Genomic DNA, 54,507 nt, shown 5'->3' with positions numbered 1-54,507 from the left:
TCTCCGTGGACGCGGACGGCAACAAGGCCTACCGGCTCGCGCTGCAGACCCGTGAGCAGCACATCCGCCGCGAGAAGGCCACCAGCAACATCTGTACCGCCCAGGTGCTCCTCGCCGTGATGGCGGGGATGTACGCCGTGTACCACGGCCCGGATGGGCTCAGGGGGATCGCGCAGCGCACCCACCGGTACGCCGCGATCCTCGCCGAGGGGCTGCGGGCCGGTGGCGTCGAGGTCGTCCACGGGGCGTACTTCGACACGCTGACCGCACGGGTGCCGGGCAAGGCCGCCGACGTCGTGGCCGCCGCGCGTGAGGGCGGGGTCAACCTCCACCTCGTCGACGCCGACCACCTCTCCATCGCGTGTGACGAGACCACCACCCGTACCCAACTGACCGCAGTCTGGGCCGCCTTCGGCGTCGAGGCCGACGTCGAGGCGCTCGATGCGGCGACCGACGACACCCTGCCGGCCGCCCTGCTGCGCACGGACGACTACCTCACCCACCCCGTCTTCCACCAGCACCGTTCCGAGACTGCGATGCTGCGCTACCTGCGCAAGCTCGCCGACCGCGACTACGCGCTGGACCGCGGCATGATCCCGCTCGGCTCCTGCACCATGAAGCTGAACGCGACCACCGAGATGGAGCCGGTCACCTGGCCGGAGTTCGGGCAGATCCACCCCTTCGCGCCGGTCGAGCAGGCCGCCGGGTACCTCACGCTCATCCATGAGCTGGAGGAGCGCCTCGCCGAGGTCACCGGGTACGACGCGGTCTCCATCCAGCCCAACGCCGGTTCGCAGGGCGAGCTCGCGGGTCTGCTCGCCGTGCGCGCGTACCACCGCGCCAACGGTGACGACCAGCGCACCATCTGCCTCATCCCGTCCTCCGCACACGGCACCAACGCCGCCAGCGCCGTGATGGCGGGCATGAAGGTCGTCGTGGTGAAGACCGCCGACGACGGCGAGGTGGACATCGAGGACCTGCGCGCCAAGATCGATCAGTACCGCGACCAGCTCTCGGTCCTGATGATCACCTACCCGTCCACGCACGGCGTTTTCGAGGAGCATGTCGCCGACATCTGCGCGCAGGTGCACGAGGCCGGCGGCCAGGTGTACGTCGACGGCGCCAACCTCAACGCGCTGGTGGGCCTCGCCAAGCCGGGCAAGTTCGGCGGCGACGTCTCGCACCTCAATCTGCACAAGACCTTCTGCATCCCGCACGGCGGCGGCGGCCCCGGCGTCGGTCCGGTGGGCGTACGGGCGCACCTCGCCCCGTACCTCCCGAACCACCCCCTCCAGCCCACCGCGGGACCCGAGACGGGCGTCGGACCGATCTCGGCCGCCCCGTGGGGCTCGGCGGGCATCCTGCCGATCTCCTGGGCGTACGTACGGCTCATGGGCGGCGAGGGCCTCAAGCGGGCGACGCAGGTCGCCGTGCTCGCGGCCAACTACATCGCCAAGCGCCTGGAGCCGCACTACCCGGTGCTCTACACCGGCCCGGCCGGTCTGGTCGCGCACGAGTGCATCGTGGACCTGCGGCCGCTGTCGAAGGCGACCGGCGTCAGCGTCGACGACATCGCCAAGCGCCTGATCGACTACGGCTTCCACGCGCCGACGATGTCCTTCCCGGTGGCCGGCACGCTGATGATCGAGCCCACCGAGAGCGAGGACCTGACCGAGATCGACCGCTTCTGCGACACGATGATCGCGATCCGCGGGGAGATCGAGAAGGTCGCTTCGGGCGAGTGGCCCGCGGAGGACAACCCGCTGCGCAACGCCCCGCACACCGCAGCGGCCCTGGGCGGGGAGTGGGAGCACCCGTACAGCCGCGAGGACGCGGTCTTCCCGGCCGGAGTGAGCGCCTCGGACAAGTACTGGCCGCCGGTGCGCCGGATCGACGGTGCGTTCGGCGACCGTAACCTCGTCTGCTCCTGCCCGCCGCTGGACGAGTACGACAACTGACGGGCGCGGCGGCGCTCATGCGTCGGGGCCGGTGCGGAGATCAGTCTCCGGGCCGGCCCCCTTGTCGTACGGACGGCGCTAGGCGGCCGTCATCACCTGCCCGCTCGCCCGCGGCCGGTGCGGCGCGATGATCTGGCCGTCCGGCAGCAGTTCACCGGTGTCCTCGAAGAGCAGTACGCCGTTGCACAGCAGGCTCCAGCCCTGCTCCGGGTGGTGCGCCGTGAGACGGGCGGCTTCCCGGTCGGCTGAGTCGGATGTCGGGCAGGCTGGCTGGTGCTGGCACATGGGTGGGTTCTCTCGCTGCGTTGTAGTGACTGTGACTGTCCTGCGGCTCGATGAGGTGTTCATGGCCGCCCCCCGTATCTGTCGGTCCGATCCCAGTGTTGCCCTACGGGCGTCAATCCGCAGGGATTTCGCGGCAGCTCTTCTTACTGGTTAATGACGTATCACTCGGGCGGACGGTTCAGCTCAACTCCACTGTCCTTTCGGGTGGTTCGGGGTGGCCGGTATGGGCTAGTCCGGATGGGGCAGGAGTGCGCCCCGCGACCGGGTGGTCACGGGGCGCGAAGGGCGGCGTGAGCTGGGCTCGAGCAGCGCGTTTCGGGGCTCGAACGGGGGCGGACGGTCAGGCTGGGGAGCCGAGCAGTGGAGCCGGTGTGAGGCGCAGGGTCATCACCGGCAGCAGATCGGCGACGCGGTGCGCCCGGTGTGCCGCTATGCCGGGAGGCGCGGGGCGCAGCGGCACCAGGACGTCCGTCGGAAGGGGGGTGCCGGTCGAGGCGTCGGCGTCCGTGTCGCCGTGCAGCCAGAGAGTGAGCATGTAGAGCTCGGGGATGGAGAGCAGCCGTGGCTGGAAGTGAGTCTTCATCGACTCGGCCTGGCGCAGCGCCCGTTCGGTGGAGCTCAGGTAGGGCCCTTCGAAGAAGTGGGAGAAGGTCCAGCCGTCAGGGGTCAGCATCGTCTCCGCCGCTGCCACGGCTCGTTCGCCGCTGCGGATCAGGAAACGCCAGCCCGCGAGGCGGGTGTAGGGGGCACTGTCGCTCGGCACGATCTGATCCAGTACATGGACGGGCAGCGGCAATTCGGGGCTCAGAGGTCCCTGGACGGACCTGAGGGCGGGTGTGCGGGCCTCGCGGACGGCTGTCGGGGAACCGAGTGCCGCGAGGACGCTGCGCAGGGCAGGCGCGGGAGCCGGGGGGACAAGCAGCGGCATGATGGGTCGCCTCTCACTTCGGAGACACGTTGGTGCAAGGGTTGGTGCAAGGGGCAAGGGCAGGTGCGGACGGCGCTGTCAGCGTGCGGGGCCAGAGGGGCCGGAAAGGCCACCGGGCGCCAACTCTCTGCCTCGTTCACGGAGTTTATACGAAACGTGTTCTCGCAGTGTTTCTGCTAGCGCTCGTGCGTATTTCCGGTAAGGCGGTATCAGGTCTTTCTGTTGCGGTTTTTCTGCCGATTTTTCGTGAGTGCAGGTCCGCAGCCTGGGATTCTATCGGCCGAGCGGTAGGCCGAAACCAGTCGGTGTTTTTCACCAGGCATCAGGCGGTGGTAACTGCGTATGCATCATGCCGAAGGAATGTGCCGCTCGATCACTCGGTACACACTACCGGCTGCGGACCGTTCGCGGGACGTTAGGGATCAGTCAGTCTGGGCATTATCGTCCGTGACGCGAGCGGCTGATGCTCCGTGGTGCCCACTCGAGGAGGGACGCTTCGATGGGGGAGAAGGTCGTGGCAGGCGGGATCGACCTGTCCGATCGGCAAAGGTACCGGCGAAAGTTGCAGCAGTGCCTCGCGGGACTCGGGAGGCTGCTGGCGGAGAAGAGATTCGACCGGCCCAGGAATCTCATGGGCCTCGAGATCGAGCTGAATCTCGCGGGTGCCGACGGGCTGCCACGGATGATGAATGCGGAAGTTCTCGAGCGCATCGCGAGCCGTGATTTCCAGACCGAGCTCGGAATGTTCAACCTGGAAGTAAATATCGTTCCGCACCGGTTGAGCGGGAGGGTTCTGGACCAGCTTGCCGAGGAGTTGCGTACCGGGCTCGGATATGCGCACCGGAAAGCGGCCGAGGTCGGCTCGGGGATCGTGATGATCGGAATTCTGCCGACACTCGCCCAGCATGACCTGGTCTCCGCGAACCTCTCCGACGTCGACAGATACATGCTGCTCAACGACCAGATCGTCGCGGCGCGCGGCGAGGACTTCATGCTCGACATCGAGGGCGTGGAGCGGCTGACCTGTACCTCGGCGTCGATAGCTCCCGAGGCCGCCTGCACCTCGGTGCAACTGCACCTCCAGGTGACGCCCGCGCGCTTCGCCGATGTGTGGAACGCCGCGCAGGCGGTGGCCGCCGTGCAGGTCGCCGTGGGCGCCAACTCGCCCTTCCTGTTCGGCAGGGAGCTGTGGCGCGAGTCGCGGCCGCCGCTGTTCCAGCAGGCCACCGACACCAGACCGCCCGAGCTCCAGGCCCAGGGAGTCAGGCCGCGTACCTGGTTCGGCGAGCGGTGGGTGAACTCGGCGTACGACCTCTTCGAGGAGAATCTGCGGTACTTCCCCGCCCTGCTGCCGATCTGCGACGACGAGGACCCGCTGCGGGTGCTCGACGACGGTGGCGTCCCGCGGCTGCAGGAACTCGTCCTGCACAACGGCACGGTCTACCGCTGGAACCGCCCGGTGTACGGAGTCGTCGACGGCGTGCCCCACCTGCGGGTGGAGAACCGCGTACTGCCCGCCGGGCCCACCGTCACCGACGTGATCGCCAACACCGCGTTCTACTACGGACTGGTGCGCGCGCTCGCGGAAGAGGCCAGGCCGGTATGGAGCAGGCTGCCCTTCGCCGCCGCTGCAGACAACTTCGACACCGCATGCCGCCACGGCATCGACACTGAGCTCCAGTGGCCGCGCCCCGGCCGGGCCGGAGGAATCACACGTGTGCCGGCCGTCAAACTCGTACGCGACGAACTGCTGCCGCTGGCCGCGGCGGGACTCGACGCGTGGAACGTCGAGCCCGCCGACCGGGACTTCTATCTCGGCGTGATCGAGGAGCGGTGCAAGCGGCGGGTGAACGGGGCGTCGTGGCAGGCCGACACGTACCATCGCGCGCTGGAGGCCGGTCTCGAACGGGACGCAGCCCTCGCCGCCACCACCCGCCGCTACTGCGAGCTGATGCACCAGGGCGAGCCGGTGCACTCCTGGCCGGTCGGCTTCCCCGGCGCGCACTCCTGAACGGGCCTTCACTGGGCGGCCTTCACTGAGCGGCGGTCCGGCCCGCCTGGCCGACCGCCATGATCGCCTTGAGGATCACGGCCTGGATCTCGGCAGGGTCGCTGACCTGGTAGCCCGCGCCGCCCGTCGCCTTGGCGATCTGGTCGACCTCCTGAAGGTCGGCGTCCGGCCCGACCGCGATGGCGATCAGCGGCACCGGGCGCTCAGGGTCGGCGAGCTCCTTCAGTTCGGAGATCAGCGAGCTGCGGGAGATGCTGAACCGGTCCTGGTTGGCGCCGTCGGTGAGGATGACCAGGGCGTTGAACTTGCCTTTCACATAGGTGGCCTGGGCCTCCTTGTAGGCCGCGAGTGTCGTGTCGTACAGACCGGTCGCGCCGTCCGGCACGGGTGCGAGCGCCTCGAAGGCCTTGGCGAGCCGCGCCCGCTGGGTGCCCTCGCCCTTGGCGGGAGCGCCGAGCCGAGCCGTCGCCACCAGCTTTCGGTAGTCCCGCGGGCCGTCGAGCCCGGTCGCGAACTCCCACAGCCCGATCTCGTCCTCGGGCGTGAACTGGTCGAGCGCCTGGAGGAGGGAGGCTTTGGTGACATCGAGCCGGCTCTGCGAGCCACGGCCCGGCACCGGCGACTGCATGGATCCCGAGACATCGACGACCGTGCTCAGCCGGGCGCTCTGCACGGTGATGGTCCACATGCCCAGCGTCTCCTGGAGGGCGTCCGACGACAGCGGGTCGGCCGTGACCTTGGACTTGGAGGCGTCGTACGGCTGCGGATCGTCGCCGCCCGCGGTGCGTACGAGGCTCTCGCCGACCGCCGTGTCGTCGGGCGGGCGGAAGCCGTGCGCCGTCAGCGTCCGCCGGGACTCCTGCTCGCCGAGCAGCGCCATGAAGCGGATGGCGGCCCGGGCCTCGTCGGTGCTCAGCTCGCCCTCGTCGACCAGGTGGTACGGAAAGTCCAGCCGGGGCGCGCCGTCCGTGGGATAGAAGAGCTCGAGGCCGTCTGCGCCGCCATGGGCCGAGTTGTACGCGAAGGAGGCCTGCTCGGAGAGGAACACGGCGTGATTGCGGCGGGAGTCGGCCCCTGTGCCGGAGTCCGGCGCCAGGGTGCGCAGGACCTGAGCGTCCGCCCCGGAGACCCGCTGAGACAGCAGTTTGGCGATGGCCGCGACCTTGGTGTCGGCATCCGGGCCCTCCTTCGCCACGGACCGGGAGACGCTGGTGAGCGCGAGCAGCCCGGTGGCGCTGCGGGCGGGGTCGGTGGCGCCGAGGCGCACCTTGTCCGTCGTGGTGGTGACCGCCGCCAACTGCGCCCAGGTGTATGTCCTCCTGGGCCACCCCAGCGTGGCGCCCGCCGATTGGATCGTGGCCAGGGCGACCGGTGAGACCGCGACATTGCCCGCGGGCGTCAGTGGCACGCCGTCCCCGAGCGCCTTGGCGCGCTTGGACCAGACGCCGGAGTCGGGCAGCCACACTTCGTAGTCGGGCGTGGCGCTGCCGGCGGCGAGTGCCTGCGCGACCTCGTAGTTCTCGCGGGCGGCGACGCGTACGTCCATGCACTGGCCGTCCGAGGTGATCTTCTCCGCGCGGGCGCGGTCGGCGACCTCGCGCACGGCCGGGGCGATGTCGGGGGAGGCGACGATGTCCAGGCGTATGGCGGAGTCCTCGCACGACTCCGCGAAGGACAGCAGGCCGCTCTGCGCCGCGATCCCGGTCCCCGCCACCACCGCGAGGACAAGCATCGTGGCGACGGCGATCGTGCGACGGCGCCCCCGCGGACGGGACCTGCCTCCGTCCGTCGCCTCCTCGTCGGGCAAGCTGTGACGTCCCATGCGGTGGTGCCCCTCCTTGAACGATGAGCAAGGAAAAGGGGACCGCGTCATCGCGATGACGCTCGTCCCCCGGCCTGTCGCGCGCGATCTTCGTACCTGTATTCGAGACCCTAGCGGGACGAGGATGGGGACGAGGCGGGATTACTCAACTGGAGGCAGGTGTGCAGGCGGAGGCGGGACGCGTGGCTGATTCTCTTCCTCAAGAGGGCATGTCGCGAAGGATCTTGCGATCCGAGACACTGCTCGTACTCGCGGTCTCGCTGGGTGCGAGCGGAGTATCGGCGCTGATCAGCTTTGTCGGATCGCTGACAAAGCCGGGTGGCCTCAAAGAGCAGGCGGCGACGCTGAACGCGTCGTACGCCCCTGGGCGGCCGTGGCTCGATCTCGCCTGGCAGCTCTTCGATATCGCGACGGGCCTGGTGCCTGTCCTGCTCGTCGCGCATCTGCTGATGCGGGAGGGCGTAGGGCTGCGGTCGATCGGTTTCGACCGGAGCAGACCATGGGCGGACCTCGGGCGCGGCGTGCTCGTCGCGGCGGGCATCGGCGGTGCCGGGCTCGCGTTCTATCTGGTGGCGCGGGCCTCCGGGTTCAACCTCACCGTGGTGCCCGAAGCGCTGCCCGAGGTGTGGTGGAAATTCCCCGTGCTGATCCTTTCGGCGATCCAGAACTCCGTACTGGAGGAAGTGATCGTCGTCGGGTATCTGCTGCGCAGACTGGGGCAGTTGGGCTGGACGCCGATGGCGGCGCTGGTGGCGAGCTCGGTGCTGCGCGGTTCGTACCACCTCTACCAGGGCATCGGCGGCTTCGTCGGCAACATGGTGATGGGCGCGGTCTTCGTGCTGCTCTACCGGCGGTGGGGGCGGGTCGGGCCGCTGGTGGCCGCGCACGCGCTGCTCGACATCACGGCCTTCGTCGGGTACGCGCTGCTGGCCGGGAAGGTGGGATGGCTGCCCACGCCGTGACCGGGGTGGAGCGAAGGGGCGTACGGCAGCCGCCGTACGCCCCTTGGCATGTGCGGTAGGCCGGTCGGCGCGGTCAGCTGCTCGGCGTGGTCAGCAGCTCGCCGTCGATGACCGTGACGGCGTGGCCGGTGAGCAGGGTGCGCTCGCCGCGCAGCGAGGTGCGGACCAGGCCGGAGCGGGCGGAGGCCTGCAGGCCGGTCAGTTCCGTACGGCCGAGACGGGCGGACCAGAACGGCGCGAGCGCCGTGTGCGCGCTGCCGGTCACCGGGTCCTCGTCGATGCCGACCCGGGGGAAGAAGCCGCGCGAGACGAAGTCGTAGGAGCCGGCCGGGTCTTCGGCGGCGGCGGTGGCGATGATGCCGCGTTCCGAGTGGGCCGTCAGGGCACGGCAGTCCGGGGTCAGTGTCCGTACGGCCTGTTCGTCGGCCAGCTCGACGACCAGATCGCCGATGTGCGGGCCCGTGTCGTGCGCCGAGATGACCTTGGCGCCGAGCGCCTCGGCGACGCCGTCCGGGATCTCGACGGGGGTGAGCGGGGACGTTGGGAAGTCGAGGGTGATCGTGCCGTCCTCGTGGGCGGTGGCGGAGAGGATGCCGCAGCGTGCGGCGAAGCGCACCGTGCCGCTCGCGGTGCCGGTGGTGTGCAGCACATGGGCGGTGGCCAGCGTGGCATGCCCGCACATGTCGACCTCGGTGGCCGGGGTGAACCAGCGCAGTGCCCAGTCGGCCTCGCCGCCGGCGGGCAGGGGGTGGGTGAAGGCGGTCTCCGAGAGGTTCACCTCGGTCGCCACCTGCTGGAGCCAGGAGTCGTCGGGGAACCGGTCGGAGTCCAGGAGCAGGACTCCGGCTGGGTTGCCGGTGAAGGGGCGGTCGGTGAAGGCGTCGACGATTCGAATCCGCATGAGCTGACCGTAGGGGCGGCGCAAAGCCGCAGGCCAAGGCCAATTCGGGGTTGCTGGACCGATTGGGCGTTGCCAGCCGACACATTCCGATATATCGTTGACGCATCGCGACAGATCAACGATGGAAGGAGCGTAGCGATGCGTTCACATGGACAAGGACACGAACACGGTCAGGGTCATGGGCACTGCGGGCCCGGCCATCAGGGTCGGGGCGACTTCGAGGGACGCCGTGGGGCGTTCGGTCCGTTCGGGCCGCCGTTCGGCGGGCCCTTCGGTGGCGGACGCGGTCGTGGCGGCGGTCGGGGAAGGGCGCGGCGCGGTGATGTGCGCGCCTCGATCCTGGCGCTGTTGAAGGACCGGCCGATGCACGGTTACGAGATGATCCAGGAGATCGGCGAGCGCAGCGGTGGGGCCTGGCGGCCCAGCCCGGGCTCGGTCTACCCGACGCTCCAGCTGCTCGAGGACGAAGGTCTCATCACCAATGAGAGCGAGGGCGGCAAGAAGCTGTTCACGCTCACCGAATCGGGGCGCGCCGAGGCCGAATCGGGGCCGGAGGCTCCATGGGAAGAGGCCGGGCGCGGAGTCGACTGGGAGACGGTCAACGAGATCCGGCAGGCCGGGTTCGGCCTGATGGAGGCGTTCGGCCAGGTCTGGAAGACCGGCAGCAACGAGCAGCGGCAGAAAGCCGTCGCCGTGATCAACGAAGCCCGTAAGAAGCTCTATCTGATCCTCGCCGACGAGCACTGAGCCGGTGTGAGGAGGGCCCCGCGCAACAGTGCGGGGCCCTTTCGCGTGCGCCGGGTGTCAGGCTGCGGGTGTCAGGCTGGGGTGTCAGGCGACGAGGCCACCCAGCTTGCGCAGTGACTCGTTGAGCGCGGCCGTCGCCGAGTCCTTGAGCTTTCCGGCCATCAGCGACACGGCGGCGCCGGTGAACTCCCCGTCGATGCGCACCTTCGTGCCGTCCCCGTCCGGAGTGAGGGTGTAGCGGTTGCCCACGCTGACGCCCATCGGGCCCTTGCCCTTGACGCCCAGCACCCGGCCCGCGTCGAACTCCTCCACGGTCCAGGCCACTTCGGCCGGGAAGCCCATGAGCTTCATGTTCTCCTCGTAGGTGGCTCCCAGCTCCAGCGTCCCGGGGGCGCCGTTGGGGAAGCTGGTGTGGGTGGCGTTCCACTGGCCGTAGCTGGTGAAGTCCGTCAGCTGGGCCCAGACCTTCTCGGCCGGCGCCTCGATACGGGCCTCGGCACTGACTTCAGCCATACGACCACCCCTCCATGTCGGGTTTCGGTGTCGCGGAACGTAGCCGTACCGACGTGAACATTCAATACTGATGAACAGTCAGATCTACCGTATGGCAAGGCGGCGCGCGCCCCTCGGGGAGAACTGTCGTGATCTCATCCGTAAGGAGGAGAAAACGCTCGTGCGTGCCCAACCTCCGTGGGATGCGCAAATGGGCCCCGACGGCGACGCCCGGGCCACCGGAAGCTGATGAGGTAGGAGATGTGCAAAGCCCTGTCCCTCGGGTGCCTCAGCAGCCCGCCGCCACCCGTACGGAGATCGATGCCAGGCTCACCGTGGAGCTGGCCTCGGTGGTCGCGGGTGCGCGCAGGAGGGCGCTGCGCGACGGCGACCGGCAGATCGACACGGCCCATCTGCTGCACTCCCTGATCGAGTCGGACCCCGAGGTCCGTGCCGCTCTCGGCGCCGGACCGCAGGTCGCGCGGGTGCTCGGGTATCTCGTGCAGCGCAGCATCGGATACGGGCTGCGCTGGCAGGGCTCGGTGGAGGACTCGGGCACTGTTCCCGTCGTACGCGAGACGGACGCGGAGATGTCGGGATGGTCGCCTTCGGCGGCCGCCGCGATGGAGGGCGCGCTGGAGCGGGCGCACGTGCGAGGCGATGAGCGGGCCGGGGGCACCGACCTGCTCGCCTGCCTCGCCGCGGACCCGGAGTGCCGGGCCGTGGAGGTGCTGGAGCGGGCCGGGGTGGACATGGAGCTGCTGGGCGGGCGGCTGGCGGCCGAATAGTGTCCGAATGACCCATGGACGGCCCGGACGTCTCGACATGTGTCACGGGGATGACGGTCCTGACTCGCGCTGACATGATGTGCCGATGCGCGCGTCTCAGGGAAGGAGCGCCGGCCTGGGACTAGCCCTGGGCTCGGCGTTCGCATTCGGTGGATCAGGTGTCGCGGCCAAGCCGCTGATCGAAGCGGGTCTCGACCCGCTGCATGTGGTGTGGCTACGAGTGGCCGGCTCCGCCCTCATCATGCTGCCGGTGGCCTGGCGCCACCGTGACCTGGTGCTGCGCAAGCCCGCACTGCTCGTCGGCTTCGGGCTGCTCGCCGTCGCGGGCGTACAGGCCTGCTACTTCGCGGCGATCTCCCGGATCCCGGTCGGCGTCGCGCTGCTCATCGAATACCTCGCCCCCGCGCTGGTTCTCGGCTGGGTCCGCTTCGTGCAGCGCCGGCCCGTCACCCGGGCCGCGGCGGTCGGCGTGGTCCTCGCGGTCGCCGGACTCGCGTGCGTCGTCGAGGTGTGGGCGGGGGTCGGCTTCGATGCGATCGGGCTGCTCCTCGCGCTGGCCGCGGCGTGCTGCCAGGTCGGCTACTTCGTCCTGTCCGACCAGGGCGGCGACGGGGACGACGCGGCGGATCCGCTGGGCGTGATCGCGTACGGACTGCTTATCGGCGCGGCGGTGCTGACGCTGGTGGCGCGGCCGTGGGGGATGGACTTCTCGCTGCTCGGCGGTAGCGCGGACATGGGTGGTACACAGGTGCCGGCGGCGCTGCTACTGGGCTGGATCGTGCTGATCGCCACGGTGCTGGCGTATGTCACCGGGGTCATCTCGGTGCGCAAGCTCTCGCCGCAGGTGGCGGGTGTGGTGGCGTGCCTGGAGGCGGTCATCGCGACGGTGCTGGCCTGGGTACTGCTGCGGGAGCATCTGTCGGCTCCGCAGATCTTCGGCGGAGTGGTGGTGCTGGTGGGGGCGTTCATCGCGCAGTCACAGGCGCCGAAGGCGGCGTCGGGGCCGGTGGCCGGGGGTGTGCCCGCACAGAGCGGCGCTGCCGTCGCTGCCGAGGGTGAGTTGTCGGCGCCGCACGTCGCACCGTAGGGTGCCGATCATGCATTTGACCGTACTTCCGCCGCCTGCCACCTAGCGCGGGCGGCCGCTTTTCTGACGAAGACCGGGCTCGGGGTGTCCCCGAGCGGTTCGTCGCTGCCCGCGTGACGCAGTCGAGCGACCACCCATCCCGTTCTTCACACGGAGAAGTCACGTGTCGAATGTTTCCTACGCTCCTGCTGTCGGCGTGTCCGTCGGGCGGAGCCTCCTCTATCTGATCTTTGCCGGAGTCGCATGGGGGACCGCGGGCGCGGCTGCCTCGCTGGTCTTCCGGGTGAGCGATCTCGGTCCTCTCGCGCTGTCGTTCTGGCGCTGCGTGGGTGGTCTGGTGCTGCTGCTGGGCGCGCTTGCGCTGCGGGCGCGGCGCACTGCTGTGGCTGGGGGCGGTGCCGCGGGGCCCGCCGAGCCGCGACGGCGTCGGCTGCTGCGCATTCTCGGTACGGGAATCGGGCTCACCCTCTTCCAGAGCGCCTACTTCGCGGCCGTCCAGACGACGGGTCTCGCGGTGGGCACGGTCGTCACGCTGGGCGCGGGGCCTGTCCTCATCGCCGTGGGCGCGCGGTTGACGATGGGGGAGCGGCTCGGGCGGGGCGGCCTGGTCGCCGTCACCGGGGCGCTTGCCGGCCTGTTCGTCCTGGTCCTTGGCGGCGAGGGCGGGACGGTACGGCCTGCGGGGGTCGCGCTCGCGCTGCTCTCGGCGGCCGGGTACGCGGCGATCACGCTGCTGACGCGGTGGCTGGGGCGTGACGGGGGCGGCGGTGACTCGCTGGCCACGACGGCGTGGGCGTTCGCGATCGGCGCGGTGGGGCTGCTGCCGATGGCGCTGGGCGAAGGGCTGCTGCCGCACACCGCGGAACTGGGGCGGGTGGTGTGGCTGTTGACGTACGTCGCGGCGGTGCCGACGGCGCTTGCGTACGCGCTCTACTTCGCGGGGGCGGCGGTGGTGCGGGCCGCGACGGTCTCGGTGATCATGCTGCTGGAGCCGGTGAGCGCGGCGGTGATCGCGGTGACGGCGCTGGATGAGCGGCTCACGGCGGCGACGGTGGTGGGGACGGCGCTGCTGCTGGCGGCGGTGGCGGGGCTGGCGGTGGCGGAGACGCGGGTGGGGAGGGGTAGGGACTCCGCCCCGGACCCCCGCTCCTCAATCGCCGGAGGGGCTCAAAGTGAGCCCGTCCGCGCCAGATAGCTCGGTACCCCGATCGAGTCGTCCAGATCCGCCGCCGGGATCGGTGTGCCCTGCTGGGTGGTCAGCGGGACCACTCCCGTCCAGTACGGGAGTTCCGCGTCCTCCGGGTCGTCGTTCGGGCCGCCCGTGCGGAGCTTGGCAGAGACCTCCGTCAAGGTCAGGCGCAGGACCGCCGTAGCCGCCAGTTCCTTCGGGTTCGCCGGGCGGGAGTCGAGTGAGCGGCCCGGGACGACATTGTCGACCAGGGCGTCGAGGGCCGTGCGCTTTTCCGTCGGGTCCGTGACCTGGTGGGCAGTGCCGTGGACCACGACCGAGCGGTAGTTGATCGAGTGGTGGAACGCCGAGCGGGCAAGGACCAGGCCGTCGACGTGGGTGACCGTCAGGCACACGTCGAGGCCGGGGTCCGACTCGCCCGCCATGCGCAAGGGGCGCGAGCCCGTCGAGCCGTGGATGTACAGGTGATCGTCGACGCGGGCGAACAGCGTCGGCAGGACGACCGGCGCGCCGTCGCGTACGAAGCCGAGATGGCAGACGTATGCCTCGTCGAGTATGGAGTGGACCAGCTCTCGGTCGTACGCGGCGCGGTCCCGGGAGCGGGTGGGGACGGTGCGTTCGGTCGGCTCGTAAGCGTCCGGCATTGCGAACTCCATTGCACTAGTGCATAATCTCGTTTGTGCTAGGAGAGTATCGGATTGTCGGACGCCGCGCATCGGAGATTGCCGCCAGCGTCGAGCGTGCGGTGGGTGCAGGAGACCTGGAACCGGGTCAACTGCTGCCGCCCATGCGGGAGCTGGCGATCGAGCTGGGCGTCAACCCGAACACCATCGCGTCCGCGTACCGGACCCTGCGCGACCGCGGAGTCATCGAGACCGCCGGGCGCAAGGGCAGTCGGGTGCGCCCGCGGCCGGCCAGTACGGCCCGCGGGTCGATCCGGGTCGACGCGCCCCCCGGCGTACGGGACCTGGGCGACGGGAACCCGGACCCCGCGCTGCTGCCGCCGCTGGGCGAGGCGCTCGCCGCCGCGGCCCGGCGCAACGCGGAGGAGCCGGGTCTGTACGGACAGGCTCCCGTCGACGTGGAGTTCGCACGGTTCGCCCGCGCCGCGATGGACGCCGACGGCGTGCCCGACGGGCCGGTCGCCGTCACCTCCGGATCGCTGGACGCGATCGAGCGCATGCTCGCCGCGCACCTCAAGCCGGGTGACACGGTCGCCGTCGAGGACCCCGGCTGGGGCAGCCTGCTTGACCTGGTGCCGGCGCTGGGACTGAAGCCCGTGCCCGTGGCGCTCGACGACGACGGGCCGCTGGCTGGCGAGGTGGAGAAGGCGCTCGCCGGCGGGGCGCGCGCACTCATCGTCACCGACCGGGCGCAGAACCCCACCGGCGCCGCGGTGAGCCAGGCACGCGCGCGTGAACTGCGGGCCGTGCTCGCCAGGTTCCCTCAGACCCTGCTCATCGAGGACGACCACGGACACGCCATCGTCGATCTGCCGCTGCACCCGCTCGCCGGGGTCACGGACAGCTGGGCGCTCGTACGCTCCACCGCCAAGGCGTACGGCCCCGATCTGCGCGTCGCCGTACTGACCGGCGACGCCGTCACCGTTGACCGCGTCATGGGACGGCAGCGGCTCGGGCCCGGCTGGGTCAGCAGACTGCTGCAGAGCGCGGTCGTCCAGCTGTGGACCTCGGGCGCGGTGGACCCGCTCGTCGTCGCGCACGCGTACGGGGAACGGCGCGACGCGCTCCTGCGGGCGCTGGCGGAGCGTGGCATCGAGGCTCATGGGCGTAGCGGGATGAACATCTGGGTGCCCGTTTCCGACGAGACCGGGGCCGTGGCGCGGCTGCTGCACGCCGGCTGGGCGGTCGCGCCGGGGGCTCGTTTCCGGATCTCCGCGCCACCCGGCGTGCGGCTCACTGTCTCGGGCCTCGCGATGGACGACATCGAGCCGGTCGCAGACGCGGTCGCGGCTGCTGCCGGGCCTGCGCCCGCGCGCAGCTACGGCTGAGCCGCGGCCCCCGCCTCGGCCTTGGCCGCGTCCCCTGCCCCTGCCGCGGCGCGAGACTGTGGCTGAGCCGAGGTGCCGGTGGCAGCGGCCGGTGCCTTCGGCCGGCTCTGGGTCAGTGCCGCGCCCGCCAGGACGATCAGCGCGCCCACCGGAGTGTTCCAGCCCAGCTGCTCGTCAAGCACCGCGACGCCCGCGGCCGTCGCGATGACCGGGATGAAGTACGTGACCATCTGCGCCGTCGTCGGTCCGACCTCGGCGACCAGACCGTACTGGAGGAGCAGGGCGAAGCCCGTCCCCAAGGCACCGAGCGCGACCACCGCGAGCAGCGGTACCAGCGGGAAGGACGTCGGCAGCGTCGTGAACAGCGGTGTGATCACGGCGAGTTGGACCGTCGCGAGCAGAAGTTGCGCGCCGGTCAGCGAGAGATTGGAGTGGCTGCTGCCGGCCAGTGTGCGGCGTACGTAGATCCAGCCGATCGGATAGCTCAGTGAGGCGAGCAGCGCCATCGCCGTGCCGCCGAAGTCGAGCCCGGAGAATCCCTGCCACGCGCCGAGCACGGTCAGCACGCCCAGGAAGCCGATGCCGAGCCCGGCGACCCTGCGCCGGGTCGGCCGGTCCTCGGAGAGTGCGACCAGCGACAGGACCATGCCCCACAGCGGCGAGGTGGCGTTGCAGATCCCGGCGAGCGTCGACGGGATCGTCAGCTCGGAGTAGGCGAAGAGCGAGAACGGCAGCGCGTTCAGCACAAACGCGGCGACGGTGAGGTGCATCCAGGTGCGGATCCCGCGCGGCAGCCGCTCCCGCCGCAACACCATCGCGACGGCCAGTACCGCCGTACCGAAGAACAGTCTGCCGAAGGTGACTTGAAAGGGTGCGTACCCGCCGGTGCCGACCTTGATGAGGAGGAAGCTGAAGCCCCACACCGTGGAGAGCACCGCGAAGCGGATGCGCCAGTCGAGGCCGCGGCGGCGTACGGAGCCGGCGGGTGCGGGGGTGGGGGCCGATGAGGTCCGGGAGGGGACGGCGCTGCTCATGCCGTCCACCTTGGCCGCTCCGATCTCGTAGGACAAGCGAGAATTATTTGCCGCGTTCGCTTAGCATTGCTTACATGTTGAATCTGGAGCGCCTGCGGACCCTGGACGCGCTGGCCCGCCACGGCTCGGTGAGCGGAGCGGCCGACGGGCTGCATGTGACGACCTCGGCCGTCTCCCAGCAGATGGCGAAGCTGGAGCGGGAGGTGGGCCAGCAGCTGCTGGCCAAGAACGGGCGCGGCGTGCGCCTCACCGACGCCGGTCAGCTGCTCGCGGACCACGCCGCGCGCATCCTGTCCCAGGTCGAGCTCGCGCAGGCCGATATCGAGGCGCAGCGCGGGCAGGTGGTGGGCGAGGTCAGGATCGGCGCGTTCCCGACAGCCGCCCGCGGGCTCTTCCCCTCGACCCTGACGTCGCTGCGCACGAGCCACCCCGAACTGCGAGTGCGCTCACGTGAGTTGGAGCCCGAGCAGGGCATCAGGGAGGTGGTGAGGGGCGACCTCGATCTCGCGGTCGTGCTCGACTGGAGCAACAAGCGGCTACCCGTGCCGGGCGGGCTCGCGCAGGTCCATCTGCTCGACGACGTCCCGGATGTCGCCATGCACGCGGACCATCCGCTGGCCGACCGGGCAGAGGTGGATCTCGAGGAGTTCGCCGAGGACGACTGGGTGTCCTGGCCGGAAGGCGAATTCTGTTACGAGTGGCTGATGTTCACACTGCGCTCGAAGGGCTTCGAGCCGCGGATCGCGCACATGGCGGAGGAGCACCATACGCAGCTGGCGCTGATCGAGGCGGGGCTGGGGGTGTGCGTCACGCCCAGGCTGGGGCGCGGCTGGGTGCCTGATGGGGTGCGGCTTGTGCCCGTACGGCAGCGAATGCGCCGGCACATCTATGCGGTGTGGCGGACGGATGCGGACCGCCGCCCGTCGATCAGGGCGGCGGTCGGGGCCTTGCGCGAGGCCGCGGGCGCGGTAGAGCGGTCAGAGGCCTGACAGCTTCCTGAAGTCCCAGGACGCGATCGAGTCGGGGGTCAGCCGCAGCCACGCATGCCTGCCGTCGTGCGGCATCTCGTCCATCCCGAAGTTCTTCCGCGCGAACAGCCTCTCCGGCACGTCCAGTTCGGGGCACGGCTCGCCGGTGCGCGGGGCCTCGCCCACGAAGACCGCCGTGCCGGACAGCTCCACGCCGCGCAGCTCCCCGTACTCCTCGCCGTCGTCGACCACGACCGCGAGCCGCGGATCGTGCCGCAGCTGTGCCCAGCGGCGGCTGCGCGTAATGGAGTACAGCCACAGTGAGGTCCCGTCCCAGGCGAACCACAGGGCGCTGACATGCGGGCGGCCGTCGGCGGACACGGTGGCCACCCGGCAGGTGCGCTGCTCGGCCAGGAACTCGTCCAGTTCGCCGGACGTCATCATGATGCGACGGCCCCGGCGCTGTGTGACGGCCATGGGCGGCCCCCTCCTCGTAGCTGACTGTGTGTCAGAAATCATGGAGGCTCTTCCTTCGTCGCGCAATGGCGGTTACTGTCGCGCGCCCGGTCCGAAGCATCGGTCCGAAGCATCGGTCCGAAGCATCGGTCCGAAGCATCGATCCGAAGAGTCGATCCGATGGAGTCGAAGAGGGGGAGTCGTGCCGTCCTTCGAACAGCTCGCGGAACAGCTCGACCCGGTCACCACGGCGCTGCTCACCGTCGAGTGCCAGCAAGGTGTGGTCGGCGAGGACAGCGCCCTGCCAGAACTCGCCGCGCAGGCACGGTCGTCCGGCGCGCTGCTCAGGATCGCCCGGCTGGTCGCGGGCGCTCACGAAGCCGGCGTACAGGTCCTGCACGCGGTGGCCGAGCGGCGTCCCGACGGGCGCGGCGCCAACCACAACGCGCGGCTGTTCCGGGCGGCCGCCCGGCTCCCCGTGCAGCAGCACTCCGGCACGACGGCCGTTCGTGTCGCGCCGCCGATAGAGGTCGCGGACGGAGATCTCGTCGTACGGCGGCTGCACGGCCTGTCGCCCATCGCCGGCACCGACGTCGACGCGCTGCTGCGCAACCTCGGCTGCCGGACGCTCGTCGTCACCGGCGTCTCGGCGAACGTCGCCATCCCCAACGCCGTCTTCGACGCGGTCAACCTCGGCTACACGGCGGTGGTTCCCAAGGACGCCATCGCGGGGGTGCCCGCCGACTACACCCCCGCGATGATCCGCAACACGCTCGCTCTGGTCGCCACGATCACCACGACCGACGATGTGCTCTCCTGCTGGAAGCGGCCGCGCCGCGCTAGGCGAGCTTGATCGAGTCTCCGTCCACGGTGATGGAGGCGGGCGGCAGCGGCGAGGTGGCGGGCCCCTTCTTGACGCTGCCGTCCGTGGCGCTGAACTCGCTGTTGTGACACGGGCAGTTGATGATGCCGGCGGCGACGTCCTTCACCGCGCAGCCCTGGTGGGTGCACTTCGACGAGAACGCCTTGAATTCCCCGGGCTTCGGCTGCGTGACCACCACGTCACCGATGACCTTGCCGCCGCCCTCGGGGATGTCGGCGGTCTTGGCGAGCACTTTGCCCCCGTCGCCCGCTCCGCCTGCCGGTGTGTCGGCCACCTTCTGCCCGCCGTCGTCCGAGCCGCCGCACGCGGTCAGCGCGACGGTGAGGCCAGCCCCGCCCACCGCGGCGACGACGGTACGGCGAGTCACGGTCCGCGACGGCACCTGCGATCCGGTCATGCTGGCTCCCTCTCCACGGTCGGCCTTCCATCGGCCGGTTCTTGATGTTGTACGCGCAGGCGGGCCGGGATGTTCACATCCTCACGATTTCAAGGATTTCTTCAGGAAGCCGATCTCGTACTGTGGGGCAATGCTCTCCGAAGTCACAGCGACCCGCTACGTCACGCCCTTGCGTGAAGGCGGGTCCCTCCCGGGCATCGTCGAGGCCGACGATCTCGGTACGTACGTCATGAAGTTCACCGGCGCGGGGCAGGGCCGCAAGACCCTGGTCGCCGAGGTCATCTGCGGGCAGCTCGGGCGGCGGCTCGGCCTGCGTGTGCCGGAGCTGGTCAGCATCCAGCTCGACCCGGTGATCGGTCTCGGCGAGCCCGACCAGGAGGTGCAGGAGCTGCTGAAGGCGAGCGGCGGGCTGAACCTCGGGATGGACTTCCTGCCCGGTTCGCTCGGCTTCGACCCGCTCGCCTACGAGGTGGACGCGGCCGAGGCCGGCCGGGTCGTCTGGTTCGATGCGCTGATCAACAACGTCGACCGCTCCTGGCGCAACCCCAACATGCTGGTGTGGCACGGCGACCTGTGGCTGATCGACCACGGCGCGACCATGATCTGGCATCACAACTGGCCGGGCGCCGCCGCCTCCGCCGCCAAGCCGTACGACGCCTCCGACCATGCCCTCGCCCCCTTCAAGCCGGACATCGAGGCGGCCGCCGCCGAGCTCGCGCCGCTGGTCACCGAGGAACTGCTTACCGAGGTGGCCGCCGACGTCCCCGACGAGTGGCTGGTCGACGAGCCGGGCTTCGAGACCACCGACGCGCTGCGGCGGGCTTATGTCCAAGCGCTGCTGCCGCGCGCGGCGACGATCCACACCCGCGTCACCCTGGGCGAGCCGACCAAGCACCGGCCGTCGCAGGCCCCCGGCTGGCTGGCGGGGAAGGGCGGCGCGAAGTGAGCGGGCGCGATGTCTTCGAGTACGCGCTGCTGCGCGTGGTGCCGCGGGTCGAGCGCGGCGAGTGCTTCAACGCCGGTGTGGTGGTCTACTGCCGAGCCAAGTCCTTCGTCGCCGCCCGTACGCATCTGGACGAGGTGAAACTCGGAGCGCTGGACCCGGGCGCCGATGTGACGGGTGTACGCGCCGCGCTGCACGCCGTCGAGGGCGTCTGCCGCGGCGGCGAGGACGCGGGCCAGGCGGCACGCGACGACCCGGGCCGCCGCTTCCGATGGCTGGTCGCGCCGCGCTCGACCGTCGTACAACCTGGCCCGGTGCACACCGGGCTGACCGCCGATCCGGAGGCAGAGGTGGAGCGGCTGCTGACGCTGCTGGTCCGCTAGGCACCCCCTCAGTGACCCGGGGCACGCTGTGGGCCGTTGACACCGGGTGCCAGGGCTTCTAGCGTCTCGTCTGCTGAAGGTACTAAGCGGTCGCTCATCCGGGGGACGTGGGACGTTACCGGGTGAGCCGCATCCAAGGGCGAGGAGAACCAGCATGTCCACCACCGAGCAGCGTGTCGCGGTCGTGACCGGGGCGGCGCGGGGCATTGGCGCCGCCACCGCGGTACGGCTGGCGGCCGAGGGCCGCGCCGTAGCCGTACTCGACCTCGATGAGGCGGCCTGCAAGGACACCGTCGAGAAGATCACCGCGGCCGGCGGCAAGGCCCTCGCCGTCGGCTGCGACGTGTCCGACAGCGCCCAGGTGGAGGCAGCCGTCGCGCGCGTCGCCGCCGAACTCGGCGCGCCGACCATTCTCGTCAACAACGCGGGCGTGCTCCGCGACAACCTGCTGTTCAAGATGACCGAGTCCGACTGGGACACCGTGGTGAACGTGCACCTCAAGGGCGCGTTCCTGATGGCCAAGGCCTGCCAGAAGCACATGGTGGACGCCGGATTCGGACGTGTCGTCTCGCTCTCCTCCAGCTCCGCGCTGGGCAACCGTGGCCAGGCCAACTACTCCGCCGTCAAGGCCGGTCTTCAGGGCTTCACCAAGACCCTCGCCAAGGAGCTCGGCAAGTTCGGCATCACGGCCAACGCCGTCGCCCCCGGTTTCATCGTCACCGAGATGACCGCCCAGACGGCCGCCCGCGTCGGCATGGGCTTCGAGGAGTTCCAGGCCGCTGCCGCCACCCAGATCCCGGTCGCGCGCGTCGGGTACCCCGAGGACATCGCCAACGCCATCGCCTTCTTCACGGGCGACGAGGCCGGCTTCGTCTCCGGCCAGGTCATGTACGTGGCCGGCGGACCTCTCAACTGAATCGGGAGACGACGGACATGACCGCAGAGGTACAGGACAGCGGAAAGGTCGCGCTGATCACGGGCGCGAGCCGCGGCATCGGCTACGGCATCGCCGAGGCGCTTGTCGCCCGCGGCGACCGGGTGTGCATCACCGGCCGTGGTGAGGAAGCGCTCAAGGAGGCCGTGGAGAAGCTCGGCGCCGACCGGGCGGTCGGCATTGCGGGCAAGGCCCACGACGAGGCCCACCAGGCGGCAGCTGTGGAGCGCGCCATGGAGGCGTTCGGCCGCGTCGACTTCCTGATCAACAACGCCGGCACGAACCCGGTCTACTCTCCGATGGCCGAGCTCGACCTGAATGTGGCGCGCAAGGTGTACGAGACCAACGTGATCTCGGCGCTCGGTTTCGCCCAGCAGACCTGGAAGGCCTGGCAGAAGGAGAACGGCGGAGCGATCGTGAACATCGCCTCCGTCGCCGGTCTCGCCCCGTCGCCCTTCATCGGCGCGTACGGTATGAGCAAGGCGGCCATGGTCAATCTGACCCTGCAGCTGGCGCACGAGTTCGCGCCGGGCGTCCGGGTCAACGCGATCGCCCCCGCGGTGATCAAGACGAAGTTCGCCGAAGCGTTGTACGAAGGCAGGGAGGCCGAAGCGGCCGCGGCCTACCCGCTGGCACGGCTCGGAGTTCCGGAGGACATCGGGGGCGCAGCAGCGTTCCTCACGTCCGACCAGTCGGACTGGATCACCGGTCAGACGCTGGTGGTGGACGGCGGTATCTTCCTCAATGCCGGAGTTCACTGAGTAGCCTGAACCGTTTTGTTACTGAATGTGCTAAGTGCCCTGCCGGGCCAAAAGGTTGACCCGGCAGGGCGCTGCGGTATGGTCGGCCGACCCATGGCTGAACGAGGAGCGTGCACGTGTTCTACCGGACCTGTCTGCAGGCCGCTGCAGCCCTAGCGTCCATATCTCTGCTGGCCGGATGCAGCCTGTTCTCGAATGAGGACGCCGAGCGTGAGCAGAAGATTTCGGTCGGTACGACGAGTCAGCCCAGTACCCTCGACCCGGCCGCCGCATGGGACGGTTCATGGGAGCTGTACCGGAACGTCTTCCAGTCGCTGCTGAGCTTCCCCACTGGGAGCACCGTGCCGCAGCCCGACGCGGCCAAGAGCTGCGGGTTCGTGGACGCCAACAGCAAAATCTTCCAGTGCGAGCTGCGTGAGGGGCTGCAGTTCTCCAACGGCGACAAGCTCGACGCCGCGGCCGTCAAGCACTCCATCGACCGGGTCCGGAAGATCAATGTGCAGGGTGGCCCGAACGGTCTGCTCGGCTCCCTCGACAAGATCGAGACGGTCGGCGACCGCATCGTGAAGTTCAGTCTCAAGACGCCGGACGCCACGTTCCCGTTCATCCTCGGCACACCCGCGATGGCCATGGTTCCGCCCAACGAGTACCCCGCGGACAAGCTCCGCGAGGACGGCAAGCTGACCGGCTCGGGGCCGTACGCCCTGGATGCGTTCAAGAAGGGCGACCGGGCCGAGCTGACCAAGAACTCCAAGTACCAGGGGAACGCGGAGGTCAAGAACGACGGCGTCACCATCCGTTACTTCAGTGACTCGGATGTGATGCTGGGGGCGCTCAAGAAGAAGGAGATCGACGTCGTCGACCGCGTGCTGACCGCACCGGCCGTCGTTGAGCTGCAGCAGCGGAAGCCGGAGAACGCTCACCTCCAGCTGGTGGAGACCTTCGGTGCGGAAATCCGCTACCTCGTCTTCAACCCCAAAGACCCCATGGCGGGCAAGCTCGCCGTAAGGCGTGCGATCGCCCAGATCGTCGACCGCGGTGCCCTGGTCTCCGAAGTTTACAAGAGCACGGCGGAGCCGCTGTACTCGATGATCCCCAAGGGCATCTTCGGGCACACCACTGAGTTCTTCGACCGCTACGGTGAGCCGGATGTCGACAAGGCGAGGAAGATCCTCCAGGAGGCGGACATCACCCGGCCGGTGCCGCTGACGTTCTGGCACACCACCGACCGCTACGGCTCCGCAACCGCGCGGGAGTTCGCCGAGCTCAAGCGGCAGCTTGACGCCACGGGACTCTTCAAGATCACGATTCACGGCAAGCCGTGGGCGGAATTCCAGCAGGGCTACCGGCAGGGCGACTACCCCGTATTCGGCCGCGGCTGGTTTCCCGACTTCCCGGACCCGGACAACTTCATCGCGCCGTTCGTCGGCTCGAACAACGTGCTCAACACTCCGTACGAGAACAGCGAGATCACCGAACAGCTGCTGCCCGCGTCCCGGCGTGAGAGCGACCGCGCCGCGGTCGGCACGCAGTTCGAGCGGGCGCAGGAGATCTTCGTCGACGACGTGCGTCTGCTGCCTCTGTGGCAGGGGAAGTTGTTCATTGCCACCAGCGAGGAGGTCGGTGGCTGCGAGCGCGCCTCGGACCCGAATTCGATCATGCAACTGTGGGAGCTGTACCGGAAGGCCAGCTGGTAGCCGCGATTGTCAGTGGCCGCAGGTAGGTTCTGTGGTCCAACTGATCGCATACCGGAGGTTGTTGACGTGACCGACACCGACATGCTGCCCGAGTCCTGGCGCGACGTCCTCGGCGAAGAGCTCCACAAGCCCTACTTCAAGGAACTCACCGAATTCGTCGAGGAGGAGCGGGCGCGTGGGCCGGTCTACCCGCCGCGCGAAGAGGTCTTCGCCGCGCTCGACGCCACCCCGTACGACCGCGTCAAGGTCTTGATCCTCGGCCAGGACCCGTACCACGGAGAGGGGCAGGGGCACGGCCTCTGCTTCTCCGTGCGGCCCGGCGTCAAGACCCCGCCCTCCCTGCGGAACATCTACAAGGAGATGGAGGCGGAGCTCGGTCACCCCGTCCCGGACAACGGCTATCTGATGCCGTGGGCCGAGCAGGGCGTGCTGCTGCTCAACGCCGTGCTAACGGTGCGGGCCGGCGAGGCCAACTCCCACAAGGGCAAGGGGTGGGAGAAGGTGACGGACGCGGTGATCCGCGCCGTGGCCTCGCGGCCCGACCCCGCGGTGTTCGTCCTGTGGGGCAATTACGCGCAGAAGAAGCTGCCCTTGATCGACGAGACGCGTCATGCGGTGGTCAAGGGCGCGCATCCCTCGCCGCTCTCGGCCAAGAGGTTCTTCGGCTCCCATCCGTTCACACAGATCAACGAAGCGGTGGCGGCACAGGGGCACGAGCCCATCGACTGGCGGATTCCGAACCTCGGCTGAGCACCGCGGCCGAGCGTTCGCGCACCCGGCTGACAGGCTCGGGCCCGCGCCCGAGCCTGTGCGGCATTGTCCTTGGCGGCGACTAGCGTCGTGATCCGTGGATGGTCGCAATTCGCCGCACGGACGTGGGAGGCCGCAGTGATGGAGCAGCAGGAGGCGTCGGAGGACGCCGTCATGACCCGCATCGGGCAAGCGATCATGTTGCTGCACGGCGGTGACCGCGAGGAGGCGCGCAATCGCTTCGGCGCGCTCTGGTCGGAGATCGGCGAGGCCGGTGATCCGCTCCACCGCTGCACTCTTGCGCACTACATGGCCGACGCCCAGGACGACGCAGGCGACGAGCTCGCCTGGGATCTGCGGGCGCTGGCGGCGGCGGAAGGGCTGAGTGAAGAGCGGCTGGCCCGGCACGAGGCGACGCTCGCCGTGCGGGCCTTCTACCCCTCGCTCCATCTCAACCTCGCCGCCGACTATGTGAAGCTCGAGCGCCCCGAGCCCGCGCGCGTCCACCTCGACCGGGCGCGCGCGGCGACGGACGCCCTGGCGGACGACGGATACGGAAACGGCGTCCGGGCCGCGATCGACCGGCTGGAGCGCCGGCTGAGCGGCGAGTGAGGCTGGACCGGCGAGCGAGGCTCAACTCGGGTAGGCCTCCTGGCAGATCCGGGACTCGGGGCTGCCCGGCCGCCAGCGGCCATAGCTCTCGCCCAGGGCGCAGACGTCCGGCCCGACGGCCGGCAACGGCCGCAGGGACGGCAGGGTAGGCGGCTCGGCGGTCCGGGGCTTGGGTGGCGGGGACTTTGGCCGCTCGTTCGGCACGTGGCGGGCGGCGGGAGGCGGCAGCGACGGGGGAGCGGCGGTTTCGGCCAAGGGTGAAGTCAGGGGCGGGGGTGCCAGGACTTCGCGAGCCGGTCTCTGCACGATCTGCGGCTCCACAGCCTGTGCCGGGCGGCCGCTGTGGGACGGGGGTGGGGGCACGGGCTGCGGCTGCACGGCCACACAGCCGGACACGGCCCAGACGGCCACCCCTGCCAGGACCTTCGCGGTGGTTTTTGGTCGATGCACCCGCGCAACTCTGCTGTGCGCGGGGCCCGTTCACAGTCGTACGGGCACACAATGGCCCGCACGGGTGACGCCGGTCAGCCTCCGTCAACCCCCGGTCAGTCGCCCGTCGCGCCGTCTATCCGCTCACGGATCAGATCCGCGTGGCCGTTGTGGCGCGCGTACTCCTCGATCATGTGCGTCGTGATCCACCGCAGGTTGTAGCTCTCCCCGGTGCGGCGGGACTTCGCCTTGCCCACGTCGTCGAGCCCATGGGCGGCGGCCAGCTCCCGCGCCCGTGCGATCTCGGCCTGCCAGGTGGCATACGCCTCGGCATAGGTGTCCTGCTCGGTGAAGTGGAAGTCGCCGTCATGGTCGCCTTCGCTGAAATAGAGCGGATCGAGGCCCTCCCCGGCGAGTACGTTGCGGAACCACGCCCGCTCGACCTCCGCCATGTGCCGTACGAGTCCGAGCAGCGAGAGCTCGGAGGGCGGCGCGGACAGCTCCCTCAGCTGGCTGTCGTCCAGGCCCGCACACTTCATTTCCAGCGTCTCACGGTGGTATTCCAGCCAGCCGTCGAGCATCTCGCGCTCGCCCGCGGTGGTGGAGGGTTCGGTCCGTTCAGGTGTCGTCATGGCGATCATCCTGAGGCACGCGCCCTCCGTGCCGCCAGGGCTTATTCGCCGATCATTCCGCGCAGCAGCTCGGCGAATCCGGTGCGCAGCTGGGCGACGTCGGGGACGGCGGAGTGGTACGACCCCACCGCGCAGGAGAACATCAGCCCCTCGCACCAGGCCACCAACGACAGGGCGTGGCGCTCTGGTTCGGGCGAACCTGCCGCCGCCATGAGGGCGATGAGCGGGGCGCGGAACTGGCTGCCCGTCGCGTCGTAGAACTCCCGCAGCTCGGGCCTTCGCGTCGCCTCCAGCGCCAGTTCGTAGCGGGAGACGAGCAGTTCGCGGTGGCGGGTCAGATAGCGGTGCAGGGCCGGCGCGAGCGCGTCGACAAGGCCCTTGGTGCCCCCCTCGGGCACGGGCATCTCGTCGGGGGTCAGGACAGCTGTCTCGCGCTCCGCCAGCCGCCGTACGGCCGCCTCCAGCAGCGCCTGCCGGGTGCGCGCGTAATTGGACGTCGAGCCCTGGGGAAGTCCCGCCGTCTCGTCCACGGCGCGGTGGGTGAGCCCGCGCATCCCGCGTTCGGCGAGCAGTCTCAGCGCGGCGTCGGCGATCAGTTCGGCACGGGCAGTGCTCGTGGTGGTGCGTGCGGCCATGCGAACAACCTACCGTCGGAACTACAGCTGTAGTACGGTGAGCGTCACTACAGGTGTAGTGAGTGCGCCGACGAACCGGCACCAAGGAACCGAACGAGGAGGAGTCATGCCCAGGCCCCGAGCCGTCGTCATCGGCAGCGGAATCGGCGGACTGACCGCCGCCGTGGCCCTGCACCGGAGCGGCTGGCAGGTCACCGTCCTGGAGCGCGCCGAATCCCTGGAGCCGGTCGGTGCCGGGATCGCCCTCGCCCCCAACGCCCAGCGCGCACTCGACGTCATCGGCCTGGGCGACGACATCCGAGAGCTGGCCGCCTGGCAGGGCGACGGCGGCATGCGCAATCCCGGCGGCCGCTGGCTCTCCCGTACGAACAGCGCCGCCGCGGCCGAACGATTCGGCGGACCCCTCGTGCTGGTCCACCGCGCCATCCTGATCGACCGCATCGCGTCCCGGCTGCCCGTCGGCGCAGTGCGTACCGGCAGCCCAGCGCAGCTCGCCGACCCCGGTGTCACGGGCGGCCGCCCGGCCCGCGTGACCACCCCCGACGGGGAGATCGAGGCCGACCTCGTCATCGGTGCGGACGGCATCAACTCGGGTGTGCGCCGCACCCTCTTCCCGGACCACCCCGGCCCCGCCTACTCCGGATTCACTACCTGGCGCGTCGTCGTCCCCGCGCCCGACCGTCCCTTCGAGCCGCACGAGACCTGGGGCCCCGGCACGCTGTGGGGCACCCAGCCGCTCAAGGACGGCCGGATCTACGCGTACGCAGCCGCCGTCGCCCCGGCTGGAGCCCGCGCCGGCGACGACGAGAAGGCCGAACTGCTGCGCCGCTTCGGCGGCTGGCACGATCCCATCCCCGGGATCATCGCCGCCGCCGAACCCGGACAGGTGCTGCGCAACGACGTCCACCACCTCATCGACCCGCTGCCGTCCTTCCACCGCGGCCGGACGGTGCTCATCGGTGACGCCGCCCACGCCATGGCGCCCACCCTCGGCCAGGGTGGCAACCAGGCCATCGAGGACGGCATTGTGCTCGCCCACCATGCGGCCCCCGGCGGCGACCTGGGCGCGGGCCTCGCCGCGTACACCGCGCAGCGCCTGCCGCGCACCATGGGCATCGTCCGCAAGGCCGCGAAAATCGCCCGGCTGATGTCCCTGACCAGCACTCCGGCCGTCGTGGTGCGCGACACCCTGATCTCCGCCGTCTCCAGGCTCGGACCCGGCCTCGTTCTGCGGACCTTCGACGGCATCGCCGACTGGCGGCCGCCGCAGCGCACGTATGCTGCCGGAGCACAGGACATACGCGACGTACACGACGGACAACCGGCACAGCGCCAAGGGAGGCCCCTGTGAAGGTCGGCTGCATCGGGCTCGGCGACATCGCGCAGAAGGCCTATCTGCCCGTGCTCACCACCCTGCCCGGGGTCGAACTGCATCTGCAGACCCGCACCCCCGCCACCCTGGCGCGAATCGCCGAGACCCATCACATCCCCGCAGAACGACGCCACACCGGCCTCGACTCACTGCTCGCCCAGGACCTGGACGCCGCCTTTGTGCACGCCCCGACGTCCGTGCACGCCGAGATCGTCACCCGGCTGCTCGAAGCGGGTGTCGCGACGTACGTCGACAAGCCGCTCGCGTACGAACTGGCCGACTCGGAGCGGCTGGTGAGCCTCGCCGAGGAGCGCGGCACCAGCCTCGCCGTCGGCTTCAACCGCCGCCTCGCGCCCGGCTACGCCCAGTGCATCGAGCACCCGCGCGAGCTGATCCTGATGCAGAAGAACCGCGTGGGCCTCGCCGAGGACCCGCGCACCCTCGTCCTCGACGACTTCATCCACGTCGTCGACACCCTGCGCTTCCTCGTTCCTGGACCGGTCCACCACACCGACGTACGGGCCCGGATCGTCGACGGCCTGATGCACCATGTCGTGCTGCAGCTGTCCGGCGACGGCTTCACCGCGATCGGCACGATGAACCGGATGAGCGGCTCCACCGAGGAGATCCTCGAAGTGTCGGGCCAGGACACCAAGCGCGAGGTCCGCAATCTCGCGGAGATCGTGGACCACAAGGGACAGCCGAGCCTGCGGCGGCGCGGCGACTGGGTGCCCGTCGCCCGCCAGCGCGGCATCGAGCAGTCGGTGCTGACCTTCCTCGACGCCGTACGCGCCGGAAAGTTCCTCAGCGCGCAGGACGCCCTGCGGACTCATGAGTTGTGTGAACGGGTGGTGCGGCTAGCCCTGGAGCAGGCCGCCTGAGGGACCGGGCACCCTCGGTCGCGCAGAGCGCGGCGAGGACGGCGAGCGCGCCGTAGACCGGCCAGTCGCCGAACCTGACGTACGGGGTCGTGCCGCGGGCGAGTGGGATGTCGTAGACCGCCGCGGTGCTGCTGTCCGTGCCCAGCAGGCCGCCGACCCGATCGCCGTCCGGTCCGTACACCGCGCTGACGCCGGTGAGCGTGGCATGCACCATCGGCCGCCCGCTCTCGGCCGCCCGCAGCGCCGCCAGCGAGGCGTGCTGTTCCGGCGCCCAGCTCCCCTGGAACGACGAGGTCGCCGACTGGGCGATCAGCAGCTGTGCACCGTCCCGGGTAAGCCGCCGGCTCATGTCGGGGAACGCCGACTCGAAGCAGACCAGCGGGCCCAGCCGCAGGCCGCCGTCGCCGGGCAGCACCATCACCACCGGGCGGCTGCCGCGCAGCCGGTCCTCGCCCGCGGCCTTGCCCACCGAGGTCGCCCAGCCGAGCACCGCGCGGGCCGGGACGTACTCGCCGAAGGGGACCAGCCGCATCTTGTCGTAGCGGTCCCCGGTCGGGCCCTGCGGGCCCACCAGGACCGAGCTCTTGAAGATCCCGGCCGGGCCCGTGCCGCCCGCGCGCCGGGCGTCCACATTGACGAGCACCTCGGCCCCGACCGCGCGAGAGAGCACCGCGATACGAGCGGCCAGATCGGGGCGCTCGCGCAGATCCGCGCCGACACTGCTCTCGCCCCAGACCACCAGATCGAGGTCCTGCCCGGCCAGTTCGCGGGTCAGCTCCTCGCTGCGGGCGAAGCGGCGCTCGACGCTCTCGATGCCGTTGACGACTCCCGGCTGGACGACCGCAATTCGCGCCCGCCCCGACTGCACCGGCTGCGGAACCCACATCCAGACCGCTGTGGTGGTGAGCGCACATATGAGGCCGCCGCCCACCGCGGCCGTACGGGCGTGCGGCACCGCTATCAGCACGGTGATCGCCGTGTTGACGGCCAGCACCAGCAGACTCACCAGCCACACACCACCCACCGAGGCGAGCCGCAGGGCGGGCGAGACCTCCCACTGGCTCGCCCCGAGCAGACCCCAAGGTCCGCCGAGGCCCTCCCAGGACCGGGCCAGTTCGATCATCAGCCAGCCGGAAGGGACGACGGCGAGCGCCGCGGCCGCACGCGCCGGCGACGGGGTCCCGCCGAGGAGCGACCACACGAGCCACCCCCAGGGCCCCCACATCAGCCCGAGGATCGCGGCAACCACGACGATGAAGACATGCAGGCTCGGTATCAGCCAGTGGTGCACGGCGATCACGAAGCCGATGCCGCCCAGCCAGCCCTCGACCGCCGCCCGGCGGCCCGTCGGCGCGGACCGCACAAGCAGCATCCACGGCACCAGCGCGGCATACGCGAACCACCACAGCGACGGCTCGGGAAAAGCGAGCGCGGGCAGCGCACCGGCAGCCACCGCGGCCGCGCCGCGCCACCGCGGGGACGACAGCGCCCGCCGCGCGAGCGGCTCCCTCTCGCGCCGCTCCCCACGCTCGTGCTGCTCGTGCCCCTCCAGCCCCTCCCGCCGCTTCGGCCGGCCGACCGGAATCCGCATGCCGCGCCTCCTCGTGCTGCCTCGAAGGGCCCGCGAGCACTGTTCCCCTCCAGTGTGCGCGAGCGGGACCTGCACCGACAGGGCACCCTGGCCGTCAGCCGCCGTCCGGCGCCCCCGCGCCTCGCCGCCACTTCTCGTGGATCACCACGGTCCGCAGCCGCCAGCCCGCGTCCGTACGCAGCAGACTGAACGCGTACCGGCCGCCGGAGAAGAAGTCGTCCCCCGACTCGAGACGCATCGGGTTCACATAGTCGGCCTGCACCTCCGCACGGTCGCCCGGATAGCCGCCCAGGTCCTGAATGTGCAGCCGCCGGTTGACGATGAGGTGCTGTCGTACCGGAAAGAGCCGCAGCGTCTGAGCCAGCCAGTCGGCGACTTCGTCGGCCGGACCCTCGATCCCGCCCGAGCTGCGGTAGTCGGCGCGCCCCTCCCGCGCGAACAGCGCCCGGTAGGCGCTCCAGTCGGCATCGTCCACGGCCACCGCGTAACTGGTGACCAATTCGTCGATGGACAGCCGGTCCATCACGGTCGCGAGATCTACGCGCTGCGTCATCGGGTCAGTTTCGGGCAGTGAGCGCCCGACGCCAAGGGCTGTGCACGCCAGTCACCCGCTCTTCACCCGCTCTTGGTCAGCAAACGGTCGATCTCCGTCAGTTCGGCGTCACAGAACCCGGGCGCGTCGAGCGCCCCCAGGTTCTGTTCCAGCTGACGGACGCTGCTCGCGCCGACGAGTACGGAGGTGACGCGGCTGTCCCGCAGCAGCCACGCAAGCGCCATCTGGGCGAGCGTCTGGCCGCGCTCCCGGGCCAGCGCGTCCAGGGTCCGCAGGAGTTCTTGCCGCTCGTCGGTCAGGACGTCGCGCGTCAGATAGCGTCCGGCCGCCATCCGCGAGTCCGCAGGGATCCCCGTGAGGTAGCGGTCCGTCAACTGCCCCTGCGCGAGCGGCGAGAAGGCGACGAAACCCGCTCCCGCGGCCTCGGAGGCAGCCAGCAGTCCGTCCTCGATCCCGCGATCGAGCAGTGAGTACGGATGCTGATTGACCAGCAGGGGAGTGCCGAGCTCCGTCAGGATCGCGGCGGCCTGCCCGGTCCGGGCCGGGCTGTAGTTCGAGAGACCGGCGTACAGCGCCTTTCCCTGGCGTACGGCGGTCTCGAGCGCGCCCATCGTCTCTTCGAGCGGAGTGTCCGGGTCCGGCCGGTGCGAGTAGAAGACATCGACGTACTCCACGCCGAGCCGGCGCAGCGACTGGTCGAGGCTGGCCAGCAGATGCTTGCGCGACCCCCACTCGCCGTACGGACCCGGCCACATCTCATTGCCAGCCTTCGAGGCGATGAACAGCTCGTCACGGTACGGGCGGAAGTCGGCCCGGAAGTGAACGCCGAAGTTCGCCTCGGCCGAGCCGAAGGGCGTGCCGTAGTTGTTCGCCAGGTCGAAGTGCGTCACACCGAGGTCGAACGCCCGGCGCAGCACGGCCCGTTGGGTCTCCAGGGGACTGGTGTCGCCGAAGTTGTGCCACAGCCCCAGGGAGATCTCCGGCAGCCGGACCCCGCTGTCACCGCAGCGGCGGTACCGCATGCCGGCGTACCGGCCCTCGTCGGCGACGTACGTCATCCGCCCAGCTCTCCTCCGCCGTGGACGGGCCCGCCGGAGTGCGGACCCGCTGACCTTGCGTGTCACCCGCCATACTGCCCCCATGCGCATCGACTACGACCCCGCCCAGTGCGACCGCGACACCTTCTACCGGCTGCTGACCGCCACCGTCGTCCCGAGGCCCATCGCCTGGGTCTCCACCACATCGGCCGACGGCACCGACAATCTCGCCCCGCACTCCTTCTTCACGGTCTCGTGCGTGTCGCCGCCGGTCGTGCAGTTCACCTCCGTCGGCCGAAAGGACTCGCTGCGCAACATCGAGGACACCGGCGCCTTCGTGGTCAACTTTGCGCCGGAGCCGCTGTTCGAGCAGATCAACGCGACCGCCACCGATTTCCCGCGCGGCATCAGCGAGTTCGACGCGGTCGGCGTGGAGCGCGAGGCGAGCCTGCGCGTGAAGCCGCCTCGCGTCGCGGCATCGCCGGTGGCCCTGGAGTGCGAACTGCACAGCACCGTACGGCTGGGCGACTCGACCGTCGTCTTCGGCCGGGTGGTGCATGCGGCGATCAGTCCGGAGGTCATGGCGGACGGACACCCCGAGGTGACGAAGCTGGCTCCGCTGACCCGGCTGGGCAAGGACGAATGGGGCACGCTCGGCGACGTACGCGAGATTTCCCGTGTTCCGTACGCGCAGTGGCAGGGCGGCGGCGCGCCCCGCTGACCGCTACTTCTTGACGGCCCGCAGGACCACGAACTTCGGGTCGGAGGCCACGACTTCGCAGTTGCCGAAGAGGCGGCGCAGCTTCACGTGATACCCGAGGTGCCGGTTGCCGATCACCCACAGTTCGCCTCCGGACCGCAGCGCGCGGCGCGCCCCGCCGAACATCCGGCGGGCTGTCGCTTCCGTCGTCGCCTGGTGCGAGTGGAACGGCGGATTGTTCAGAACCAGGTCGACCGAGTCGGCCGGCACCGCGGACAGTCCGTCGCCCACCAGGAATTCGGCCTTCGCGTCCGAGCCGACGTTGTCGCGGTACGTGGCCTCGGCCGATGCCACCGCGGAGAACGACTCGTCGATGAACGTCACCGAGGCCTCCGGATTGGCCAGCGCGGCCGCCGTGCCGATCACGCCGTTGCCGCAGCCCAGATCCACGACCCGCTCCCCGCCGCGGCGCTTCGGCAGATTGCGCAGGAAGAACCTGGTGCCGATGTCGAGCCGCTCGGCGCAGAAGATGCCCGCGTGATTGGTCACGGTCCGGCCGGCGAGCGCCCCTGCATCGGCGGGCAGCGTGTACCGCAGCGGCCAGGGCCCGGCGGTGCGGGCCAGCCCCGGGTCGGGCGTACAGAAGATCAGCCGCGCCTTCTTCACTGCCAGCGAGGTCCTGGTCGGACCGATGATCCGCTCGAACAGCTTCAGCGTGGAGGTGTGGATCTCGGTGACCATGCCGGTGCCGACGACGACGGTGTCCGCGTGCACGGCGGGCGCGAGACGGTGAAGCTGGTCCTCCAGCAGCGCGAGGCTCTTGGGCACCCGCACCAGCAGTACGTCAACGTGCTCCGGCGGGATGTCCCTGACCGACAGCAGCCTCACGGCGTCCGCGTCGATGCCATTGCGTGCCAGATTCGCGCGGGTCGCCTGCTGGCCGAGGAAGGAGTCGGTGATCTGTACGGGGCTGTGCTCGGCGAGCGAGGTGGCAAGGGCGCCCCACCGGTCGCCGACGACGACCACGGTGCCGGAGAGATTCGCGGGTCCGGTGTCCTCGATCCCCTTGAGCGGCTCGTCCCCCTTGAGCTGCCTGAGGAGGTACTCATCGGCGGCGTCCCAGGCGCGGAGCGGGTCGCGGGGGTCCTCGGGGAAGCGGGCGAGGTCGAACCCGCCCCATGACGTCGTCAAACGGTTCATCGTGCACTCAGGCTAGCCGAGCGCTCCGCCACGTCCGACGGTCAGGCTGGGCGGTCGGGCGGGCCAGTCCAGCCGGGGGTACGGCGGGCCGGTCAGCCCGCGGGCGGGAAGGGGCAGGTCCGGCAGGGGGCTGTCAGCCCGCGCTCACGCTGCGCGCTCGACGGCCTCGAGCGTCGCCGCGGCCCACTCCAACACGAGCGCCTCGTACTCCGGCCGCCGGTCGTCGGGCAGCTCGCCGTCCGCCCACAGCTCACGGATCCGGAGATTCAGCTCGGCGGCGGACAGTGCAGTTTCTGACTCGCGGGGAAACGGCGACATGGCGACAGGCTAAGGCCTCGGTACGACAGCCGTCTCCACCGCGACAGCGGGGTCAGCCGGCCGACTCACCCGCGTGCGGGCTCAGCGCATCCGTTCCGACCAGGATGAACAGCACGATTCCGAGCAGAATGCGGTAGATCACGAACGGCATGAAGCTCTTCGTAGTGATGAACTTCATGAACCAGGCGATCACCGCGTAGCCCATCGCGAAGGCAATGATCGTCGCGAATATCGTCTGCGGCCAGGCCACATGCCCGCCCGCGCTCGCGTCCTTCAGCTCGAAGACGCCGGATGCGAGCACGGCCGGGATCGCCAGCAGGAACGAGTAGCGGGCCGCCGCCTCACGGGTGTAGCCCATCAGCAGACCGCCGCTGATGGTGGCGCCCGAGCGGGAGACGCCGGGGATCAGGGCCATCGCCTGGCAGAGGCCGTAGATCAGACCGTCCCGGACGCCCAGCTCCTGGAGGGTCTTGCGCTGCTTGACCACGCGGTGCTTGCCGCTGGCCTCGTCGCGGGCGGCAAGCCGGTCGGCGATGCCGAGCACGATACCCATCACGATCAGGGTCGTGGCGATCAGCCGCAGATCGCGGAATGGGCCCTCGATCTGGTCCTTGAACGTGACGCCGAGCACACCGATCGGGATCGAGCCGATGATCACGAGCCAGCCCATCTGCGCGTCGTGGTCGCTGCGCAGCGCCTTGTTCGTGAGGGAACGGAACCAGGCGTAGACGATCCGGACGATGTCCTTGCGGAAGTAGATCAGGACAGCCGTCTCCGTGCCGATCTGCGTGATCGCCGTAAACGCCGCACCCGGGTCGTGCCAGCCGGCGAAGGCGGCGGTGAGCCGCAGATGCGCGCTGGAGGAGATGGGCAGGAATTCGGTCAGCCCCTGGATGAGCCCGAGGATGAATGATTCGAACCAAGACATGGAAAACTACGCCACCCAAGAAATGATCACGGTCTGACGGCGCGTAGCGTTCCCGATCATGCGCCAGTTGTGAGGAAGCGTAGCGTCCCCGGATGTCGCGGCTGCGTCAGCCCCCGTGGGATCTGCCTTGCGGGGCATCGCCAGTTGGGGCCGACGCCGTGCTCTGGTCCACGGGGCGCCGCCTTTCCTGGGTGGGCAGCGCGGGACTTTCCACCGCGTACTGCGCCGCCTGGATCCCGTACAGATCGCGGAACACCTTCGGTCCTTCGACCTCGTCCGAGAGCAACTCGGCGAAGGTGCCGCTCTCCACGACCCGGCCGCGGTCCAGCACATGGATCAGGTCCGCCGCCCGGACCGAGCCGAGCCGGTGTGTGATGAGGATGACTGTCTGGCCCGCGTCGGCGAGCCGGCGGATCTGCTCGAACAGCTGCTGCTCCGCCTTCGCGTCGAGCGCGGAGGTCGGCTCGTCGACGATGAGGATCTCCCCCGCCCGATAGTGCGCGCGGCCCAGGCCCAGACGCTGCCACTCGCCGCCGGAGAGCTGATGGCCGCCCTTGTAGCCGCGGGCGAGGAGCGTCTGCCAGCCGCGCGGCAGCTCCTCGATGAGCTCGTCCGCACCCGCGTACTGAACGGCGTTCTCCAGCCGCTCCTGGCTGAACGGCGCTTCGGGGCGTCCGATGCCGATGTTGACGGCGGCGGTGAAGGGCCAGCGGTAGAAATCCTGCCCGACGACGGCCACACGGGAGACGAGCTGCTGCCGGTCGGCGTCGGCGGCGTCCACGTCGTCCCACATAATGCGGCCCGAGTCGGGGCGGTAGAGCCCGCACAACAGCTTGACCAGGGTGGTCTTGCCGCTGCCGTTCTCCCCGACGAGCGCGATGATCTTGCCGGTGGGGAAGGTCAGGCTCGCGCCGTCGAGGGCCCGTTTGGTGTCCTTGCCCTGATAGGTGAAGACGACGTCCTCGAAGGTGATCCGGCCCGGGACCGCGGGCAGCGGCAGCCCGCCCACCGGGATCGCGCGGTCGGCGGCCTCCGCACACAGCCGGTGCAGGTCGCCGACGAACAGGCTCTCCTCGTGCATGAAATTCACCTGCATCACCAGGTTCTGCAGGCTGGAGGATCCACTGCGGATGGCGAGCACTGCCGTGCCGCCGACGGACAGGGCCATCGCCCCGGTCCACAGCAGTCCGCCGAGCGTGGCGTACGCGGCGGCCGTCGCGAGCCCGGTCCAGCCCGCGGCGATCAGTCCCGTACGGGCGGCGAGCCGGGCCAGCCTGCGCTGCTCCGCCTCCTGCGACTGGGACATGGTCCGGAAATGGTGGAGCAGAAAGGGGCCGACGTTGTGGACACGGATCTCGGGAGCGGCCTCGGTGGTGATCAGCAGCTGACTGATCAGCTGCCCGGCCCGCGAATGCTGCACCCAGGCGTGGAAGGACACATAGCGGCGCCGCGCCACGGAGAGCGCGGCCCAGGCGCTGGGCAGCGTCATTGCCACGAGCAGCGGCAGCAGCACGGGATGGAGTACGGCGAGAACGCCGGCCGCGGCCGCCAGCGACAGCAAGGCGTTGATGACGTTGGTGCAGTACTTCACCATGCGGCGGGCCGAACCCGCGCCGTACGAGGCGCTGTCGAGAAGTTTGTGGAACTCCTCGTCCTCGACGGCCTCGAGCTCGACATTCGCGGTGTGCTTCAGATACCGCTCGGTGGCCACCCGCTCCACCTTCGGCTCCAACTGCCCGGTGCCGGCGGTGGACTGGGCCCGCAGCACCGCGCCGACCAGGGCCGCCGCTCCCGCGACGGCGAGCGCCGGAGCGGCTTCGGTCAGCCGCTCGGCGGTGCTGCCGGTGCCCAACAGATGGGCGAGGACGCGGTTCACGGCGATGAGCCCGACCGCCTGGCTGACGCCGCGGCCGATCTCGGCGAACGCCACCAGACGCAGCGCCCCCTTGTCCGCTTCCCACGCCAACTGGGCGGTGGTGACCACCAGATGGGGCAGCCGGGTCACCATGGACCGTAGGTTCAGCTGGAGGAAGGCCTCTTCGTGCTTGTTCCAGCCCATGTCGTAGCGCAGTGGTCCGCCGAAGAGTAACTGCTCGGACTCGGAGGGCTGTTCGCTCGGTGTTTCAGCGGCATGGGTGCTGCGCTCGGCCATGGGCGCTCCTGTCGGGTGGGTGCAGGACCAACGGTCGGAGAACGCACCTGATCACCGCCTCGTCACGGGGAACAAGGGGCGATTTCCCGTACGACAGTTCGATCTGAGAGGGGAGGCGCAATGGCCGTAGGCGCAAGGCGCAGGGGAGTCAGTGACCCCGCAGGCGGTGCCGCTTGCGCCAGGCGATCACGCCCGCGGCAAGACCGGTCACCACGATGAAACCCATCGCGATCAGAAACGCCGGAGAGGTCGGGGAGCCCGCCCGGCTGCCCGCGACCACATACGCCGCCGTGTTCGGGATCGAGCCGAGTCCCGTCGCCAGCAGGAAGGGCACATAGCCCATACGGGAAACGGCGGCGCAGTAGTTGGCCGCGGCGAACGGCACCCCCGGAAAGAGCCGCAGCGCCAGCATCGAGCGGAAGCCGTGCCTGCTCAGCTGGGTGTCGGCCGCCGTCAGCCAGCGGCCCCGCAACAGCGGCCGCAGCGCGTCCTGCCCCAGCAGCCGGCCGAGCGTGAAGGAGATGCCCGCGCCCAGCACCGTGCCTGTGAGCGCCGAGACCAGGCCGGCCTGCGAGCCGAAGAGCGCGCCCGCCGCCAGATTGAGCAGCGGTCGCGGCACGAAGGCCGCCGTGCACGCCCCGTACGCGACGCCGAACATCACCACCGCCGCGGCGCCGCTCAGCTGCGGCGGCCAGCCGGCCGACAGCAACCGCTGCGGCTCGTACAGCACCACCGTCACGGCCGCCGCGGCCAGCACGGCCACGAGCAGCGACAGCCGCGACCACGGCGAGAACAGCGCGCGGGTGCAGCGGACGGCGAGGCCTGATGCGGGCCTGGGGACGGGGTCGAGCATCCGGGGAGACTAACCGACAAAGCGATGTGATCGCCGTAATGTGAGCGCCATGACCCGCGCTGTCCCGCAGAGCGATCTTGCCGACACCGTCATGGCGAGGCTCACCGCCGTGTACCCGACCGGCGCGGACGCGACCCGGGCCGCGGGGGCCGCCGCGTACATGAAGGGCATCGCGCCCTTCCTCGGTCTCTGCACACCCGATCGCCGCGCCCTGTCCCGCACCGTCGTCGAAGGAACCCGGCGGCCCGACGAAGCCGACTGCACGGCGATCGCGCTGCGCTGCTGGGAGCTGCCCGAGCGGGAGTACCACTACTTCGCCGTCGACTACCTGCGCCGCCATGTGGGGCGCTGCTCCTCCGGCTTCCTGCCGACAGTCCGCCGGCTCGTCGTCACCGTCCCCTGGTGGGACACCGTCGACGCGCTCGCCTCGCACGTCGTCGGCCCGCTGGTGAGTGCCGATCCCAGGCTGAAGTCCGACATGGACGCCTGGATCGACGACGACAATCTGTGGGTCGCGCGCACCGCGCTGCTCCACCAGCTGCGCTACAAGGACGCGACCGACGCCGACCGGCTCTTCTCCTACTGCCTGCGCCGTGCCGACCACCCCGACTTCTTCATCCGCAAGGCGATCGGCTGGTGCCTGCGCGAGTACGCCAAGACGGATCCGGAGGCGGTGCGCGACTTCGTCGACGGCGCTCGCGACCGGCTCGCGCCGCTGTCCGTACGAGAAGCCACCAAACATCTGTGACCTGCTGAACTCCCATACACGGAAAACCATTCGACGCGGCCGGGGCCGTGAGCGAATATCGACGACATGTTCCGGTACGCCTTCCTCGCAGCGCCGTCCGCAGTCGCGGACGCGCCGAAGGCTGCCGCATTCCCCGCAGCGGCCGCAGCTGCTGCCGCAGCGCCCTTCGGCGGCGCCCGAAGCTGACCCTTCCCGGATCGTCCGGCGGACCCCACAGGGGGAGGGTCGGCAAGGCCCAGGGGTCCCCATCACGCTTCGAGTTCCGAGGAAATCCGAGGGATACAGCCATGCCCAAGACGGCATACGTGCGCACCAAGCCGCACCTCAACATCGGCACCATGGGCCACGTCGACCACGGCAAGACCACTCTCACCGCCGCCATCACCAAGGTCCTCAGCGAGCGCGGGACCGGCACGTTCGTGCCGTTCGACCGGATCGACCGGGCGCCTGAGGAGGCGCAGCGGGGCATCACCATCAACATCGCGCACGTCGAGTACGAGACCGACACCCGGCATTACGCCCATGTGGACATGCCCGGCCACGCCGACTACATCAAGAACATGGTCACCGGAGCCGCCCAGCTCGACGGTGCGATCCTCGTCGTCTCCGCGCTCGACGGGGTCATGCCGCAGACTGCCGAGCACGTCCTGCTCGCCCGCCAGGTGGGCGTCGACCACATCGTCGTCGCGCTCAACAAGGCGGACGCGGGTGACGACGAGCTCACCGACCTGGTGGAGCTGGAGGTCCGCGAGCTGCTGACGGCCCATGGGTACGGCGGCGACGCCGCGCCGGTCGTCCGGGTGTCGGGACTCAAAGCGCTGGAGGGCGACTCACGCTGGTCGGGGGCCGTCGAGGCGCTGCTCGACGCGGTCGACACGTATGTGCCGATGCCCGTCAGGTACACGGACGCGCCGTTCCTGCTCCCGGTGGAGAACGTCCTCACCATCACCGGGCGCGGCACGGTCGTCACCGGCGCCGTCGAGCGCGGCACCGTCCGCGTGGGCGACCGCGTGCAGGTTCTCGGGGCCGACACCGAAACGGTGGTCACAGGACTGGAGACGTTCGGCAAGCCGATGGAGTCCGCGGAGGCCGGGGACAACGTGGCCCTGCTGCTGCGTGGCATGGCGCGCGACGCGGTCCGCCGCGGGCATGTGGTGGCGGCGCCGGGCAGCGTCGTACCGAGCCGGCGTTTCACCGCGCAGGTGTACGTCCTCTCGGGCCGCGAGGGCGGCCGTACCACCCCGGTCTCCACCGGCTACCGGCCGCAGTTCTACATCCGCACCGCGGACGTCGTCGGGGACATCGACCTCGGTGAGTCGGCGGTCGCGCGGCCCGGCGACACGGTCACCATGACCGTCGAGCTGGGACGTGACATCCCGCTCGAGCCCGGCCTCGGCTTCGCGATCCGCGAGGGCGGCCGCACGGTCGGCGCCGGCACGGTCACCGCACTGGTCTGATCCGGCCCCGGCCGGCCTCCCGCACCTCACGGGAGGCCGGCCGGGGCACATGTCCGGGCACAATGAGACGGTGACTGAGCAGATCCCCGTCCTGTGCGACGTCGACGGCGGCACCGCCAAGCTGATGCCCGACGTCGACCGGGAGCGGGCCTGGCTGCTGACGGTGAACGGCGCACCCCAGTCCTACGTCGACCTGGACGCGCCCACCCATCTGGAGTTCGAGTACGCCCAGCGCCTCGCCCATGTCGTCGACTGCGCCGCGGATGACGGCGTACCGCTCGATCTGCTCCACCTCGGCGGCGGTGCGCTGACCCTGCCCCGCTATGTGGCCGCGACGCGGCCCGGCTCGCGCCAGGACGTGGTGGAGGCGGACCGCGGACTGCTGGAACTCGTCGCCGAGCATCTGCCGCTGCCCGCGGGATCGGGCATCGAGGTGCACGGCGCGGATGCCCGCGCCTGGGTCGAAGCGGCCCCCGCGGACTCGGCGGACGTACTGATCGCGGACGTCTTCGGCGGCTCGCGGGTACCGGCCCATCTCACCTCTCTCGAGTACGCACGGGCGGCGGAGCGCGTCCTGCGCCCCGGCGGGATCTACGCCGCCAACCTCGCCGACGGCGCGCCCTTCGCCTTCCTCCGTTCCCAACTGGCCACGTTCGCCGCGGTGTTCGGCGAGCTCGCGCTGATCGCCGAACCTGCCGTGCTGCGCGGCCGGCGCTTCGGCAACGCCCTGCTGCTCGCCTCGCACATCCCCATCGACACGGCCGCCCTGGCCCGCCGCACCGCCGCCGACGCCTTCCCGGCACGGGTCGAACACGGCCCCTCACTGACCCGGCTCATCGGCGACGCGACGGCGGTACGGGACGCGGACGCGGCGGCGTCACCCGAGCCGCCCGACGGCGCTTTCAGCGTCGGCTGAGGGCGTCACGGCAGTGCCCACCGCGACCTCCTTGGTACGGAGGGTCAGATTCCGTACGCCCGGCACGAACAGCACCGCGGTGGTGACCAGCACCACCAGCGCCGCGCACCCCCACAGCGACTCGCGCCGCCCGAACAGGCTTTCCGCGGGACCGGCGAGCGCGGTGGCCAGCGGCAGCATGGCCACGGAGCCGAACCAGTCGTATGCGGAGACCCGGGAGAGCATGTCCTCCGGGATCTCCTGGTGCAGTGCACAGCGCCCCTCCAAATGTAGCCTTTCTGTATGGCCAACGACCTGGTACGACAAGCCCACTGGGGCAACTTAGAGGGGCAGAACTGGGCCGGACTGGCCCGGCTGTCCACGGAAGAGACCGAAGGCGAGATCACCTCTGGCGACGCGTCAGAAATGACATCACGGTTCGTGACCGGTAGGGACATCAAGAGCACGGAGGAGCAGGAGAAGGACGGCCGTCGATTCGTCGAGGACCGAGGCGGCCAGTACGTGCACACGTACATGGAGCCCGACACCTCTGCATGGAAGCGCAGGCGGGTACGCCTGCCCGATGGCAGCGTCGGTTACCGCGTCGTACGGCCTGTGTTCGAAGGAGCGTTAGAAGACCTCAAGCGCGGCAAGGCACCGAATGGCGAGCGCATCGACGGATTGATCGTCTACGACATCGACCGTCTCACCCGAGACCCCCGCCACCTCGAAGACGCGATCGAGACGGTCGAGCACTACCACCGGCCGATCATCGACATCACGGGCACCCTGGATCTGCTGACCGACAACGGGCGTGCCATGGCCCGTGTTGTCGTCGCCATGGCCAACAAGCAATCCGCCGACACCGCCCGCAGAGTGCGCCGTAATCACAAGGCGCGACGGGACAGGGGCATACCCGTGGGCGGAACGCGCCCGTTCGGATGGCAGGAGGACAAGCGCACCCTGCACCCGACCGAGTCCAAACACCTCCGTGCCGCAGCCCAGCGCCTGATCATGGGAGCCAGCTGGCACACGATCGTTGCCGAGTGGAACCGCATGGGGATCACCACGTCTCGGGGCAACCCTTGGACTTGGATTGCCCTCAGGGACGTGATGCGTAATCCGCGCCTGTGCGGCTATCGATCACATGGCGTCGTGGAGTTCGACCAGGAGTCGGGCCGCGAAATCAGGCACATGGTGATCGCTCGCAACGACGAAGGCGAGCCCATCAAGGGCCAATGGGAAGCGATTTTGCAAGTGGCCGAGTGGGAGACCATAGACGAGATCATCGGTGAGGGGCCCATGCGCGGTGGCGGAAGCAACGCCCGCGTCTATCTGTCCACTGGCACTCTCCGCTGTGGCAAAGAGGACTGCGCAGCGCCATTGCGCGCGATGAAGGCCGCACCAAGCCAGAAGAAGCCGGAAGGGTACTTCTACTACTGCTGCCCGGCGAAGACCACGGGGAGAGGATGCGGCGGGGTCAAGATCCCAGGACCGGAGACGGACGAGCTGATCAGGAAACTTGTGATTGCCAAGTACGAGGAGGAGGCCGCCGAACGCGAGGCGGTCAAGGCCCCGCAGGAGTGGCCGAAGGAAGCCGAACTGGCGAATGCCCGGGAAGACCTTGACGACCTCAAGCAGGCGCGGCGTGCGCGACAGATCAGTGCTGAGCGGTACTACGCCGACCTTGCCGAGTACGAGGCCGACGAGCGGCGGTTGATGAAGGAACGCAACGCGTGGCAGCGTCGGGCACTCACAGGCCAGGGCAAGCCCGTCGACATCGTCAAGGAGTGGTACAGGGACGGGATCACTCTGGCGGAGCGCCGCGCCTACGTTGAGCAGACACTGACGGCTGTTGTCGTCCTACCCGTGGGCAGCGGGCACAGGGTGCCCCTGCGGGATCGATTGGTTCCGCTGTACGCCGAGAAGTAGCCCAGGGAGCGGCCGGGCCGTCACGCCGCACGGCGATGGTGGCCGGCCCCCTCGCGTGTCGTCACCTCCAGCCCGAGAACAGCGTTCATCCGCCGCCACTTCGCCTCAGACCAGCGAGGCGCATTACGAGCATGGGCACGCGCCCAGGCCATATCTGCATCGTCAACCTGAGAATCATTGGCCGGAGCGGTCGTCAGCGGTCGAACAGCCATCACCACGCTCCGTCTTGGCCAACCGCTTCCATTGCTTCGCGGGCGGTTTCTCGGTTGATGCGGATGTCTTCGGCGATGGATACGGCGAGGGCGGATTCGCCGGGGGTGTGGCCGTGGCCTGCGTAGCGCCAGTCGGCGAGGACGAGGGTCGTTTCCGGCTCGGGCAGGCCGAGGGCTTGGCGCTGTTCGGCTGCTCGGTAGTCGGCACGGACCTGACGCCGTTCGGCGAAGGTCGAGGAGTAGCGGCGGGACTTGGTCAGGAAGTGGCCTCGGAAGCCGAGCATGTGGGCCCAGGCCCAGAGCTTGCGTTCTGGGTAGAGCGGATCGAGCTGCCAGCAGGCGCGGATGAGTCGGCGGGCGTGGTCGGGTACGCGGTGCTGGTCGAGTTCGGCGAGTTCGCCGATGCGGCGGTCGAGGCTGCCGGTGGTCTCGGCTGCTTTGGTGGCGTACTTGGCGATGTAGGCGGCGACCTTCTGTTCGGTGATGTCGTCGCTGTCGAACGCCGTGATGGGCCGGACGTCGAGCTTCTCGCCCCAGCACAGCGTGCGCGCGGGCTGCCCCTCGGCTGCGGGCACCGTCACGGTGGTGTAGGGGTGCTTCCTGGCTGCGCGGATCGAGGCGGTGAGCAGTTCGAGGGTGGCCCAGGGCGGCGGTTCGCTGTCGGGGCCTTCGGGTCCGTCGAGGCGGATGACGGCGTGGAAGTGGATCCCGCCTCGGTTCTGGAACTCTGCGACCTTCCCGTATGAGATCCGGACCGCAGCGGCGAGTTCCCGTTGGGTCAGTCCGGCACGTGCGGCGATCTCACGGCGGAGCCGGTTGATGAACCGGTGCCACAGCTCCCCGGCATGGTTGTTGAACAGCACCGCGCCCGCGTAGTCATACGTGTCGGGGTCGAGGGCGGTGCCCAGGGCGGGATCACCGTCCTGGTGGCGTGCGCCGCAGCGGCAGCGGCCGGTGTCGGGGATGTTGTGCACGCGGCCGAAGGACGGTGGGGTGAGTGTGGCGAAGACGCGGGGGCGCTCGCGCACGATGGCGGGGATGTTCATGGCATCGTCACCAGCCAGGCCCGCGCGAATCAGGCGATAGGCGTCCCCGGCATACAGGTAGGCGCAGGGCTCGCAGCGGGAGGCCCGGCGGTTGCCGCAGGCGATGCGCAGCCGGCCACCGGGCTCATCCTGAGTGGAGTAGGTGCGCAGGACCTGCCTGGTGCTCTTGTCGCGGGTGAGGGACCAGCCGGTGAGATGGATGGGCTGGGCGCAGCCACCGGTCTTGCGGATCTGCTCGCGCCAGCGGTCGAAGTCGGGGGCCGAAGCCACCCTGAGCAGATCGCCCAGGGTGGTCGGGTCCAGCGTGTCAGCCACGGGCAGCCCCCAGCGCATCAACGAGGAGCGGGGAGGCGAGCAGGCCGGCGGGCGGGGTCCACAGACCACGCGCACCGGGCCACGACAGCGGCTCGGCGAGCGGGACGACAGTGGACAGCCGCCAGTGCCAACTACCGCGGGCGGACCAGAGCGTGCACCAGCCGTCATCTTCGTGGCAGCTGTCCAGGCGAGCGACCGCGACGATCGCGCCCTTGGGGAACGGGCGGCGCAGGAACGGGCGAGCCAGCGACGCGCCTTTCGCATTCGGGTCGATGGTGCGTCCGGCATGGATGAGGACCAGGCCCCGGTGCTCGGTCGGCCAGGAGCGGTTCTCGACCCGCTTGGTTCCGTAGGCGATGGCGCTTGCCCAGGGCTGCCACAGCGTCAACGCCAGGACCTCGGGAGCGGGGGCGGGGGTGTTCATGCGCTCACCGCCTCGGTGTCGACCGAGAACACCGCGTAGACACCGACCGTCGTGCATCCCAGTTGCGTGATGAACTCCAGCTTGGTGCGCTGGTTCAACGCGCTGAGGGTGACGTCGTCGGTGTCGATGTGGAGGGCTTCGCGCCACGCTTCCAGGTCGCTTGCGGTATCGAGCAGAACGTGAGCCTCGGTGGGCGTGATGCTGCTCGTGGTGATGTAGCCGCCGGGAAGGTCCGGGTGCGTCTGGGCAAAGCGGGCCAGCGTGGCGAGCAGGGCCGCTTGGGTGCCGAGGGCTTCCCTTTCGATCTCGTTCATGCCGACACCTGCCTCTCCAGCGGGCTGCCGGTGATGGTTTCGACGAGGGCGGAGACGAGGACTTCGGCGACGGGCGGGGTGACGGCGTTGCCGAACTGGCGGACGCGCTCGCGCTTGTTGCCGAGCACGGTGTAGGTGTCGTGGAAGGCCATGGCGCGGCCGATCTCACACGGCTCCAGCATCCGGAACAGCACGTCCTCGACGTCGGTGGTCGTGCTGGTGGCCAGGGCGTAGCGGTCGCGGGTGGTCAGCGTGCCCACCGGCTCACTGGCCGGGCGTGCGCTGCCCTTGCCGTAGTACGGCACGAGGAGAGCGCCGTCGGTGTCGGGCCCGGTGACCAGGCCGTGATGGTTGCCTGAGGCGGTGACGGTGGCCAGCGGATCGGTGACCGGTCGGGCGCGTTCCTTGTCGCCGCCACCGCGCAGCGGGATCACATACGGCAGCCAGGCCAGGCCGGTTTCGTTGCGGGCGGTCTGCGTGCGCAACGGCAGAGTGGCGGGTGCTGCCTGCTTGCCGTCGCGGCCCTCCACCGGCACGAGCAGGGGCGGGATGGCTAAGGCGTCGTTCGCGCGGGTGGTGCGGGTCGGCATGGGTGCGGTGACCGGGGTCGGTTCGGTGCGCCAGGTGCCGCCGGCCGGGGCAAGCATCGCCGTTCCGTACTTGGCCAGACCGGCACGGATGCGGGCCATGGTGGCAGCGGCGAGGGGTTCGGTGCGGTCGCCGATGCGCTTGCCCGTAAGCGTCCAATCGATCGCGGTCGCGGCCGGAAGGGCGTCAGGTTCCACGATGGAGCTGCGGCAGCGGGCGTTGGGGCAGCGGTAAAGGTACTGCTGCCGATAGCGGCCCATGTCCCGGCGCGGGTTCTTGAACACCTGCACCGCACTCACGCGCTCCTCGCAGAGGGGGCACCAGGCGGACGGGCGCAGCCACTTGTTCCAGTCCGGGACCCGCCCCAGGCTCCGGTGCCAGTAGGCGAGGTAGAGGCGGTCACGGGACTGCGGGGCGAAGACGGTGCGGACCGGGCGGGCGTGCATCGAGTTGAAGGCGATCAGCTTGGTGTCGTAGCCGATCGCGCGGATCTCGGCCCGCCAGGTGTTCCACAGATCCCAGGCGCGCACGTCGATGACGTTCTCCACCACACCGGCCAGCACCGGACGCCCACGCAGTGCGCAGGAGTCGAGGTAGCGGGGAACGTCCCACATCAGGGCGCGGGAGCGGTCGGCGGCCGGGTCGGGCAGCGTCTCGCCGAACAGGTCCGGCTGCTTGTCGAAGTCCCGGCGCTTGCCCCGGGCGTTGGACCACTGTGGGCACTCCGGGGAGGCCCAGAACAGATCAGCGGCCGGGAAGCGGGCCACGTCCGCGTCGTGTAGATCGCCCTGGAAGTGGTCGACGTCGGGGAAGTTCGCGGAGTGCGAGGCAATGGCCCGGTCCCAGTGGTTCGCAGCCAGCACGGGCCGGACTCCGGGAACGGTGGCGGAGCCGAGGGAGGAGCCGCCGACCCCGGCGAAGAAGTCGATGTAGGTCAGCACCCCGGTCACCGCCCCGCCGCAGAGATGCGCGTGGTGACGAGCCAGAGGGGTGCGGTGCCGGTGCCGTGGCAGGCCGGGCAGTGCGCGGTGATGGTGCGCAGGTGTCCGGCGCGGTCGCGGCCGCCGAGGGTGACGGCGACGGACGGGAAGCCGTCGCAGTTCGGGCAGATCCGATCGGTCGGCGCAGTGCGGTCGGGCATGATGGAAGTTCCTTCCGGTTTGAGTGATCGGGTAGGGGTCGGTCCGTCCGGACGGCGGATACTTGGCGGTTGAGGCCGCCCGGAGGGCCGGTCACTTACTGGGCTTCTTTTTGGGGACCTTGACGGCGAGGGTGATGAGTCCGCCTCCGCCGATCAGCGTGGGAACGGCGGTCTTGATCGCTGCCGCTGTGGTGGCTGCGACTTGGACCAGGGACAGCACGGCGACGGTGGTGATGTAGACCAGGCCACAGACACCGACCGCGGCCACGAGGATCAAGACCAGCGGGCCGGTCCAGGAGCGGGGCGTGGTGTGGACGATGACCACGGACCGGGGGTCGGTGCCCGGGGGGATCAAGTCGGCCGGGACATGTCCGGCGCGAAGCTGTGCATCGGGGCGTATCACGGTGGTTCTCCCTTCCGGTCAGGTCACTTGGTGGTGCCGTTGACGACGTCGACACCGGCCTTGGTGCCGGACTCGATCGCCGGGGCCAGGAACGTGTCGGCGAGCAGGAAGCCGCCCAGGAGCAGCACGACGATCAGCCAGGTCGGCGGGCGCATGAACTTGATCCCGAAGTAGCCGAAGATGGCGACCACGGCGATCAGCGGCAGTTCGACATTCACAGCTGGTCATTCCTTTCCGGTGAGCTGGAGTGCGAGGGCATCGGCCATTGGGCCGGGCACGCCGAGGCGGGCGCGCAGGGTGTCGGGGTCGATCGGAGTGCCGGTGGCGGTGCGGTGCGCGTCGGCGATCTTCCGGGCGTGCGCGAGGAGCGCGTCGGGCACCGGGGCGGCGGGCGGAAGCGCCGGAACCGGCTCGGGCTCGGGTACCGGGACCGGGGCGGGTGCCTCGCGGGTGAGCGCGATGTCCGCAGCCGGTTCGGCAACCGGCGTAGGAGCCACCTCGGGGACCTGGTGCGCAGGGGTGTGGACGAGCAGGGTGCCGCCCAGGAACGCAAGCGCGGGCCAGCCGGCCACCAGAATCCGCAGCCACGCCGGAACGTTGTGCAGGTCGAGCAGTCCCGCCGTGGCGACATTCGCGCCAAGCGATGCGGTAAGCGCGACGGCGAACCAGGTCCACGCGGCACGCGCGGGCTCACCGGCAGCGCGGAGGATGCGCAGGCGTCGCCAGGCAGCGACCAGCAGCAGATCCACGGAGACCGGGTAGGCCCAGGCTTTCCAGCCGTCCTGTCCCGCGGCGACGGCGATGTCGTGCAGGTGGGCGAAGGACAGAGCCCCGGCGATCACGGCTTGCACCAGCACGGCATCCAGGCGGATCTTGCGGCTCACGGGTCTTCACCTCCTTGGGGTGTTGGGCCAGGGGCCGGGCGGGGCTCATTCGTCCTGCCGCCCGGCACCCGGCGGAATCAGTCGGTGAGTGCGTGGCCGGTGCCGAAGCAGGTCAGGCACAGGGCTTCCTGCCGGTCGTCGCTCTCGCGCTTGCGCCGGCCGCCGACCTGGAAAGACTCGGAGACCTGACCGGTCTGACAGTCCGGACACGGCTGCTGTTTCGCGGTCTTGCGGGTGCTGCTCGGCTTCCGTGCGGCCATGACGTGCCTCCTCGTTTCGGGCATGGCGGGGGTAGGGACCTGGCGCGAGACAGTCACGCCGACCGTGTGAAGCGATGGGGCTACGGAGTGCCCGAAGCGATCGCAGGCGCCGCAGCCGGGGCCGACGCCGACGCCGACTCGGGGATCCCGGTGGCCGGGCGGAAGGAGGCCAGGGCTGGGATGTCCGGCGTCAGGTGCGCGAACTCGCGGCACACCGCGGCGACTTCACCCAGCGACGTCTTCGGCGTGCGGATACGCGTCCAGTTGCCGGAGGCGTCACCGACGATCGCGGTACCGGCCCGCTCCGGGGCGATGCTGGTCGCAGCCAGCACGGCGAGTTCGTTGACGTCGGCGAGACCCATTTCGGCGGTCTGTTTGTCGTTGCAGCGGTGCACTACGCGGCCGGTGAGCTGGGCTCGCAGTGCGGTTGCGCCCTTGCCGAGTTCGGAGCCGAAGCGCTGCCCGCACACCTCGAGGTAGATGCCGATTGCGCGGGCCAACTGCGCGAGGCGGACGAGTTGGGTGACCATGTGGTCCCGGCGGGCCGTGTCTGCCCTGGAGGCGATCAGGAACAGTTCGGCGATCTCATCGATCAGGACCACGATCGGCACCGGGCGAAGCTTCTTCGGCAGGCCCCAGATGTCGGAGGTGATGTCTTCCAGCGGGGTGCCCGGGGCGATGCCCTGGTGTAGGCACAGCAGGTCGAAGCGGTCTTCCATCTCCTCGACCAGTGCGTCCAGCAGTCCCTCGGCCTGGTCCGGAGTAGTCGCCAGAGCGGAGAGCCGCGGGGCGAAGGGGCCCTGTTCCACGCCGCGTTTGCAGTCGATGCCGACCAGGGCGACGCTCTGCGGCGCGAGCGCTTTGATCAGGCAGCGTTGGTGCATCGACTTGCCCGAGTGGTTCGCACCCAGGGTCAGTCCGTGCGGGATCTGCTGGTAGTTGCGCACGTACGGCTGGCCGTCCTCTCGCAGAGCGACCGTCGCGGACAGCGGACCTGGAGCCAGACGGCGCGGCATCCGCACGTGGTCGAGGATGTCGAAGCCGGTCATCCGCAGATCGACCACACCCGGCTTGATCTCGAAGACGTGCACCGAGTAGACGGCCCACGCGTGCCGCAGCCGCTCGGCCGACTTGACCACATCGTCCGGGGCCAGGCCCGCAGCGAGCCGCAGACGAAGCACCAGACCGGTCCGGGTGGGGCGGATACCGCGCAGCTTCGGAACACCGGGGCGGGCCTGCTGCTCACCGGCGGAAAGCTTCTTGGCGAAGACCTTCCACCACGGCGGGGCGACCGTCAGCTCACACGCCTCCATCGTCGGACGGTAGGAGGAGAGGATCCGGTACAGCGCGGCCGGAAGACCGAACAGCACCCAGTACACGGCCGGAGCCTTGACCCGAACGATCAGCGCGAAGACCACTAACGCGCCTATGAACAGCAGCAGTTCCGTCACGGCGATCAGCCCTGGCCGTTCGCAGCCGCCGGAACCTGCGCGGCCATCACCGCGGTTGCCTTGAAGCTGATGCCGTGCCCGAAGTCGTTCTCCCACGGGGTGGCAAACAGGCCGGGCAGCGCCACCGGCATACCGGGGAACAGGTCCGGCTGCACACCGTCCTCGGTCACCACGACGGTCACCGCGTCCGGCCGGCCATCCACGACCACGGCCACGTTCACGTTGAACTGCACCTTGCCCGTCTTGTCGGTCGCGACCTCACCGGTCTCCCGGTTCTTGACCTTCTTCTCCGGAGCCTGGATGAGCATCAGCGTCATGGCTTCGGTTTTCAGAGGCATCCTGCGCATCGTCTTATCTCCTTTGGTTGAGGCTGGTTGAACCCGCCGTATCGGCCGGTGAGATCAGGAGACCGCAGGAGGTGACGGACACATCACGGCCCGTATGGACGTTTGGGGACGTCTGAGCTATCGTCAAAATGTCCCCGACGTCCCGGAGATGGCGGTACAAGATGGCGAACGAGCGTCTGCGCGCGAAGATTTCGGCAAAGGGCGAGACCATCCAGTCGCTCGCGCAGCATGTCGGAGTGGATCCAAAGAGCGTCGAGCGCTGGATCACGACGGACCGCACACCGCATCGCGGGCATCGTTGGAAGGCGTCGAGCTTTCTCGGCGTGGACGAGGTCTATCTCTGGCCCTCGGTCTCCAAGCAGGCGGAAACGGCCAGCACTTCAGAGCTGGTGACGTACTACCCGCACCGAGGAGCAGTGCCGGCCGCACTGCTGGCGTCGCTGATCGACCAGGCGACGAGTCACATCGAGATCCTTGTGTACGCAGGCCTGTTCCTGTTCGACAATCACCCGGACCTACCGGACCAGCTCGTCGACAAGGCCAAGGCGGGTGCCCAAATCCGGGTACTCCTCGGTGACCCGGACTCTGAGATGGTGCGCCAGCGCGGCGAGGAAGAAGGCATCGGCGGTGACCTCGCTGCACGGGCGCGCATTACCCGCCGCTACCTCGAACCGGTCACCAAGACGCAGGGCGCCGAGGTGCGGCTACACGGCACCATCCTCTACAACTCCATCTACCGGTTCGACGACGACATCCTGGTGAACCCCCATGTCCTCGGCGCTCCGGCCGGACAGAACCCGGTGCTGCACTTCCGCTACATCCCGGGAGCGCGGACGTTCCGCCACTACATGAAGAGCTTTGACTACGCGTGGGACCTCGGCACGCCCTCGTAGACGAGCCAGCGCTCATGCGACGCTGGAGGCATGGCCCGTATCGACTACTTCAACGACCCGACGGCCCCGAAGGCGAACAGCATCGTCCCGTCCGTCACAGCAATGGCGCTCAACGAGGCAGGCGAAGTGCTGCTGATCCACAAGACCGACAATGACCTGTGGGCGCTGCCCGGCGGCGGAGTCGACGTCGGCGAATCGGTCGCGGACGCTGCGGTACGCGAGACGAAGGAAGAGACCGGGTTTGACGTTGAGGTGACCGGACTGGTCGGCCTCTATACCAACCCGTCGCACGTCATGGCGTACGACGACGGCGAGGTACGGCAGCAGTTCTCGATCTGCTTCACGGCGAAGATCCTCGGCGGCGAGTTGCGCACGAGCAGCGAGAGCAAGGAAGTCGCGTTCGTGCGGCCGGACCGGCTCGACGAGCTGAACATCCACCCGTCAATGCGGATGCGGATCGACCGCGGGCTGTCGGGCGAAGCAGAGCCTTACATCGGCTGATCGCCGAGCCGCGCAATCGTCCGCTCGACAGCGGCCCCGAGATACGGCCTCGCCTTGCTGATCGCGGTATGCACCACGCCGCCGGGCTCGTAGCGCACCAGGATCTCGTCCATGCGCCGGTCGAAGTCAAAGAGCTGCCCGGCGGGGCCGGTGGTCATGTCGGCGAAGATCAGCGCATCCAGGAGCGGGGAGTCTTCACGCTCGTACTCGGCCAGCTCAGCCGAGAGCCCGCGCTGCTCGGCCTCGTACACCGCCCCGGAGTGATGGGCGACGAGCCGCACCAGTCGGTCAGGAGCACCGAGCGACGCCAGATACCGGGCACCGTCGAGCGGATGGAACCCGCTGTCACGCAACTCCGGCGCGTACCCGATGTCATGGAGCCAGGCTGCAGCGACGAGAAGATCCCGTTCCCCCTCGGGCAGTGCGCGCGACGCTTCGGCAGCCCGAGCGGCTACAGCCCGAGTGTGAAGCCAACGATTCCCGAGCGGCGGCAACAACGACTCGGCCAGCTCGGCAGCTCCTTGGGGGGTGTCCAGGTTGGCAGGCATAAATGGCACGGTAGCCCAGCTCAGCGACAGCCCACAGCCCGACCATAAGCTGCCGTCAAGCGAGCGCCCACGCCCTACGGTGGCGGGCAACCTGATAGACCCGCTCGACTTGCTCCAGACCCAAGGCACCTTCCAGCGGGCCCAGGGCTGCGACCTCTCGCTCTCGGTAGACCCGAACATCTAGCAAGGTGGCGACGCGCTTCAGTTCGCTCACTCCAACGAAGACGATGACAGGCTCGACGCGTACCTCGAAGTCACAGTGCCGGCCGAGCACTTTCTGTACCCGCTGTGCTTCGGCGCGACTCTTGCGGGCGTATGGATGCGGTGTGCCGTGGTTCACCTTGACAGAGTCGTCTCCAACCCAGACCTTCGCGTTCTGGTGGTGCTTGGTGTTGATGCTGAAGACTCCGCCCGGCCCGATAAGCAGGTGGTCGATGTCCACCTCCCGAGGCAGAGGCACGGAGTGCAGCACGCGCCAGCCTCGGCTCGATAATCGCTGTAACTCGGAGCCCACGCGACGTTCCCCAGCCAAGCCCTTGCGCCAGGAGTCCCACTCGGAATCACGCCTCATCAGCCAAGCGACAACACGCTGCATAGGCCCCGGCCCCGAGGCGGCGAGCTTAGCCCGCAGGGCAGCACCGGGACGGTTGAGCGCGAGATCATCCTGGACGGTGAGGGGAGGCAACACCGGAGTCTTGGCGCGCGGTGGCTGACGAGGAACCGGAGCCTTCGGAGGCATGTGACTCGCGAGAAGTGCCATTGCCGCAGCTCGATGCGCTTGGCGCAGGACAGTGACTTGGCCCGTGGCCCTGTCAAGGAAGGCCACAGCCACCCCATTCTGCAGATTCACATAAAGCCGGTCATGCCCATAACGCTTCCACACCGTGATCTTCAGATCGCTCACGCGAGCCCCCGACATCTCTGTATCGCCCCACACACATGGCACCAGCCATGGCGCACAGCCACAAGACGGCCTGTCTAGTCCCAGGTGATGTTCGCGCTTCCCTTGGCTGTTACTCCTTCCTGAGCTTTGCTGACTCCATGGGAGGGAGCCGCCAATGGCAGACGAAACTGACGTCCTGCTTGAGCTGTGGAAGGGGCAGCGGGAGGAAGCTCGCCAGATGGAAGCCCAGCGAGCTGCACTCACGAACATCGTGATCATCGTGACAGGAGCCGCCCTGGGGTACCTCGCCCAACAAGGCAGCCTGCAGGTCTCCTCGCTCGGTGTGACCCTGCCGATGTTCTTTCTCGGCACCTTCGGCGCCGTGGCGAGCGCCAAGTATGGAGAGCGCTGGGCCGTCCAGTCTGGGCTAGCTGATGCCTTCCGCCACGAAGTGGGCCTGCAGCACCCTGTGTTAGACCTGACTGGCATCGTGGCGGCGAACAACGCGGAGCATCGAGCCGAGTTCCCTCGCATCCACAGGCTGAAGATCTGGGTCCTTTGGGTCGTGCTGCACTCCGCGATCTCAGCTGGCGGATTGCTGCTAAGCGTGTGGATTCTGGCTAGCCGCACGTGAATCGACGAGGCTCGACAGCCCGCCAAAGCAAGCGAGGTCAAGGATCAGCGGGACCTGACACAGGACAGCCGCAGCGACGCGGACAGAGTTTCCCTACGTCATCAAGTGCTCGCTTCGCTCGCTGCCCGACCGAGCCAGATCATTGCCAGCCCAGCCGCCGTCACGCAGCACAGCCACAATGGGCCCGGTTTTCTCCCCATGCCTTCCATGCGCCCGAGTGGCCCCAGAAGGCTGCAAAGACACCAGGCCCAGGGCATCGGAGAACGGGCGGAAGCTCGGGAGGGCACCACAGTTGACGCTCGGGCGTCTGCTTTCCCGGCCTCCTGAACTGCGTAGCAGTCTGATCAGAGA

At 69.5% G+C, this 54,507-nt stretch carries 59 protein-coding genes and 1 pseudogene (1 of these 60 running past the window's edge); 27 read left to right on the top strand and 33 right to left on the bottom strand.

Annotated elements, in window-relative coordinates; all coding sequences use genetic code 11:
• A protein-coding gene (gene gcvP, locus ACZ3H8_RS19060) for an aminomethyl-transferring glycine dehydrogenase (RefSeq protein ID WP_467403203.1) crosses the window boundary here: on the top strand, positions 1–1,958 show its 3' portion. Its footprint begins 928 nt before the window's first position; the window shows 1,958 of its 2,886 coding nt (coding positions 929–2,886); its start codon lies beyond the left edge, outside the window; its stop codon occupies positions 1,956–1,958.
• 78 nt (positions 1,959–2,036) lie between these two features.
• Here gcvP and ACZ3H8_RS19055 read toward each other — a convergent pair whose 3' ends face one another.
• Both ACZ3H8_RS19055 and ACZ3H8_RS19050 read right to left on the bottom strand, forming a co-directional pair.
• Positions 2,037–2,243 carry a DUF5999 family protein gene (locus tag ACZ3H8_RS19055; RefSeq protein WP_467403201.1) on the bottom strand — a complete coding sequence of 69 codons (207 nt, stop codon included), beginning with the start codon at positions 2,241–2,243 and terminating at the stop codon, positions 2,037–2,039.
• A 340-nt stretch (positions 2,244–2,583) separates the two neighbouring features.
• Positions 2,584–3,171, bottom strand: a complete 588-nt coding sequence (locus ACZ3H8_RS19050; protein ID WP_398993969.1) for a hypothetical protein — start codon at positions 3,169–3,171, stop codon at positions 2,584–2,586.
• 499 nt (positions 3,172–3,670) lie between these two features.
• Between ACZ3H8_RS19050 and ACZ3H8_RS19045 the strand changes: the two genes are divergently transcribed.
• Positions 3,671–5,182, top strand: coding sequence for a glutamate-cysteine ligase family protein (locus tag ACZ3H8_RS19045; RefSeq protein ID WP_467403199.1), 1,512 nt, complete (start codon positions 3,671–3,673; stop codon positions 5,180–5,182).
• Between the two features lie 22 nt (positions 5,183–5,204).
• Here ACZ3H8_RS19045 and ACZ3H8_RS19040 read toward each other — a convergent pair whose 3' ends face one another.
• The gene (locus ACZ3H8_RS19040; protein WP_467403196.1) at positions 5,205–7,004 is read right to left on the bottom strand and encodes a substrate-binding domain-containing protein; all 1,800 of its coding nucleotides are present in this window, start codon (positions 7,002–7,004) and stop codon (positions 5,205–5,207) included.
• 161 nt (positions 7,005–7,165) lie between these two features.
• Between ACZ3H8_RS19040 and ACZ3H8_RS19035 the strand changes: the two genes are divergently transcribed.
• Positions 7,166–7,966 carry a CPBP family intramembrane glutamic endopeptidase gene (locus tag ACZ3H8_RS19035; protein ID WP_467403195.1) on the top strand — a complete coding sequence of 267 codons (801 nt, stop codon included), beginning with the start codon at positions 7,166–7,168 and terminating at the stop codon, positions 7,964–7,966.
• 73 nt (positions 7,967–8,039) lie between these two features.
• Here ACZ3H8_RS19035 and ACZ3H8_RS19030 read toward each other — a convergent pair whose 3' ends face one another.
• The gene (locus ACZ3H8_RS19030; RefSeq protein WP_467403192.1) at positions 8,040–8,867 is read right to left on the bottom strand and encodes a PhzF family phenazine biosynthesis protein; all 828 of its coding nucleotides are present in this window, start codon (positions 8,865–8,867) and stop codon (positions 8,040–8,042) included.
• Between the two features lie 138 nt (positions 8,868–9,005).
• On the opposite strand from ACZ3H8_RS19030, the gene ACZ3H8_RS19025 reads away from it, so the two are divergent.
• Positions 9,006–9,614 (top strand): PadR family transcriptional regulator, encoded by a 609-nt coding sequence (locus ACZ3H8_RS19025; RefSeq protein ID WP_467403190.1) that lies wholly within the window; start codon positions 9,006–9,008, stop codon positions 9,612–9,614.
• Positions 9,615–9,698: 84 nt separating this feature from the next.
• Here the strand turns inward: ACZ3H8_RS19025 and ACZ3H8_RS19020 are convergent, their stop codons facing one another.
• A complete protein-coding gene (locus ACZ3H8_RS19020; protein WP_467403187.1) occupies positions 9,699–10,127 on the bottom strand; it encodes a type II toxin-antitoxin system Rv0910 family toxin in 429 nt (142 codons plus the stop codon).
• A gap of 242 nt (positions 10,128–10,369) precedes the next feature.
• Here ACZ3H8_RS19020 and ACZ3H8_RS19015 point away from each other — a divergent pair, with 242 nt between their 5' ends.
• From ACZ3H8_RS19015 to ACZ3H8_RS19005, 3 genes are all read left to right on the top strand, one after another.
• Complete coding sequence (locus ACZ3H8_RS19015; RefSeq protein ID WP_467403185.1) at positions 10,370–10,894, top strand: peptidase; 525 nt, start codon at positions 10,370–10,372, stop codon at positions 10,892–10,894.
• 85 nt (positions 10,895–10,979) lie between these two features.
• Positions 10,980–11,981: an EamA family transporter gene (locus ACZ3H8_RS19010; protein WP_467403182.1), complete on the top strand. Its 1,002-nt coding sequence runs from the start codon at positions 10,980–10,982 to the stop codon at positions 11,979–11,981.
• Between the two features lie 163 nt (positions 11,982–12,144).
• Entirely contained in the window at positions 12,145–13,176 is a 1,032-nt protein-coding gene (locus tag ACZ3H8_RS19005; protein ID WP_467403181.1) for a DMT family transporter, read from the top strand.
• Here the strand turns inward: ACZ3H8_RS19005 and ACZ3H8_RS19000 are convergent.
• The gene (locus ACZ3H8_RS19000; protein WP_467403178.1) at positions 13,149–13,814 is read right to left on the bottom strand and encodes a pyridoxamine 5'-phosphate oxidase family protein; all 666 of its coding nucleotides are present in this window, start codon (positions 13,812–13,814) and stop codon (positions 13,149–13,151) included. The genes ACZ3H8_RS19005 and ACZ3H8_RS19000 overlap by 28 nt on opposite strands.
• Before the next feature lie 35 nt (positions 13,815–13,849).
• Here ACZ3H8_RS19000 and ACZ3H8_RS18995 point away from each other — a divergent pair, with 35 nt between their 5' ends.
• The gene (locus ACZ3H8_RS18995; RefSeq protein ID WP_467403176.1) at positions 13,850–15,181 is read left to right on the top strand and encodes an aminotransferase class I/II-fold pyridoxal phosphate-dependent enzyme; all 1,332 of its coding nucleotides are present in this window, start codon (positions 13,850–13,852) and stop codon (positions 15,179–15,181) included.
• On the opposite strand, the gene ACZ3H8_RS18990 is transcribed toward ACZ3H8_RS18995, so the two are convergent.
• The gene (locus tag ACZ3H8_RS18990; RefSeq protein ID WP_467403261.1) at positions 15,172–16,215 is read right to left on the bottom strand and encodes a DMT family transporter; all 1,044 of its coding nucleotides are present in this window, start codon (positions 16,213–16,215) and stop codon (positions 15,172–15,174) included. The genes ACZ3H8_RS18995 and ACZ3H8_RS18990 overlap by 10 nt on opposite strands.
• A 74-nt stretch (positions 16,216–16,289) precedes the next feature.
• Between ACZ3H8_RS18990 and ACZ3H8_RS18985 the strand changes: the two genes are divergently transcribed.
• Positions 16,290–17,204, top strand: a complete 915-nt coding sequence (locus ACZ3H8_RS18985) for a LysR family transcriptional regulator (protein ID WP_467403173.1) — start codon at positions 16,290–16,292, stop codon at positions 17,202–17,204.
• On the opposite strand, the gene ACZ3H8_RS18980 is transcribed toward ACZ3H8_RS18985, so the two are convergent.
• Positions 17,193–17,660, bottom strand: a complete 468-nt coding sequence (locus ACZ3H8_RS18980) for a pyridoxamine 5'-phosphate oxidase family protein (protein WP_467403170.1) — start codon at positions 17,658–17,660, stop codon at positions 17,193–17,195. The two genes, ACZ3H8_RS18985 and ACZ3H8_RS18980, sit on opposite strands and share 12 nt — an antisense overlap.
• Before the next feature lie 181 nt (positions 17,661–17,841).
• Here ACZ3H8_RS18980 and ACZ3H8_RS18975 point away from each other — a divergent pair, with 181 nt between their 5' ends.
• Positions 17,842–18,492, top strand: a complete 651-nt coding sequence (locus tag ACZ3H8_RS18975) for a cysteine hydrolase family protein (protein WP_467403168.1) — start codon at positions 17,842–17,844, stop codon at positions 18,490–18,492.
• Here the strand turns inward: ACZ3H8_RS18975 and ACZ3H8_RS18970 are convergent.
• Entirely contained in the window at positions 18,479–18,919 is a 441-nt protein-coding gene (locus tag ACZ3H8_RS18970) for a Rieske (2Fe-2S) protein (RefSeq protein ID WP_398993939.1), read from the bottom strand. The genes ACZ3H8_RS18975 and ACZ3H8_RS18970 overlap by 14 nt on opposite strands.
• A gap of 130 nt (positions 18,920–19,049) precedes the next feature.
• Between ACZ3H8_RS18970 and ACZ3H8_RS18965 the strand changes: the two genes are divergently transcribed.
• The 7 genes from ACZ3H8_RS18965 (at position 19,050) to ACZ3H8_RS18935 (ending at position 24,999) form a co-directional block, all read left to right on the top strand.
• Positions 19,050–19,865: a HipA family kinase gene (locus ACZ3H8_RS18965; protein ID WP_467403167.1), complete on the top strand. Its 816-nt coding sequence runs from the start codon at positions 19,050–19,052 to the stop codon at positions 19,863–19,865.
• Positions 19,862–20,245 carry a DUF3037 domain-containing protein gene (locus tag ACZ3H8_RS18960; RefSeq protein WP_467403164.1) on the top strand — a complete coding sequence of 128 codons (384 nt, stop codon included), beginning with the start codon at positions 19,862–19,864 and terminating at the stop codon, positions 20,243–20,245. The genes ACZ3H8_RS18965 and ACZ3H8_RS18960 overlap by 4 nt, the downstream gene beginning before the upstream one ends.
• Before the next feature lie 154 nt (positions 20,246–20,399).
• Entirely contained in the window at positions 20,400–21,161 is a 762-nt protein-coding gene (fabG, locus tag ACZ3H8_RS18955) for a 3-oxoacyl-ACP reductase FabG (RefSeq protein WP_467403163.1), read from the top strand.
• A 17-nt stretch (positions 21,162–21,178) separates the two neighbouring features.
• Positions 21,179–21,940 (top strand): SDR family oxidoreductase, encoded by a 762-nt coding sequence (locus tag ACZ3H8_RS18950; protein WP_467403161.1) that lies wholly within the window; start codon positions 21,179–21,181, stop codon positions 21,938–21,940.
• A 116-nt stretch (positions 21,941–22,056) separates the two neighbouring features.
• Positions 22,057–23,637: an ABC transporter substrate-binding protein gene (locus ACZ3H8_RS18945; RefSeq protein ID WP_467403159.1), complete on the top strand. Its 1,581-nt coding sequence runs from the start codon at positions 22,057–22,059 to the stop codon at positions 23,635–23,637.
• Between the two features lie 66 nt (positions 23,638–23,703).
• Positions 23,704–24,387, top strand: a complete 684-nt coding sequence (locus tag ACZ3H8_RS18940; protein ID WP_467403157.1) for a uracil-DNA glycosylase — start codon at positions 23,704–23,706, stop codon at positions 24,385–24,387.
• 138 nt (positions 24,388–24,525) lie between these two features.
• Positions 24,526–24,999, top strand: a complete 474-nt coding sequence (locus ACZ3H8_RS18935) for a hypothetical protein (protein WP_467403154.1) — start codon at positions 24,526–24,528, stop codon at positions 24,997–24,999.
• Positions 25,000–25,544: 545 nt separating this feature from the next.
• Here ACZ3H8_RS18935 and ACZ3H8_RS18930 read toward each other — a convergent pair.
• Together ACZ3H8_RS18930 and ACZ3H8_RS18925 are read right to left on the bottom strand one after the other, a co-directional pair.
• Entirely contained in the window at positions 25,545–26,060 is a 516-nt protein-coding gene (locus tag ACZ3H8_RS18930) for a DinB family protein (RefSeq protein ID WP_467403152.1), read from the bottom strand.
• A 41-nt stretch (positions 26,061–26,101) separates the two neighbouring features.
• Complete coding sequence (locus ACZ3H8_RS18925) at positions 26,102–26,695, bottom strand: TetR/AcrR family transcriptional regulator (RefSeq protein ID WP_467403149.1); 594 nt, start codon at positions 26,693–26,695, stop codon at positions 26,102–26,104.
• A gap of 106 nt (positions 26,696–26,801) precedes the next feature.
• Between ACZ3H8_RS18925 and ACZ3H8_RS18920 the strand changes: the two genes are divergently transcribed.
• Entirely contained in the window at positions 26,802–28,046 is a 1,245-nt protein-coding gene (locus ACZ3H8_RS18920) for an FAD-dependent monooxygenase (protein WP_467403147.1), read from the top strand.
• Positions 28,043–28,948 (top strand): Gfo/Idh/MocA family protein, encoded by a 906-nt coding sequence (locus ACZ3H8_RS18915; RefSeq protein ID WP_467403146.1) that lies wholly within the window; start codon positions 28,043–28,045, stop codon positions 28,946–28,948. The genes ACZ3H8_RS18920 and ACZ3H8_RS18915 overlap by 4 nt, the downstream gene beginning before the upstream one ends.
• Here ACZ3H8_RS18915 and lnt read toward each other — a convergent pair.
• The 3 genes from lnt to ACZ3H8_RS18900 all read right to left on the bottom strand — a co-directional run bounded on the left by lnt (position 28,872) and on the right by ACZ3H8_RS18900 (position 32,150).
• Entirely contained in the window at positions 28,872–30,539 is a 1,668-nt protein-coding gene (gene lnt / locus ACZ3H8_RS18910) for an apolipoprotein N-acyltransferase (RefSeq protein WP_467403144.1), read from the bottom strand. The two genes, ACZ3H8_RS18915 and lnt, sit on opposite strands and share 77 nt — an antisense overlap.
• Before the next feature lie 94 nt (positions 30,540–30,633).
• On the bottom strand, positions 30,634–31,092 hold the full coding sequence (locus tag ACZ3H8_RS18905; RefSeq protein WP_467403142.1) for a nuclear transport factor 2 family protein: 459 nt from the start codon (positions 31,090–31,092) through the stop codon (positions 30,634–30,636).
• 62 nt (positions 31,093–31,154) lie between these two features.
• The gene (locus tag ACZ3H8_RS18900; protein ID WP_467403140.1) at positions 31,155–32,150 is read right to left on the bottom strand and encodes an aldo/keto reductase; all 996 of its coding nucleotides are present in this window, start codon (positions 32,148–32,150) and stop codon (positions 31,155–31,157) included.
• Between the two features lie 82 nt (positions 32,151–32,232).
• On the opposite strand from ACZ3H8_RS18900, the gene ACZ3H8_RS18895 reads away from it, so the two are divergent.
• On the top strand, positions 32,233–32,850 hold the full coding sequence (locus tag ACZ3H8_RS18895; RefSeq protein WP_467403138.1) for a flavin reductase family protein: 618 nt from the start codon (positions 32,233–32,235) through the stop codon (positions 32,848–32,850).
• A 3-nt stretch (positions 32,851–32,853) separates the two neighbouring features.
• Here the strand turns inward: ACZ3H8_RS18895 and ACZ3H8_RS18890 are convergent, their stop codons facing one another.
• From ACZ3H8_RS18890 to ACZ3H8_RS18870, 5 genes are all read right to left on the bottom strand, one after another.
• Positions 32,854–34,029: a methyltransferase gene (locus tag ACZ3H8_RS18890; protein WP_467403135.1), complete on the bottom strand. Its 1,176-nt coding sequence runs from the start codon at positions 34,027–34,029 to the stop codon at positions 32,854–32,856.
• Between the two features lie 144 nt (positions 34,030–34,173).
• Entirely contained in the window at positions 34,174–34,347 is a 174-nt protein-coding gene (locus tag ACZ3H8_RS18885) for a hypothetical protein (RefSeq protein WP_398992699.1), read from the bottom strand.
• A gap of 52 nt (positions 34,348–34,399) precedes the next feature.
• Positions 34,400–35,275, bottom strand: coding sequence for an undecaprenyl-diphosphate phosphatase (locus tag ACZ3H8_RS18880; protein ID WP_467403131.1), 876 nt, complete (start codon positions 35,273–35,275; stop codon positions 34,400–34,402).
• Between the two features lie 106 nt (positions 35,276–35,381).
• A complete protein-coding gene (locus ACZ3H8_RS18875) occupies positions 35,382–37,427 on the bottom strand; it encodes an ATP-binding cassette domain-containing protein (protein WP_467403130.1) in 2,046 nt (681 codons plus the stop codon).
• A 148-nt stretch (positions 37,428–37,575) separates the two neighbouring features.
• Positions 37,576–38,280 carry a TVP38/TMEM64 family protein gene (locus tag ACZ3H8_RS18870; RefSeq protein ID WP_467403127.1) on the bottom strand — a complete coding sequence of 235 codons (705 nt, stop codon included), beginning with the start codon at positions 38,278–38,280 and terminating at the stop codon, positions 37,576–37,578.
• A gap of 49 nt (positions 38,281–38,329) precedes the next feature.
• On the opposite strand from ACZ3H8_RS18870, the gene ACZ3H8_RS18865 reads away from it, so the two are divergent.
• The 3 genes from ACZ3H8_RS18865 to ACZ3H8_RS18855 all read left to right on the top strand — a co-directional run bounded on the left by ACZ3H8_RS18865 (position 38,330) and on the right by ACZ3H8_RS18855 (position 41,401).
• Positions 38,330–39,028 (top strand): DNA alkylation repair protein, encoded by a 699-nt coding sequence (locus ACZ3H8_RS18865; RefSeq protein WP_467403125.1) that lies wholly within the window; start codon positions 38,330–38,332, stop codon positions 39,026–39,028.
• A gap of 287 nt (positions 39,029–39,315) precedes the next feature.
• Positions 39,316–40,485: an elongation factor Tu gene (gene tuf, locus ACZ3H8_RS18860; RefSeq protein ID WP_467403122.1), complete on the top strand. Its 1,170-nt coding sequence runs from the start codon at positions 39,316–39,318 to the stop codon at positions 40,483–40,485.
• A 70-nt stretch (positions 40,486–40,555) separates the two neighbouring features.
• Positions 40,556–41,401 (top strand): spermidine synthase, encoded by an 846-nt coding sequence (locus ACZ3H8_RS18855; protein ID WP_467403120.1) that lies wholly within the window; start codon positions 40,556–40,558, stop codon positions 41,399–41,401.
• Here the strand turns inward: ACZ3H8_RS18855 and ACZ3H8_RS18850 are convergent.
• A pseudogene (locus tag ACZ3H8_RS18850) lies at positions 41,363–41,653 on the bottom strand (MFS transporter); the annotation flags it as partial. The gene ACZ3H8_RS18855 and the pseudogene ACZ3H8_RS18850 sit on opposite strands and share 39 nt — an antisense overlap.
• A 30-nt stretch (positions 41,654–41,683) precedes the next feature.
• Between ACZ3H8_RS18850 and ACZ3H8_RS18845 the strand changes: the two are divergent.
• Positions 41,684–43,312: a recombinase family protein gene (locus ACZ3H8_RS18845; RefSeq protein ID WP_467403117.1), complete on the top strand. Its 1,629-nt coding sequence runs from the start codon at positions 41,684–41,686 to the stop codon at positions 43,310–43,312.
• A 211-nt stretch (positions 43,313–43,523) separates the two neighbouring features.
• On the opposite strand, the gene repSA is transcribed toward ACZ3H8_RS18845, so the two are convergent.
• The 11 genes from repSA to ACZ3H8_RS18790 form a co-directional block, all read right to left on the bottom strand.
• The gene (repSA, locus tag ACZ3H8_RS18840) at positions 43,524–44,903 is read right to left on the bottom strand and encodes a replication initiator protein RepSA (protein WP_467403116.1); all 1,380 of its coding nucleotides are present in this window, start codon (positions 44,901–44,903) and stop codon (positions 43,524–43,526) included.
• On the bottom strand, positions 44,878–45,309 hold the full coding sequence (locus ACZ3H8_RS18835; protein ID WP_467403113.1) for an ASCH domain-containing protein: 432 nt from the start codon (positions 45,307–45,309) through the stop codon (positions 44,878–44,880). The genes repSA and ACZ3H8_RS18835 overlap by 26 nt, the downstream gene beginning before the upstream one ends.
• Entirely contained in the window at positions 45,306–45,623 is a 318-nt protein-coding gene (locus ACZ3H8_RS18830; protein WP_467403111.1) for a hypothetical protein, read from the bottom strand. The genes ACZ3H8_RS18835 and ACZ3H8_RS18830 overlap by 4 nt, the downstream gene beginning before the upstream one ends.
• Positions 45,620–47,152 (bottom strand): DNA cytosine methyltransferase, encoded by a 1,533-nt coding sequence (locus tag ACZ3H8_RS18825; RefSeq protein ID WP_467403108.1) that lies wholly within the window; start codon positions 47,150–47,152, stop codon positions 45,620–45,622. The genes ACZ3H8_RS18830 and ACZ3H8_RS18825 overlap by 4 nt, the downstream gene beginning before the upstream one ends.
• A gap of 5 nt (positions 47,153–47,157) precedes the next feature.
• Positions 47,158–47,352 carry a hypothetical protein gene (locus ACZ3H8_RS18820; protein WP_467403106.1) on the bottom strand — a complete coding sequence of 65 codons (195 nt, stop codon included), beginning with the start codon at positions 47,350–47,352 and terminating at the stop codon, positions 47,158–47,160.
• Between the two features lie 91 nt (positions 47,353–47,443).
• The gene (locus ACZ3H8_RS18815; RefSeq protein ID WP_467403103.1) at positions 47,444–47,755 is read right to left on the bottom strand and encodes a hypothetical protein; all 312 of its coding nucleotides are present in this window, start codon (positions 47,753–47,755) and stop codon (positions 47,444–47,446) included.
• 23 nt (positions 47,756–47,778) lie between these two features.
• Complete coding sequence (locus tag ACZ3H8_RS18810) at positions 47,779–47,973, bottom strand: hypothetical protein (protein WP_467403102.1); 195 nt, start codon at positions 47,971–47,973, stop codon at positions 47,779–47,781.
• A gap of 6 nt (positions 47,974–47,979) precedes the next feature.
• Positions 47,980–48,639 carry a DUF2637 domain-containing protein gene (locus tag ACZ3H8_RS18805; RefSeq protein WP_467403099.1) on the bottom strand — a complete coding sequence of 220 codons (660 nt, stop codon included), beginning with the start codon at positions 48,637–48,639 and terminating at the stop codon, positions 47,980–47,982.
• Positions 48,640–48,716: 77 nt separating this feature from the next.
• Positions 48,717–48,899 carry a hypothetical protein gene (locus ACZ3H8_RS18800; RefSeq protein WP_467403098.1) on the bottom strand — a complete coding sequence of 61 codons (183 nt, stop codon included), beginning with the start codon at positions 48,897–48,899 and terminating at the stop codon, positions 48,717–48,719.
• A gap of 80 nt (positions 48,900–48,979) precedes the next feature.
• Positions 48,980–50,350: an FtsK/SpoIIIE domain-containing protein gene (locus tag ACZ3H8_RS18795; protein WP_467403096.1), complete on the bottom strand. Its 1,371-nt coding sequence runs from the start codon at positions 50,348–50,350 to the stop codon at positions 48,980–48,982.
• A gap of 5 nt (positions 50,351–50,355) precedes the next feature.
• Positions 50,356–50,697 (bottom strand): SCO3933 family regulatory protein, encoded by a 342-nt coding sequence (locus ACZ3H8_RS18790; RefSeq protein WP_467403093.1) that lies wholly within the window; start codon positions 50,695–50,697, stop codon positions 50,356–50,358.
• Between the two features lie 161 nt (positions 50,698–50,858).
• Between ACZ3H8_RS18790 and ACZ3H8_RS18785 the strand changes: the two genes are divergently transcribed.
• The gene (locus ACZ3H8_RS18785; RefSeq protein WP_467403092.1) at positions 50,859–51,590 is read left to right on the top strand and encodes an XRE family transcriptional regulator; all 732 of its coding nucleotides are present in this window, start codon (positions 50,859–50,861) and stop codon (positions 51,588–51,590) included.
• A gap of 30 nt (positions 51,591–51,620) precedes the next feature.
• Entirely contained in the window at positions 51,621–52,091 is a 471-nt protein-coding gene (locus tag ACZ3H8_RS18780) for an NUDIX hydrolase (RefSeq protein WP_467403090.1), read from the top strand.
• Here ACZ3H8_RS18780 and ACZ3H8_RS18775 read toward each other — a convergent pair.
• The gene (locus tag ACZ3H8_RS18775; protein ID WP_467403088.1) at positions 52,079–52,639 is read right to left on the bottom strand and encodes an HD domain-containing protein; all 561 of its coding nucleotides are present in this window, start codon (positions 52,637–52,639) and stop codon (positions 52,079–52,081) included. The two genes, ACZ3H8_RS18780 and ACZ3H8_RS18775, sit on opposite strands and share 13 nt — an antisense overlap.
• Before the next feature lie 55 nt (positions 52,640–52,694).
• On the bottom strand, positions 52,695–53,543 hold the full coding sequence (locus tag ACZ3H8_RS18770; RefSeq protein ID WP_467403086.1) for a nuclease-related domain-containing protein: 849 nt from the start codon (positions 53,541–53,543) through the stop codon (positions 52,695–52,697).
• 154 nt (positions 53,544–53,697) lie between these two features.
• On the opposite strand from ACZ3H8_RS18770, the gene ACZ3H8_RS18765 reads away from it, so the two are divergent.
• Positions 53,698–54,156 carry a hypothetical protein gene (locus ACZ3H8_RS18765; protein WP_467403084.1) on the top strand — a complete coding sequence of 153 codons (459 nt, stop codon included), beginning with the start codon at positions 53,698–53,700 and terminating at the stop codon, positions 54,154–54,156.
• Positions 54,157–54,507: the final 351 nt, after the last annotated feature.

Source organism: Streptomyces sp. NPDC002868, from assembly GCF_055563295.1.
The sequence above is the reverse complement of the archived record's forward strand: the minus strand, read 5'-3'. Positions and strand labels throughout refer to the sequence as shown.

Coding starts and splice junctions, on each gene's coding strand:
- ACZ3H8_RS19040 (WP_467403196.1), bottom strand. CDS start 7,004: ATGGGACGTCACAGCTTGCCCGACGAGGAGGCGACGGACGGAGGCAGG.
- ACZ3H8_RS18925 (WP_467403149.1), bottom strand. CDS start 26,695: ATGGCCGCACGCACCACCACGAGCACTGCCCGTGCCGAACTGATCGCC.
- ACZ3H8_RS18930 (WP_467403152.1), bottom strand. CDS start 26,060: ATGACGACACCTGAACGGACCGAACCCTCCACCACCGCGGGCGAGCGC.
- ACZ3H8_RS18885 (WP_398992699.1), bottom strand. CDS start 34,347: ATGTCGCCGTTTCCCCGCGAGTCAGAAACTGCACTGTCCGCCGCCGAG.
- ACZ3H8_RS19055 (WP_467403201.1), bottom strand. CDS start 2,243: ATGTGCCAGCACCAGCCAGCCTGCCCGACATCCGACTCAGCCGACCGG.
- ACZ3H8_RS18970 (WP_398993939.1), bottom strand. CDS start 18,919: ATGACCGGATCGCAGGTGCCGTCGCGGACCGTGACTCGCCGTACCGTC.
- ACZ3H8_RS18905 (WP_467403142.1), bottom strand. CDS start 31,092: ATGACGCAGCGCGTAGATCTCGCGACCGTGATGGACCGGCTGTCCATC.
- ACZ3H8_RS18865 (WP_467403125.1), top strand. CDS start 38,330: ATGACCCGCGCTGTCCCGCAGAGCGATCTTGCCGACACCGTCATGGCG.
- ACZ3H8_RS18980 (WP_467403170.1), bottom strand. CDS start 17,660: ATGGCCGTCACACAGCGCCGGGGCCGTCGCATCATGATGACGTCCGGC.
- tuf (WP_467403122.1), top strand. CDS start 39,316: ATGCCCAAGACGGCATACGTGCGCACCAAGCCGCACCTCAACATCGGC.
- ACZ3H8_RS18830 (WP_467403111.1), bottom strand. CDS start 45,623: ATGAACGAGATCGAAAGGGAAGCCCTCGGCACCCAAGCGGCCCTGCTC.
- ACZ3H8_RS19045 (WP_467403199.1), top strand. CDS start 3,671: ATGGGGGAGAAGGTCGTGGCAGGCGGGATCGACCTGTCCGATCGGCAA.
- ACZ3H8_RS18820 (WP_467403106.1), bottom strand. CDS start 47,352: ATGCCCGACCGCACTGCGCCGACCGATCGGATCTGCCCGAACTGCGAC.
- lnt (WP_467403144.1), bottom strand. CDS start 30,539: ATGCGGATTCCGGTCGGCCGGCCGAAGCGGCGGGAGGGGCTGGAGGGG.
- ACZ3H8_RS19030 (WP_467403192.1), bottom strand. CDS start 8,867: ATGCGGATTCGAATCGTCGACGCCTTCACCGACCGCCCCTTCACCGGC.
- ACZ3H8_RS18900 (WP_467403140.1), bottom strand. CDS start 32,150: ATGACGTACGTCGCCGACGAGGGCCGGTACGCCGGCATGCGGTACCGC.
- repSA (WP_467403116.1), bottom strand. CDS start 44,903: ATGCGCTGGGGGCTGCCCGTGGCTGACACGCTGGACCCGACCACCCTG.
- ACZ3H8_RS18965 (WP_467403167.1), top strand. CDS start 19,050: ATGCTCTCCGAAGTCACAGCGACCCGCTACGTCACGCCCTTGCGTGAA.
- ACZ3H8_RS18845 (WP_467403117.1), top strand. CDS start 41,684: ATGGCCAACGACCTGGTACGACAAGCCCACTGGGGCAACTTAGAGGGG.
- fabG (WP_467403163.1), top strand. CDS start 20,400: ATGTCCACCACCGAGCAGCGTGTCGCGGTCGTGACCGGGGCGGCGCGG.
- ACZ3H8_RS18890 (WP_467403135.1), bottom strand. CDS start 34,029: ATGAACCGTTTGACGACGTCATGGGGCGGGTTCGACCTCGCCCGCTTC.
- ACZ3H8_RS19025 (WP_467403190.1), top strand. CDS start 9,006: ATGCGTTCACATGGACAAGGACACGAACACGGTCAGGGTCATGGGCAC.
- ACZ3H8_RS18800 (WP_467403098.1), bottom strand. CDS start 48,899: ATGGCCGCACGGAAGCCGAGCAGCACCCGCAAGACCGCGAAACAGCAG.
- ACZ3H8_RS18870 (WP_467403127.1), bottom strand. CDS start 38,280: ATGCTCGACCCCGTCCCCAGGCCCGCATCAGGCCTCGCCGTCCGCTGC.
- ACZ3H8_RS18790 (WP_467403093.1), bottom strand. CDS start 50,697: ATGCGCAGGATGCCTCTGAAAACCGAAGCCATGACGCTGATGCTCATC.
- ACZ3H8_RS18765 (WP_467403084.1), top strand. CDS start 53,698: ATGGCAGACGAAACTGACGTCCTGCTTGAGCTGTGGAAGGGGCAGCGG.
- ACZ3H8_RS19050 (WP_398993969.1), bottom strand. CDS start 3,171: ATGCCGCTGCTTGTCCCCCCGGCTCCCGCGCCTGCCCTGCGCAGCGTC.
- ACZ3H8_RS18895 (WP_467403138.1), top strand. CDS start 32,233: ATGCGCATCGACTACGACCCCGCCCAGTGCGACCGCGACACCTTCTAC.
- ACZ3H8_RS18780 (WP_467403090.1), top strand. CDS start 51,621: ATGGCCCGTATCGACTACTTCAACGACCCGACGGCCCCGAAGGCGAAC.
- ACZ3H8_RS19020 (WP_467403187.1), bottom strand. CDS start 10,127: ATGGCTGAAGTCAGTGCCGAGGCCCGTATCGAGGCGCCGGCCGAGAAG.
- ACZ3H8_RS18785 (WP_467403092.1), top strand. CDS start 50,859: ATGGCGAACGAGCGTCTGCGCGCGAAGATTTCGGCAAAGGGCGAGACC.
- ACZ3H8_RS18990 (WP_467403261.1), bottom strand. CDS start 16,215: ATGAGCAGCGCCGTCCCCTCCCGGACCTCATCGGCCCCCACCCCCGCA.
- ACZ3H8_RS18920 (WP_467403147.1), top strand. CDS start 26,802: ATGCCCAGGCCCCGAGCCGTCGTCATCGGCAGCGGAATCGGCGGACTG.
- ACZ3H8_RS18985 (WP_467403173.1), top strand. CDS start 16,290: ATGTTGAATCTGGAGCGCCTGCGGACCCTGGACGCGCTGGCCCGCCAC.
- ACZ3H8_RS19010 (WP_467403182.1), top strand. CDS start 10,980: ATGCGCGCGTCTCAGGGAAGGAGCGCCGGCCTGGGACTAGCCCTGGGC.
- ACZ3H8_RS18775 (WP_467403088.1), bottom strand. CDS start 52,639: ATGCCTGCCAACCTGGACACCCCCCAAGGAGCTGCCGAGCTGGCCGAG.
- ACZ3H8_RS19000 (WP_467403178.1), bottom strand. CDS start 13,814: ATGCCGGACGCTTACGAGCCGACCGAACGCACCGTCCCCACCCGCTCC.
- ACZ3H8_RS18880 (WP_467403131.1), bottom strand. CDS start 35,275: ATGTCTTGGTTCGAATCATTCATCCTCGGGCTCATCCAGGGGCTGACC.
- ACZ3H8_RS18950 (WP_467403161.1), top strand. CDS start 21,179: ATGACCGCAGAGGTACAGGACAGCGGAAAGGTCGCGCTGATCACGGGC.
- ACZ3H8_RS18875 (WP_467403130.1), bottom strand. CDS start 37,427: ATGGCCGAGCGCAGCACCCATGCCGCTGAAACACCGAGCGAACAGCCC.
- ACZ3H8_RS18835 (WP_467403113.1), bottom strand. CDS start 45,309: ATGAACACCCCCGCCCCCGCTCCCGAGGTCCTGGCGTTGACGCTGTGG.